The organism is Lentzea sp. JNUCC 0626, assembly GCF_043632865.1.
Taxonomy (GTDB): Bacteria; Actinomycetota; Actinomycetes; order Mycobacteriales; family Pseudonocardiaceae; genus Lentzea.
On record NZ_CP171635.1, the window covers coordinates 8,099,945 to 8,155,357 of the forward strand.

57 protein-coding genes and 1 pseudogene (2 of these 58 only partly in view) are annotated in these 55,413 nt (G+C 68.3%); 28 read left to right on the plus strand and 30 right to left on the minus strand.

Features of this window, described 5'->3' with window-relative positions:
• From JNUCC0626_RS37725 to JNUCC0626_RS37740, 4 genes are all read left to right on the plus strand, one after another.
• Nucleotides 1-321: the 3' portion of an SDR family NAD(P)-dependent oxidoreductase gene (locus tag JNUCC0626_RS37725; protein ID WP_394615452.1), read on the plus strand. It extends 522 nt beyond the left edge of the window; only the last 321 of its 843 coding nucleotides appear in the window; the start codon falls outside the window, past its left edge; it ends in the stop codon at nt 319-321.
• A 79-nt stretch (nt 322-400) separates the two neighbouring features.
• Nucleotides 401-1,624 carry an NADP-dependent isocitrate dehydrogenase gene (locus JNUCC0626_RS37730; RefSeq protein ID WP_394615453.1) on the plus strand — a complete coding sequence of 408 codons (1,224 nt, stop codon included), beginning with the start codon at nt 401-403 and terminating at the stop codon, nt 1,622-1,624.
• A 198-nt stretch (nt 1,625-1,822) separates the two neighbouring features.
• A complete protein-coding gene (locus JNUCC0626_RS37735) occupies nt 1,823-2,110 on the plus strand; it encodes a hypothetical protein (RefSeq protein ID WP_394615454.1) in 288 nt (95 codons plus the stop codon).
• A gap of 152 nt (nt 2,111-2,262) precedes the next feature.
• Nucleotides 2,263-4,857, plus strand: coding sequence for a LuxR C-terminal-related transcriptional regulator (locus tag JNUCC0626_RS37740; protein ID WP_394615455.1), 2,595 nt, complete (start codon nt 2,263-2,265; stop codon nt 4,855-4,857).
• A gap of 28 nt (nt 4,858-4,885) precedes the next feature.
• On the opposite strand, the gene JNUCC0626_RS37745 is transcribed toward JNUCC0626_RS37740, so the two are convergent.
• Complete coding sequence (locus JNUCC0626_RS37745; RefSeq protein ID WP_394615456.1) at nt 4,886-5,200, minus strand: hypothetical protein; 315 nt, start codon at nt 5,198-5,200, stop codon at nt 4,886-4,888.
• A 164-nt stretch (nt 5,201-5,364) separates the two neighbouring features.
• Here JNUCC0626_RS37745 and JNUCC0626_RS37750 point away from each other — a divergent pair, with 164 nt between their 5' ends.
• Together JNUCC0626_RS37750 and JNUCC0626_RS37755 are read left to right on the plus strand one after the other, a co-directional pair.
• Nucleotides 5,365-5,583, plus strand: a complete 219-nt coding sequence (locus tag JNUCC0626_RS37750; RefSeq protein ID WP_382443393.1) for a hypothetical protein — start codon at nt 5,365-5,367, stop codon at nt 5,581-5,583.
• Between the two features lie 11 nt (nt 5,584-5,594).
• Nucleotides 5,595-6,389 carry an exodeoxyribonuclease III gene (locus JNUCC0626_RS37755; RefSeq protein ID WP_394615457.1) on the plus strand — a complete coding sequence of 265 codons (795 nt, stop codon included), beginning with the start codon at nt 5,595-5,597 and terminating at the stop codon, nt 6,387-6,389.
• On the opposite strand, the gene JNUCC0626_RS37760 is transcribed toward JNUCC0626_RS37755, so the two are convergent.
• Nucleotides 6,377-6,871: a hypothetical protein gene (locus JNUCC0626_RS37760; protein ID WP_394615458.1), complete on the minus strand. Its 495-nt coding sequence runs from the start codon at nt 6,869-6,871 to the stop codon at nt 6,377-6,379. The genes JNUCC0626_RS37755 and JNUCC0626_RS37760 overlap by 13 nt on opposite strands.
• A gap of 211 nt (nt 6,872-7,082) precedes the next feature.
• Between JNUCC0626_RS37760 and JNUCC0626_RS37765 the strand changes: the two genes are divergently transcribed.
• From JNUCC0626_RS37765 to yhjD, 5 genes are all read left to right on the plus strand, one after another.
• Nucleotides 7,083-8,711, plus strand: coding sequence for a TIGR03767 family metallophosphoesterase (locus tag JNUCC0626_RS37765; protein WP_394615459.1), 1,629 nt, complete (start codon nt 7,083-7,085; stop codon nt 8,709-8,711).
• A gap of 63 nt (nt 8,712-8,774) precedes the next feature.
• Nucleotides 8,775-11,297 (plus strand): bifunctional FO biosynthesis protein CofGH, encoded by a 2,523-nt coding sequence (locus JNUCC0626_RS37770; RefSeq protein WP_394615460.1) that lies wholly within the window; start codon nt 8,775-8,777, stop codon nt 11,295-11,297.
• Between the two features lie 124 nt (nt 11,298-11,421).
• Nucleotides 11,422-11,613 carry a hypothetical protein gene (locus JNUCC0626_RS37775; RefSeq protein WP_394615461.1) on the plus strand — a complete coding sequence of 64 codons (192 nt, stop codon included), beginning with the start codon at nt 11,422-11,424 and terminating at the stop codon, nt 11,611-11,613.
• Nucleotides 11,614-11,640: 27 nt separating this feature from the next.
• Entirely contained in the window at nt 11,641-12,687 is a 1,047-nt protein-coding gene (gene trpS / locus JNUCC0626_RS37780; RefSeq protein WP_394615462.1) for a tryptophan--tRNA ligase, read from the plus strand.
• Nucleotides 12,688-12,724: 37 nt separating this feature from the next.
• Nucleotides 12,725-13,711, plus strand: coding sequence for an inner membrane protein YhjD (yhjD, locus tag JNUCC0626_RS37785; RefSeq protein WP_394615463.1), 987 nt, complete (start codon nt 12,725-12,727; stop codon nt 13,709-13,711).
• Nucleotides 13,712-14,186: 475 nt separating this feature from the next.
• Here yhjD and JNUCC0626_RS37790 read toward each other — a convergent pair whose 3' ends face one another.
• Nucleotides 14,187-15,455, minus strand: a complete 1,269-nt coding sequence (locus tag JNUCC0626_RS37790) for a D-alanyl-D-alanine carboxypeptidase family protein (RefSeq protein WP_394615464.1) — start codon at nt 15,453-15,455, stop codon at nt 14,187-14,189.
• 62 nt (nt 15,456-15,517) lie between these two features.
• Between JNUCC0626_RS37790 and JNUCC0626_RS37795 the strand changes: the two genes are divergently transcribed.
• Nucleotides 15,518-15,745 (plus strand): SCO4848 family membrane protein, encoded by a 228-nt coding sequence (locus JNUCC0626_RS37795; protein WP_030478462.1) that lies wholly within the window; start codon nt 15,518-15,520, stop codon nt 15,743-15,745.
• A gap of 9 nt (nt 15,746-15,754) precedes the next feature.
• On the plus strand, nt 15,755-16,105 hold the full coding sequence (locus tag JNUCC0626_RS37800; RefSeq protein WP_394615465.1) for a hypothetical protein: 351 nt from the start codon (nt 15,755-15,757) through the stop codon (nt 16,103-16,105).
• A gap of 108 nt (nt 16,106-16,213) precedes the next feature.
• Here the strand turns inward: JNUCC0626_RS37800 and JNUCC0626_RS37805 are convergent, their stop codons facing one another.
• Nucleotides 16,214-16,696 carry a hypothetical protein gene (locus JNUCC0626_RS37805; RefSeq protein ID WP_394615466.1) on the minus strand — a complete coding sequence of 161 codons (483 nt, stop codon included), beginning with the start codon at nt 16,694-16,696 and terminating at the stop codon, nt 16,214-16,216.
• Here JNUCC0626_RS37805 and JNUCC0626_RS37810 point away from each other — a divergent pair.
• Both JNUCC0626_RS37810 and JNUCC0626_RS37815 read left to right on the plus strand, forming a co-directional pair.
• The gene (locus tag JNUCC0626_RS37810; RefSeq protein WP_394615467.1) at nt 16,689-16,880 is read left to right on the plus strand and encodes an LPXTG cell wall anchor domain-containing protein; all 192 of its coding nucleotides are present in this window, start codon (nt 16,689-16,691) and stop codon (nt 16,878-16,880) included. The two genes, JNUCC0626_RS37805 and JNUCC0626_RS37810, sit on opposite strands and share 8 nt — an antisense overlap.
• 39 nt (nt 16,881-16,919) lie before the next feature.
• Nucleotides 16,920-17,834, plus strand: coding sequence for a hypothetical protein (locus tag JNUCC0626_RS37815; protein WP_394615468.1), 915 nt, complete (start codon nt 16,920-16,922; stop codon nt 17,832-17,834).
• Between the two features lie 61 nt (nt 17,835-17,895).
• On the opposite strand, the gene JNUCC0626_RS37820 is transcribed toward JNUCC0626_RS37815, so the two are convergent.
• The 4 genes from JNUCC0626_RS37820 to sdhC are packed head-to-tail and all read right to left on the minus strand — an operon-like array spanning nt 17,896 to nt 21,287.
• Nucleotides 17,896-18,678: a succinate dehydrogenase iron-sulfur subunit gene (locus JNUCC0626_RS37820; protein ID WP_394615469.1), complete on the minus strand. Its 783-nt coding sequence runs from the start codon at nt 18,676-18,678 to the stop codon at nt 17,896-17,898.
• Nucleotides 18,678-20,432 (minus strand): succinate dehydrogenase flavoprotein subunit, encoded by a 1,755-nt coding sequence (sdhA, locus tag JNUCC0626_RS37825; protein ID WP_394615470.1) that lies wholly within the window; start codon nt 20,430-20,432, stop codon nt 18,678-18,680. Before sdhA ends, JNUCC0626_RS37820 begins: the two co-directional genes overlap by 1 nt.
• Before the next feature lie 22 nt (nt 20,433-20,454).
• Nucleotides 20,455-20,862 (minus strand): succinate dehydrogenase hydrophobic membrane anchor subunit, encoded by a 408-nt coding sequence (locus JNUCC0626_RS37830; protein ID WP_285643312.1) that lies wholly within the window; start codon nt 20,860-20,862, stop codon nt 20,455-20,457.
• A gap of 2 nt (nt 20,863-20,864) precedes the next feature.
• Nucleotides 20,865-21,287, minus strand: coding sequence for a succinate dehydrogenase, cytochrome b556 subunit (gene sdhC, locus JNUCC0626_RS37835; RefSeq protein ID WP_394615471.1), 423 nt, complete (start codon nt 21,285-21,287; stop codon nt 20,865-20,867).
• 742 nt (nt 21,288-22,029) lie between these two features.
• On the opposite strand from sdhC, the gene JNUCC0626_RS37840 reads away from it, so the two are divergent.
• The 6 genes from JNUCC0626_RS37840 (at nt 22,030) to JNUCC0626_RS37865 (ending at nt 28,799) form a co-directional block, all read left to right on the plus strand.
• A complete protein-coding gene (locus JNUCC0626_RS37840; RefSeq protein ID WP_394622189.1) occupies nt 22,030-23,163 on the plus strand; it encodes a BMP family lipoprotein in 1,134 nt (377 codons plus the stop codon).
• A gap of 79 nt (nt 23,164-23,242) precedes the next feature.
• A complete protein-coding gene (locus JNUCC0626_RS37845; RefSeq protein WP_394615472.1) occupies nt 23,243-24,823 on the plus strand; it encodes an ABC transporter ATP-binding protein in 1,581 nt (526 codons plus the stop codon).
• Nucleotides 24,823-25,896 (plus strand): ABC transporter permease, encoded by a 1,074-nt coding sequence (locus JNUCC0626_RS37850; protein ID WP_285643315.1) that lies wholly within the window; start codon nt 24,823-24,825, stop codon nt 25,894-25,896. Before JNUCC0626_RS37845 ends, JNUCC0626_RS37850 begins: the two co-directional genes overlap by 1 nt.
• An 8-nt stretch (nt 25,897-25,904) precedes the next feature.
• Entirely contained in the window at nt 25,905-27,146 is a 1,242-nt protein-coding gene (locus tag JNUCC0626_RS37855) for an ABC transporter permease (protein ID WP_394622190.1), read from the plus strand.
• On the plus strand, nt 27,139-27,528 hold the full coding sequence (locus JNUCC0626_RS37860; protein WP_090067213.1) for a cytidine deaminase: 390 nt from the start codon (nt 27,139-27,141) through the stop codon (nt 27,526-27,528). Before JNUCC0626_RS37855 ends, JNUCC0626_RS37860 begins: the two co-directional genes overlap by 8 nt.
• Nucleotides 27,525-28,799 (plus strand): thymidine phosphorylase, encoded by a 1,275-nt coding sequence (locus tag JNUCC0626_RS37865; RefSeq protein WP_394615473.1) that lies wholly within the window; start codon nt 27,525-27,527, stop codon nt 28,797-28,799. Before JNUCC0626_RS37860 ends, JNUCC0626_RS37865 begins: the two co-directional genes overlap by 4 nt.
• 66 nt (nt 28,800-28,865) lie before the next feature.
• Here JNUCC0626_RS37865 and JNUCC0626_RS37870 read toward each other — a convergent pair whose 3' ends face one another.
• The 4 genes and pseudogenes from JNUCC0626_RS37870 to JNUCC0626_RS37885 form a co-directional block, all read right to left on the minus strand.
• Complete coding sequence (locus JNUCC0626_RS37870; protein ID WP_394615474.1) at nt 28,866-29,936, minus strand: hypothetical protein; 1,071 nt, start codon at nt 29,934-29,936, stop codon at nt 28,866-28,868.
• Nucleotides 29,937-29,947: 11 nt separating this feature from the next.
• A complete protein-coding gene (locus tag JNUCC0626_RS37875; protein WP_394615475.1) occupies nt 29,948-30,502 on the minus strand; it encodes an RNA polymerase sigma factor in 555 nt (184 codons plus the stop codon).
• A 142-nt stretch (nt 30,503-30,644) separates the two neighbouring features.
• Nucleotides 30,645-32,126 carry a serine/threonine-protein kinase gene (locus JNUCC0626_RS37880; RefSeq protein WP_394615476.1) on the minus strand — a complete coding sequence of 494 codons (1,482 nt, stop codon included), beginning with the start codon at nt 32,124-32,126 and terminating at the stop codon, nt 30,645-30,647.
• A gap of 1,259 nt (nt 32,127-33,385) precedes the next feature.
• Nucleotides 33,386-33,890: pseudogene (locus JNUCC0626_RS37885) on the minus strand (hypothetical protein); the annotation flags it as partial.
• Between the two features lie 405 nt (nt 33,891-34,295).
• On the opposite strand from JNUCC0626_RS37885, the gene JNUCC0626_RS37890 reads away from it, so the two are divergent.
• On the plus strand, nt 34,296-35,387 hold the full coding sequence (locus tag JNUCC0626_RS37890) for an adenosine deaminase (protein ID WP_394615477.1): 1,092 nt from the start codon (nt 34,296-34,298) through the stop codon (nt 35,385-35,387).
• Here the strand turns inward: JNUCC0626_RS37890 and JNUCC0626_RS37895 are convergent.
• Nucleotides 35,374-36,150, minus strand: a complete 777-nt coding sequence (locus JNUCC0626_RS37895) for a GDP-mannose 4,6-dehydratase (protein WP_394615478.1) — start codon at nt 36,148-36,150, stop codon at nt 35,374-35,376. The genes JNUCC0626_RS37890 and JNUCC0626_RS37895 overlap by 14 nt on opposite strands.
• 324 nt (nt 36,151-36,474) lie before the next feature.
• Here JNUCC0626_RS37895 and JNUCC0626_RS37900 point away from each other — a divergent pair, with 324 nt between their 5' ends.
• The gene (locus JNUCC0626_RS37900) at nt 36,475-36,768 is read left to right on the plus strand and encodes a hypothetical protein (RefSeq protein ID WP_394615479.1); all 294 of its coding nucleotides are present in this window, start codon (nt 36,475-36,477) and stop codon (nt 36,766-36,768) included.
• Nucleotides 36,769-37,139: 371 nt separating this feature from the next.
• Here the strand turns inward: JNUCC0626_RS37900 and JNUCC0626_RS37905 are convergent, their stop codons facing one another.
• The 5 genes from JNUCC0626_RS37905 to JNUCC0626_RS37925 are packed head-to-tail and all read right to left on the minus strand — an operon-like array spanning nt 37,140 to nt 40,747.
• Nucleotides 37,140-38,360 carry a primosomal protein gene (locus JNUCC0626_RS37905; protein ID WP_394615480.1) on the minus strand — a complete coding sequence of 407 codons (1,221 nt, stop codon included), beginning with the start codon at nt 38,358-38,360 and terminating at the stop codon, nt 37,140-37,142.
• A 54-nt stretch (nt 38,361-38,414) separates the two neighbouring features.
• Entirely contained in the window at nt 38,415-38,861 is a 447-nt protein-coding gene (locus JNUCC0626_RS37910) for a YbaB/EbfC family nucleoid-associated protein (RefSeq protein WP_394615481.1), read from the minus strand.
• A complete protein-coding gene (locus JNUCC0626_RS37915; protein WP_394615482.1) occupies nt 38,849-39,199 on the minus strand; it encodes a hypothetical protein in 351 nt (116 codons plus the stop codon). The genes JNUCC0626_RS37910 and JNUCC0626_RS37915 overlap by 13 nt, the downstream gene beginning before the upstream one ends.
• A 40-nt stretch (nt 39,200-39,239) precedes the next feature.
• Entirely contained in the window at nt 39,240-40,424 is a 1,185-nt protein-coding gene (locus JNUCC0626_RS37920) for a C40 family peptidase (protein ID WP_394615483.1), read from the minus strand.
• The gene (locus tag JNUCC0626_RS37925; protein WP_394615484.1) at nt 40,421-40,747 is read right to left on the minus strand and encodes a hypothetical protein; all 327 of its coding nucleotides are present in this window, start codon (nt 40,745-40,747) and stop codon (nt 40,421-40,423) included. The genes JNUCC0626_RS37920 and JNUCC0626_RS37925 overlap by 4 nt, the downstream gene beginning before the upstream one ends.
• 92 nt (nt 40,748-40,839) lie before the next feature.
• Here JNUCC0626_RS37925 and JNUCC0626_RS37930 point away from each other — a divergent pair, with 92 nt between their 5' ends.
• Nucleotides 40,840-41,376 (plus strand): SMI1/KNR4 family protein, encoded by a 537-nt coding sequence (locus JNUCC0626_RS37930; protein ID WP_394615485.1) that lies wholly within the window; start codon nt 40,840-40,842, stop codon nt 41,374-41,376.
• Between the two features lie 7 nt (nt 41,377-41,383).
• On the opposite strand, the gene JNUCC0626_RS37935 is transcribed toward JNUCC0626_RS37930, so the two are convergent.
• The 4 genes from JNUCC0626_RS37935 to JNUCC0626_RS37950 all read right to left on the minus strand — a co-directional run bounded on the left by JNUCC0626_RS37935 (nt 41,384) and on the right by JNUCC0626_RS37950 (nt 45,483).
• A complete protein-coding gene (locus tag JNUCC0626_RS37935) occupies nt 41,384-41,974 on the minus strand; it encodes a MarC family protein (RefSeq protein WP_394615486.1) in 591 nt (196 codons plus the stop codon).
• A gap of 37 nt (nt 41,975-42,011) precedes the next feature.
• On the minus strand, nt 42,012-42,539 hold the full coding sequence (locus JNUCC0626_RS37940; protein WP_394615487.1) for a VanZ family protein: 528 nt from the start codon (nt 42,537-42,539) through the stop codon (nt 42,012-42,014).
• Nucleotides 42,540-42,616: 77 nt separating this feature from the next.
• A complete protein-coding gene (locus tag JNUCC0626_RS37945) occupies nt 42,617-44,806 on the minus strand; it encodes an FtsX-like permease family protein (protein WP_394615488.1) in 2,190 nt (729 codons plus the stop codon).
• The gene (locus tag JNUCC0626_RS37950) at nt 44,803-45,483 is read right to left on the minus strand and encodes an ABC transporter ATP-binding protein (protein ID WP_394615489.1); all 681 of its coding nucleotides are present in this window, start codon (nt 45,481-45,483) and stop codon (nt 44,803-44,805) included. Before JNUCC0626_RS37950 ends, JNUCC0626_RS37945 begins: the two co-directional genes overlap by 4 nt.
• A gap of 109 nt (nt 45,484-45,592) precedes the next feature.
• On the opposite strand from JNUCC0626_RS37950, the gene JNUCC0626_RS37955 reads away from it, so the two are divergent.
• Nucleotides 45,593-46,723: a sensor histidine kinase gene (locus JNUCC0626_RS37955; RefSeq protein WP_394615490.1), complete on the plus strand. Its 1,131-nt coding sequence runs from the start codon at nt 45,593-45,595 to the stop codon at nt 46,721-46,723.
• A 48-nt stretch (nt 46,724-46,771) separates the two neighbouring features.
• Here the strand turns inward: JNUCC0626_RS37955 and JNUCC0626_RS37960 are convergent, their stop codons facing one another.
• Nucleotides 46,772-47,980: an RNA-guided endonuclease InsQ/TnpB family protein gene (locus tag JNUCC0626_RS37960; RefSeq protein WP_394622191.1), complete on the minus strand. Its 1,209-nt coding sequence runs from the start codon at nt 47,978-47,980 to the stop codon at nt 46,772-46,774.
• Nucleotides 47,981-48,054: 74 nt separating this feature from the next.
• Here JNUCC0626_RS37960 and JNUCC0626_RS37965 point away from each other — a divergent pair, with 74 nt between their 5' ends.
• A complete protein-coding gene (locus JNUCC0626_RS37965) occupies nt 48,055-48,681 on the plus strand; it encodes a response regulator transcription factor (protein WP_285643340.1) in 627 nt (208 codons plus the stop codon).
• Nucleotides 48,678-48,875 (plus strand): helix-hairpin-helix domain-containing protein, encoded by a 198-nt coding sequence (locus tag JNUCC0626_RS37970; RefSeq protein WP_394615491.1) that lies wholly within the window; start codon nt 48,678-48,680, stop codon nt 48,873-48,875. Before JNUCC0626_RS37965 ends, JNUCC0626_RS37970 begins: the two co-directional genes overlap by 4 nt.
• Here the strand turns inward: JNUCC0626_RS37970 and JNUCC0626_RS37975 are convergent, their stop codons facing one another.
• From JNUCC0626_RS37975 to JNUCC0626_RS38000, 6 genes are read right to left on the minus strand one after another with little or no spacing between them, the layout of a single operon-like run.
• Entirely contained in the window at nt 48,876-49,739 is an 864-nt protein-coding gene (locus tag JNUCC0626_RS37975) for an aldehyde dehydrogenase family protein (RefSeq protein WP_394615492.1), read from the minus strand.
• Nucleotides 49,732-51,159 (minus strand): aldehyde dehydrogenase family protein, encoded by a 1,428-nt coding sequence (locus tag JNUCC0626_RS37980; protein WP_394615493.1) that lies wholly within the window; start codon nt 51,157-51,159, stop codon nt 49,732-49,734. The genes JNUCC0626_RS37975 and JNUCC0626_RS37980 overlap by 8 nt, the downstream gene beginning before the upstream one ends.
• 4 nt (nt 51,160-51,163) lie before the next feature.
• Nucleotides 51,164-52,120 carry a deoxyribose-phosphate aldolase gene (deoC, locus tag JNUCC0626_RS37985; RefSeq protein ID WP_394615494.1) on the minus strand — a complete coding sequence of 319 codons (957 nt, stop codon included), beginning with the start codon at nt 52,118-52,120 and terminating at the stop codon, nt 51,164-51,166.
• Nucleotides 52,121-52,176: 56 nt separating this feature from the next.
• Nucleotides 52,177-52,515, minus strand: a complete 339-nt coding sequence (locus JNUCC0626_RS37990; RefSeq protein ID WP_394615495.1) for a hypothetical protein — start codon at nt 52,513-52,515, stop codon at nt 52,177-52,179.
• Nucleotides 52,515-53,159, minus strand: a complete 645-nt coding sequence (locus tag JNUCC0626_RS37995; RefSeq protein ID WP_394615496.1) for a DUF1707 SHOCT-like domain-containing protein — start codon at nt 53,157-53,159, stop codon at nt 52,515-52,517. Before JNUCC0626_RS37995 ends, JNUCC0626_RS37990 begins: the two co-directional genes overlap by 1 nt.
• A gap of 19 nt (nt 53,160-53,178) precedes the next feature.
• Complete coding sequence (locus JNUCC0626_RS38000) at nt 53,179-53,376, minus strand: hypothetical protein (RefSeq protein ID WP_394615497.1); 198 nt, start codon at nt 53,374-53,376, stop codon at nt 53,179-53,181.
• Between the two features lie 820 nt (nt 53,377-54,196).
• On the opposite strand from JNUCC0626_RS38000, the gene JNUCC0626_RS38005 reads away from it, so the two are divergent.
• On the plus strand, nt 54,197-54,763 hold the full coding sequence (locus JNUCC0626_RS38005; protein ID WP_394615498.1) for a helix-turn-helix domain-containing protein: 567 nt from the start codon (nt 54,197-54,199) through the stop codon (nt 54,761-54,763).
• 1 nt (nt 54,764) lies between these two features.
• Here JNUCC0626_RS38005 and JNUCC0626_RS38010 read toward each other — a convergent pair whose 3' ends face one another.
• Nucleotides 54,765-55,413, minus strand: the 3' portion of a protein-coding gene (locus JNUCC0626_RS38010) for a Gfo/Idh/MocA family protein (RefSeq protein ID WP_394615499.1). The gene runs 347 nt beyond the window's last position; 649 of the gene's 996 nt are visible here — the last part of the coding sequence; its start codon lies off the right edge, out of view; it ends in the stop codon at nt 54,765-54,767.

Consider the following 55,413-nt stretch of genomic DNA (forward strand, 5'->3'; position numbering starts at 1 on the left):
ACGCTGATCGAGCTCGGCGGCATGCAGACGGACTGGACCGGGAGCTCTCTGGTGGTGACCGGGCACGGACCGGACTACGTTCCGACTGTCGGGGTACTGCTGGGCATGGTCCGCGGCGCGGACGGCAACATGCCCGGCGATCCAGCCAAGGCGGCGAAGGTCATGCTCGACGTGGTAGCCATGGACGAGCCGCCCCTGTGTCTTCTGCTCGGCAGCGACGCGGTGGATATGGTGCGCCTGGCAGACCAGGCACGGAATGCGGAAATCGACAAGTGGGAGCACGTGAGCCGGTCGACCGACCGCAACCCTGAATCGGTGTAACCAGGGTCGCAGGCGCGGGTGGGCGGTTTACCAGTACGCTTGTCTTGCTTGCATCGTCGCGAGAGGAGCGCCCAGGGTTATGGGCAAGATCAAGGTTCAGGGCACCGTCGTCGAACTCGACGGCGACGAGATGACCCGGATCATCTGGCAGTTCATCAAGGACAAGCTGATCCACCCGTACCTGGACGTCACTCTGGAGTACTACGACCTGGGCATCGAGCACCGGGACGCCACCGACGACCAGGTCACGATCGACGCCGCGAACGCCATCAAGAAGCACGGCGTCGGCGTCAAGTGCGCCACGATCACGCCTGATGAGGCGCGCGTCGAGGAGTTCGGCCTCAAGAAGATGTGGGTCTCGCCGAACGGCACGATCCGCAACATCCTCGGCGGTGTCGTCTTCCGCGAGCCGATCATCATCTCCAATGTCCCGCGGCTGGTCCCGGGCTGGACGAAGCCGATCATCATCGGCCGTCACGCCCACGGTGACCAGTACAAGGCCACCAACTTCAAGGTGCCCGGCGCCGGCAAGCTCACGATCACGTTCCAGCCGGAGGACGGCTCGGACCCGATCGAGCACGTCGTCACCGAGTTCCCGGCGGAGGGCGGTGTGGCGATGGGCATGTACAACTACAACAAGTCCATCGAGGACTTCGCCCGCGCCTCGTTCTCCTACGGCCTGCAGCGGGGCTACCCCGTCTACATGTCGACGAAGAACACGATCCTCAAGGCCTACGACGGTGCCTTCAAGGACATCTTCCAGGCCGTGTTCGACGCCGAGTTCAAGGCGGACTTCGACGCCGCCGGCCTGACCTACGAGCACCGCCTCATCGACGACATGGTCGCAGCGGCCATGAAGTGGGAGGGCGGCTACGTCTGGGCGTGCAAGAACTACGACGGTGACGTCCAGTCCGACACGGTCGCGCAGGGCTTCGGCTCGCTCGGCCTCATGACGTCGGTCCTGATGACGCCGGACGGCAAGACGGTCGAGGCCGAGGCCGCGCACGGCACCGTGACGCGTCACTTCCGCCAGCACCAGGCCGGCAAGCCGACCTCCACGAACCCCATCGCGTCGATCTACGCGTGGACCCGTGGCCTCATGCACCGCGGCAAGCTGGACAACACCCCCGAGGTGATCCGCTTCGCCGAGGCGCTCGAAGAGGTCGTCATCGAGACGGTCGAGGCCGGTCAGATGACCAAGGACCTGGCCCTGCTGATCAGCAAGGACCAGGCGTGGCTGACCACCGAGGACTTCCTCGGCGCGCTCGACGAGAACCTCAAGAAGAAGATGGCGTCTTTCTGATCGCCTGATTCGAGTACGCGAGAAGGCCACCCCGGTCACGCCGGGGTGGCCTTTTTCGTGCGTCCGTCACCCGGTCGGTTCCTCTTGCGGGTGGTTGCCGCGCCGCGCCGTCCACGCGGGTCCCGCAGCCGCTATATCTGCTGTTCCAGGGCTTGTGCGTGCGGAGGCGTCGCGATGTTGGGTGTTCCGGTTCGGGGAATGATCGTCATTGGTGTGCTCGGGGTCGCCGGCGTGATGTACGCCGTGAACGGCGGCAAACCGATGGGCAGCGACACGTCGTCGGGGATCTGCAAGATCACCGTGACCGCGGACATCCTCAACGTCCGCTCGGGCCCCGGTGACATGCAGCCGATCGTGTCGACGATGCCGCGCGACGCCGTGGCCGACGCCCAGGGGCGCGTCGAGAACGGCTACCGCATGCTGAGCGACCGGCGCTGGGTCAGCCAGTCGTTCACGGCGCTGACCAGCGACTCCACCTGCAAGTAGCGAAAATTCCAGGGGTTTCCCGGTCCGGAAAGGCCTTTCCTGTCCGGGGCGGCCCTCTTTAGGATTGATCCGGCTGGCCTAGCGCGGGCAGCCGGAACACGCCGCCACGTGTTCGCAGTGCGTGCGGCGAAGGGACGTATCCGGTGGCGGTGGTGTCTGACCGCAAGCGGGAGCTCGCGATGGTGCGCGAGGTGCTGGAGAACGCCCCGGCGGTGGTGTGCGTCGAGGGCCGGGTGGGCCTCGGCAAGACGGCGGTGCTGGCCGAGACCGTGCGGATGGCCCGTGAGCTGGGCTTCTCGGTGTTCCGCGCGCAGTGCTCCGGCTCCGAGTCGGGGTTCCGGTTCGGCGTGCTCGCGCAGCTCTTCGAGAGCGAGGCCGACGAGATCCTCGCCGGGGGTGCCGACCAGGCCGCGTTGCACCGGGTGCACCGGCTGGTCCGCGAGCTTGCGCTCGACTCCCCGGTGTTGCTGGCGGTGGACGACGTCGAGTACGCCGACGAGTCGTCGTTGAAGTTCCTCTCCTACCTACGGCGTCGGCTCGGCGAGCTGCCGGTCGTGGTGGTGGTGACGCGCGGTCTCGTTGATGAGCCGCCATTGCTCCGTGAGGTGGTCGGGGACGCCGTGCGCGTTCGGTTGCGCGGTCTCGACCAGCTCGCGTGCGGCCGGTTCCTGCGCACGTTGTTCTCGGCCCAGGTGCCGGACGACGTCGTCGCGGACTGGCGGGTGGCGACCGGCGGCAACCCCTTCCTGCTCGGGCTGAGACCTCGTGACCTGGGCGAACGGTCCGGGGAACTGGTCGCGCGGCTGGGTGCGGGCGGGGCTGACGTGGTGGCGCTGGCCCGGTCGTTCGCGGTGCTCGGCGGGGCCGACCTGGCGCTGGCGGGGGCGGCCGCGGGGTTGGTGCCCGAGGAGGCCGCCGAAGCGTCACGGGCGTTGGGTGGCATGGGGTTCGCGGGCGTGCCGATGGTGATGGCGACCCTTGCGCAGAGCACGACTGCGTTGGACCGTGCGGCGATCCACGCGCGCGCGGCACGGTTTCAGCACGATGACCAGGCGTCTGCCGATGAGGTCGCCACGCACCTGCTGGAGGCTTCGCCTCTGGGTGAGGAGTGGGTGCGGGACGTGCTGCTGTCGGTGGCTCGCCGGTCTACTTCGGACAGAGCGATCGCCTGTCTGCGCAGGCTGTTGCGCGAGCCGTTGCCGGACGACCTGCGCGGCGAGGTGCTGGTCGAGCTGTCGGAGGCGCAGTCGCTGGTCGATCCCGGGGCCGCCCGCGCGTCGCTGACGAAGGCCGCCGGTGCGTCGATGGACGTGCCGGCCGAGGGGCGGATGGCGTTGCTGCTGGCCTACGACCTGGCCGGGCGGGGGCTGTACCGGGACGCGGTCGCGAAGGTCGAGTCGGTGATCGCGCGAGTGTCCGGTGTGGACTCGGACCTGGCTCAACGGCTGGACTTGTACGCGTTGTCGCTGGGGATGGAGGAGTCGTTCTTCTCCGGCGAGGTGGAGACGCGGATCGCGCGGCTGGTGGGGTCGCGGATGACCTCGGCGAGCAACACGCGGTTCCTCAACACGGTGCTGGCTTATCGCGGCGCGACGATCGGGGCGAATCCCGGGGAGACGCGCCGCCGGGTGCACGCGGCGTTGCCGGTGCGGATCGGGCGCGACCTGATCGACCAGTTCTCGTTCGCGCACATGATCGTGGCGTTGGTCGGGATCGACGAGTACGAGCTCGCGGACCGGCAGTGCGACGAGGCGTTGCGGGTGACGTCCGAACGTGATCTGGGGCTTTGTGCTGCTCTGGTGCAGGGACTGCGGTGTCACGTGGCACGCCGGCTGGGGTTGCTCGCGGTCGCGGAACAGCTCGGGCTCGCGTCGTTGGCGCGGCTGGATTCCCTTGGGGCGCACCAGGACGACAACGTGGTGGCCGGTGTCGCGGGACTCGTCGGCGCGTGGGTCGACACGGGCGACACGGTGTCGGCGTCGGCGCTGCTGCGTGAACGGTCCCTGGACGGCGACCTGCCCGAGTACTCGCACTACACCGTGCTGCTGCACCAACGCGGTCGCCTGCATATGGCGTTGGGCGACCCGGTTTCCGCTCTGCGCGACCACCTCGTGTGCGGCCAACGGATGGAACGGCGCGGCGCGCGCAACCCGTCGTTGCAGCCGTGGCGTTCGCACGCGGCGTTGGCGCACATGGCGTTGGGGGAGCACGACCAGGCGTCGTTCCTGGCGTTCCAGGAGCTCGAAGTGGCCCGCGACTGGGGCCTTTCCGTGCCCGTCGGCGTTGCGGCACGGGTCGCCGGTGTGGTGTCTGGCGACTTGGAGTTGCTGGAGGAGGCCGTCGTCGTGCTGCGCAACACCCCGGCGCGGCTGGAGCTGGCGCGGGCGTTGGTCGACTGGGGCGTGGGCCTGCGGGTCGCCGGGCGCCGACCGGAAGCGCTGGCGGCGTTGCGGCAGGGCCACGACGTGGCGAAGCGGTGCGGCGCGATCTCGTTGATGGGCCTTGCTTCGCGGGAACTGCGCGCGGCGGGCGGACGTCCGGCGCGCGTGCCGTCGGGTTCGGTGCTCACCGCGCAGGAAGACCACATCGTGCGCCGCGCCGTGCACGGCCTGACGAACCGGCAAATCGCGGCCGAACTTTTCGTGACGCCACGAGCCGTCGAACTGCATTTGACCCGCGCCTATCGAAAACTGGGTATTTCCGGCCGCCGAGATCTGGCCGCCGCATTGGAGAAGGCCGGCGCGTGAGGGCGGCGCCGGCCTTTTCCCGCCCCACTTACTTCAGGACGATGATGCCCAGTGCGACGACCTTGCCGCCCAGCTTGATCCCCTTGACGTCGACGTCCGCGCCGACCTTCAGCTCGCCGGAGATGATGGTCTTGACGAGGTTGTAGTCCACGTCCACCGTCGTGGAGGCGTTGACCTTCACCTTGATGGACTTGCCGTGGACGACCGCGATGACCTTGCCGGTCACGTTCGCGGAGGCCTCGGCCGAGGCCTCGGTGACCGGAGCCGCGAACGCCTGCGCGGCACCACCGAACAGCACGGCGGTGGCGGCGAGACCGGCGAGAACACCCTTGATCGCGTTCATGTCTTCTCCTTGGTGCTTTGTGCTTCGGGGATTTTCTGGGCCCGCCAGAAACATGCCCGTTGAATACCCGCACGATCAATGGATCGCCTTCAACGTTTCGTTCTCGCCGAAGTCCGCCTTTGCATCGGTGAACGACTTCGGTGGCGTGTGGCAAACTTGCGGGCATGCTGAGGAACGTGTTTCGGTGGGGCAGAGGCAAGGGCGTCGCGCAGTGCTCGTGCGACCCGGAGTGGCAGGGCCTCTACACGGAGATCGACGGCCAGCGCCAACTAGCGCTGCCGCGCGACGAGATGGCCACCATCGTCGGCTACCTCGACCTCACCGCGCACTGCGCCGGCTGCAACGCCGAGTACCCGAAGCCCTGGGGCCTGGCCTCCAAGTAGGCTCCTCCGTCGTGCTCACGGTCTCCACGGTCAACGTCAACGGCCTGCGCGCCGCCGCGAAGAAGGGCTACCTCGAGTGGCTCGCGACGTCCTCCGCAGACGTCGTGTGCCTCCAAGAGGTCCGCGCGGAACCCATCGAACTCGCGCCCGAGGTCCACTCACCCTCCGGCTGGCACGGCGTGTACGCCCCGTCGTCCCTGAAGGGCCGCGCGGGCGTGGGCATCCTCTCGCGCGCAGAACCGACATCGGTCCGTGTGGGCTTCGGCACCGCCGAGTTCGAGTCGAGCGGCCGCTACGTGGAGATCGAACTCCCCGGCGTCGTCGTGGCGTCCCTGTACCTGCCGTCCGGCGACGTGGGCACCGAGAAGCAGGACGAGAAGGACCGCTTCATGGCGGCCTTCCTCCCGTACCTCGTCTCGCTGCGAGAGAAGGCGGCCGTATCGGGCCGTGAGGTGCTCGTGTGTGGTGACTGGAACATCGCGCACCAGCAGGCAGACCTGAAGAACTGGAAGACGAACCAGAAGGAGTCCGGCTTCCTGCCTTACGAGCGGGAGTGGATGACCTCCGTCTTCGCGTCGGGCTACAACGACGTGATGCGCGCGCTGCACCCCGACGTCACCGGTCCGTACTCGTGGTGGTCGTACCGCGGTAAGGCCTTCGACAACGATTCTGGGTGGAGGATCGACTACCAGGTGGCGACGGACGGGCTCTTGGCTCGTGCGCAGACCGCCGTGGTGGAGCGGGCCGCGACCTACGCCGAACGCTGGTCGGACCACGCGCCCGTGACGGTCACCTACTCCGACTGACGACGACTGCTGCGCGTCGCCCACAGGTGCTGGATCCCCAGTCCGGCACCGGCGAGCCCCACCGCCCCGAAGATGAACGGCAGCGCGTACGGGTACCCGTTCTGCCCCTGGTCCGTGAACACCTCACCGGGGGTGCCGATGTCGAACGCGCGGATCGTGTCGCCCTTCTTCAGGCCACGCGGCATGCCGCTGCGCACGTGCACGCCCGTGAGTGCCACCTTGCCGTCGTCGCTGGTGAACGATCCGGTGCGGGTGTAGCAGCGGACCGAGCACTCCGGCACGTCGCCGACCACGTAGGTGCCCGCCGTGCCGACGGCGTTGGCGATCCTGAAGGCCTTCGGGACGCTGGGGACGCTCAGGATCAGGAAGAGCACGCCGACCACGATCGCGATGATCGCCACCAGGTCGTTGCTGTCCGACTCCTCCTCGGGGCTCCTGTGCTCGCGCTCGTCGTTCGGCTTGGGCAGAAAGTCATCGTCCAAGACACACCCCCTGTGTTGGGCAACCACGCTTCAACGTCAACCGCGAGGTGCCTGTTGCACCTACTCCGGGTGACCCAGCCCGACCAGCCTTTATCGCTCCTGTCGCCCACCTGACGGCTCGATTCAACCCGCCGGTTCCCCGAATATGAAGACGATTCAGTACTCGAATCAAGGGGGCGGCATGGCAGGGCTCAGGCGACGGTCTTTCCTCATGGCGATGGGTGTGGGCGCGGCGGGCGTGCCGTTGCTCCCCGGCCAAGCGTTTGCGGACACGGCGGGCACCACGCTCGAAACGACGGCCACACCCATCGGCACCAGCGGTTATCGCAGGCTTCAGGCGGGACCGGGCTGGCCGACGGTCGTCCGGAACGACCTGGTCGCGGCCAAGGTCAATCGCGAGGCTCGGCGCAGTGCGCTCACCAGCTTCGTGCAGTTCAGCGACATGCACATCTGCGACGCTCAGAGCCCGCTCCGGTTCGAGTACCTGCACCCGATCATGGGCAGCAGCGCGCACCGGCCGCAGGAGGCGCTCGCGACGCAGGGGTCGACGAGCCTGGTCAAAAGGGTCAACGCGGTCCGCAACGGTCCGCTCACCGGCAGGCCGTTCGACTTCCTCATGACGACCGGGGACAACACCGACAACCACGAGAACGTCGAGCTCGACTGGTTCCTCACGGTCCTCAACGGCGGCAGCATCACGCCCAACACCGGCGACAGCCGCTACGAAGGCGTGCAGAACGCCGGCATCAGCACGTTCTGGCAGCCGGACCTGAGCGGCGGCGACGACTACAAGGCCAAGGGCTTTCCGCAGCTCAACGGCCTGCTGGACGCGGCTGTCCGCAGCTTCACGAGCCCCGGCCTGACCATCCCCTGGTACTCGACGATCGGCAACCACGACGACAGCGTCGTCGGCGCGCTGCCGGACGGGCTGCTCGACAGCTGGTACACCGGCCGCAAGAAGATCGTCGGCTTCGGCGACCCCGTGCAGAACGCCAAGGTCGCGCAGGCGTTCAACGACCCCAAGGCGATCCCCGAGGCGATGGCGATCCTCGCCAGTGGCGGCGTCGTCCGCACCGTGACGCCGGACAGCAGACGACGGCTGTTCAACACCGGTGAGTTCGTGAGCAAGCATCTGCCGACGGGCGGTCACGGTTACACGGACGCCAACGCCGATGGCGTGGACGTCTTCTACACGTTCCGGATGGCGCCCGGTGTCACGGGCATCAGCATGGACACCACGAACCTGGCCGGCTTCTCCACGGGCTCCATCGGGCTGCACCAGCTCAACTGGATCGAGAAGACCCTCAAGCGCAACAGTTCGCTCTACTACGACTGGCTCGGGCTGCCGCAGCGGCAGAACGTCACGGACGAGCTGTTCGTGCTCTTCAGCCACCACACGAGCAGCACGATGGGCAACATCCTGCCGGACCGCCGACGGCCGTTGGACCCGCGCATGACCGGCGACGCGCTCGTGAACCTGCTGCACCGCTTCCCGAACGTCCTCGCGTGGGTCAACGGCCACACACACCGCAACGTCATCACGCCGCACCGGCACAAAACGCCGTCCCGCAGCTTCTGGGAGATCAACACCGCCGCGCACGTCGACTACCCGCAGCACGCCCGCGTCATCGAGATCGCGGACAACGCCGACGGCACGTTGTCGCTGTTCACGACGTTGCTTGAAGCCGATGCGCCGTACCAGGTCGACTACGACGACAGGTCCGACACGGCCCTCGCCAGCCTGTGCCGCGAGTTCACCTACAACGACATCCACTCGCGCACGAACCCCCTGGGCACACCACTGGACCGGAACACGGAACTGCTGGTGTCCGTGCGCTGACAGTGGGATGTCCCACACCCAACCCGCAGTGATCAGGAATTTCAGCGGCCTAAGGTCGTTGACGTGGCAGTGGACATCTCGCTAACCCCACCGCAGCCCCGTCCGAGCGCGGCGGCCATGAGGCGTGCGCTGCGCCGGGCCTCCGACGGCGCGGTGCTCGACGCGACGGAAGCCGCCGTGTTGTTGCACGCGCGCGAGGACGACCTGGACGCGCTGCTGACAGCCGCGGGCAAGGTGCGGGACGCGCACCTGCTCGCGGAGGGGCGGCCGGGGGTGGTCACGTACAGCCGGTCGGTGTTCATCCCGCTGACCAGGCTGTGCCGCGACCGGTGCCACTACTGCACGTTCGCGACCGTGCCGCACAAGGTGCCCGCCGCGTTCCTGGAACGCGACGAGGTGCTGGCGATCGCGCGGGCCGGCGCCGCGCAGGGGTGCAAGGAAGCGCTGTTCACCCTCGGCGACCGGCCGGAGGACCGCTGGCCCGCCGCCAAGGAGTGGCTGGAGGCGCGCGGCTACGAGTCCACTTTGGACTACGTGCGGGCGAGCGCCATCGCCGTCCTGGAGGAGACCGGCCTGCTGCCGCACCTCAACCCCGGCGTGCTGAGCTGGGAGGAGTTGACGCGGCTGCGGCCCGTCGCGTCCAGCATGGGCATGATGCTCGAGACCACGGCCGAGCGGCTGTGGAGCGAGAAGGGCGGCCCGCACTACGGCAGCCCCGACAAGGACCCCGCGGTCAGGCTGCGCGTGCTCACCGACGCCGGGCGCGTGAACGTCCCGTTCACCACCGGAATCCTCATCGGCATCGGGGAAACCATCGCCGAACGCGCCGAGTCGCTGCTCGCGATGCGTCAAGTCGCGAAGCAGTACGGGCACATCCAGGAAGTCATCATCCAGAACTTCCGCGCCAAGCCGGACACGGCGATGCGCGGCATGCCCGACGCCGACCTGACCGAACTCGCGGCGACGATTGCCGTTGCGCGCCTTGTCATGCCGTCGACCGTGAGCGTGCAGGCGCCGCCGAACCTCGTGGGCGGCGAGTTCGACCTCATGCTCCGCGCGGGCGCCGACGACTGGGGCGGCGTCTCGCCGATCACCCCCGACCACGTGAACCCCGAGAAGCCGTGGCCGCAGGTCGACCAGCTCGTCGACATCACCGCGCAGGCCGGTTTCTCCTTGCAGGAACGGCTGAACGTCTACCCGCGCTACGTCCGCGCGGCGGCCGGGCAGTGGATCGACACGAGGCTCACGGCCCACGTTTCCGCGCTGGCACTGGAAACCGGCCTCGCGAACCCGGAAGCCGAAGTCGTCGGCCGCGAGTGGCAGGAGCCGGACGGCGGCCTCGACACGTTCGGTCGCGCGGACCTCAACACCGCGATCGACACCGAGGGCCGCACGAGTGACCGCCGCGGCGACTTCGACGAGGTCTACGGCGACTGGGACGAGCTGAAGATCCCCGTTGCGCCCCAACGACTTTCCGAAGACGTCCAACGTGGACTGAAGATCGCGGCGAACGACCCTGGGGCGTTGCTGGACGACACCGACGCCGCGATGGCGTTGCTGACGGCCGACGGCGACGCGCTCGAAACCATGGTCAAGCTCGCCGACGACCTTCGCCGCGACGTGGTCGGCGACGACGTCACGTACGTCGTCAACCGCAACATCAACTTCTCCAACGTCTGCTACGTCGGCTGCCGGTTCTGCGCGTTCGCACAACGTGAACGGGACGCGGACGCCTTCAGGTTGTCGACCGAGGACGTCGCCGACCGCGCGCAGGAGGCGTGGGACGACGGCGCCACCGAGGTCTGCATGCAGGGCGGCATCGACCCCAAGCTGCCGGTGACCTACTACGCCGACGTCGTGCGCGCGATCAAGAAGCGCGTGCCCGGCATGCACGTCCACGCGTTCAGCCCGATGGAGATCGTCTCCGCCGCGGCGAAGGCGGGCGTGAGCGTGCGTGAGTGGCTCACGGAGCTGAAGGAAGCCGGTCTCGACACGATTCCCGGCACGGCGGCCGAGATCCTCGACGACGACGTGCGGTGGGTGCTCACCAAGGGCAAGCTGCCGACCGCGACCTGGCTCGACGTCGTCGGCACCGCCCACGAGCTGGGCATTCGTTCGTCGTCGACGATGATGTACGGCCACGTCGACCACCCCGGCCACTGGCTCACGCACTTCCGCGTCCTGGCGAAACTGCAGGACCGGACCGGCGGGCTCACCGAGTTCGTCGCGCTGCCGTTCGTGCACCGCAACGCCCCGATCTACCTGGCGGGCGTTGCCCGTCCGGGCCCCAGTCGCCGGGACAACCGGGCAGTGCACGCGTTCGCGCGCCTCGCGTTGCACGGTCGCGTCGGCAACATCCAGTGCTCGTGGGTGAAACTCGGCGACGAAGGCACCGCGGAGATCCTCAACGGCGGTGCGAACGACATCGGCGGCACGTTGATGGAGGAGACCATCAGTCGCATGGCCGGGTCCGAACACGGGTCGGCGCGCACGGTGAGTGAGCTTGAGACCCTGGCATCACTAGCAGGGCGTAACGCGCGTCAGCGGACTACGACATATGGGCGAGTGCGAACCGATCATCAGTGACCGATAGTCTGAATCGGCGCGCAAGACGCTACCGGTGATCGGTAGCTTGGCGGCCATTCAGTCAGCGAGGTTCACCCGTTCCGGGGTGGATCTGTGCCATGGGGAGGCTCGGCAAGTGCACGGCATGAGTCTTGTAGTGAGCGCTGCGGTCGAGAGCAGCATGACCGGCACGGCCGCTGGTCCCGTCGGTCTGGTCGCGGTCGCGGCGGGTGTCGGCGGCCTGGTGTACGGCCTGGTCAAGAAGCGCAAGCCGGCCCCGGTGATCGCTGCCAACCAGCGCATCGACCTGGCGCAGCCGGACACCACGCAGAGCTGATCCGGCTGGTCTGAGAAGATTTCGTCCGTGTCCACGGAGAACGCCCCCGCAGAAAGCACGACCGCAAGCACGACCGCGCCCGTCAAGCGCCCTCGCGTCCTGTCCGGCATCCAGCCGACGGCCGGGTCGTTCCACCTCGGCAACTACCTGGGTGCGGTGCGGCAGTGGGTGGCCCTGCAGGAAGCGCACGACGCGTTCTACTGCGTCGTCGACCTGCACGCGATCACCGTGGAGCAGGACCCGAAGACCCTGAGGCAGAACACCCGCGTCTCGGCCGCGCAGCTGCTCGCGCTGGGCATCGACCCGGATCGGGCGACCCTGTTCGTGCAGTCGCACGTCCCCGAACACGCCCAGCTCGGCTGGGTCATGCAGTGCATGACCGGCTTCGGCGAGGCGGCGCGGATGACGCAGTTCAAGGACAAGTCCGCACGCCAGGAGCAGTCCGTCGGCGTCGGCCTGTTCACGTACCCGATCCTGCAGGCCGCGGACATCCTGCTGTACCAGGCGCACTACGTGCCGGTCGGCGAGGACCAGCGCCAGCACCTGGAGCTGACCCGCGACCTCGCGACGCGCTTCAACTCCCGCTACGGCAAGACGTTCCGCCTGCCCGAGGCGTACATCGTCAAGGACACGGCCAAGATCTTCGACCTGCAGGACCCGACGTCGAAGATGAGCAAGTCCGTCCCCGGCGGCGTCGTCGAACTGCTGGAAGACCCGAAGCGCTCGGCCAAGAAGATCCGCTCGGCCGTCACCGACACGGGCCGCGAGGTGCTGTTCGACGTCGAGAACAAGCCCGGCGTCTCGAACCTGTTGACGATCTACTCGGCGTTGACGGGCCGTTCGGTCGAGTCGCTGGTCGTGGACTACGACGGCAAGGGCTACGGCGACCTGAAGAAGGACCTCGGCGAGGTCTTCACCGACTGGGTCACGCCGGTGCAGGAACGCGTCCGCACGTACCTCGACGACGTGGCGTCGCTCGACAAGATCCTGGCCCAAGGTGCCGAGCGCGCACGTGAGGCCGCGTCGGGCACGTTGCGCCGCACCTACGAGAAGATCGGCTTCGTTCTTCCGTAATCTGCCTGGGTACTGCAAGTGCACTAGCGTCTTGCTCGTGGACAAGTGGCGGCAGAAGTACGCATGGCTCGACCACATCATGCGTGCGTACGAGCGGTTCGATCAGAGGTACGGCACTCAGCACGCCGCTGCGGTCACGTACTTCAGCGTGCTCTCCCTCGTGCCGATCCTGATGATCGGCTTCGCGGTCGCCGGTTTCGTGCTCCAGTCACAACCTGATCTGCTGATGTCGTTGCGGGGCAGCATCGCCGAGGCCGTGCCCGACCAGCAGTTGCGCACCCAGATCAACGAGGCCGTGGACACCGCGCTGGAGTCCAAGGGCACCGTCGGCATCATCGGTCTGCTCGGCGCCGCCTACTCCGGCCTCGGCTGGATGAGCAACCTCCGCGACGCCCTGACGGCCCAGTGGGGCCAGGCGAAGGGCGAGCTGCCGTTCCTCGGAACGCTCTGGCGCGACCTGCTGGCGTTGGTGGGGCTGGGGCTCGCGATCGTGCTGTCGTTCGGCATCACGGCTCTGGGGTCCGGGTTCGCCGAGCAGGTGCTGGAGTGGGTGGGGCTGGGCGAGGCCGGGTGGGCGCACGTGCTGTTGCGGATCGGCACGATCATCCTGTCGTTGCTGGCCAACTGGATGGTGTTCCTGTGGGTGCTGGCCCGGTTGCCTCGGAAGCCCGTGGGGTGGCGGTCGGCGTTGCGCGGGGCGTTGGCTGCGGCCATCGGGTTTGAGGTGTTGAAGCAGGCTGCCACTGTTTTCTTGTCGTTCACGACCAAGTCGCCTACCTCGGCCGCGTTCGGGTCGGTGATCGGTGTGCTGGTGTTCGCGAATCTGGTGGCGCAGTTCGTTTTGTTCATCACGGCTTGGACGGCTACTGCTCGGGAGAATCTTGAGCCTGCGGTGGTTGAGGCTCCGCCGCCTGCGGTTATTGCTCCTGTGGTGTCGGTTCGGTCTGGGCCTTCGCCTTCGTTGATGGTGGGGGTGGGGGCCCTGGTTGGTGCTGTGGTCGGGATGCGGTGGCGGCGTCGGTAGGGCGCGTTTGCCGGGTGCCGTTGCGTTCCAGCGGGGTTGGTTGCGTCCCACAGTTCGTGTCGCCTTGCGAGGGTGGTCCATCAGGCAGTGACGAAGTGAGCGGGGTTGCGATTGGGGCTTGACCTTGAGCCTCTAGCTGGATGCATTCGCGGCCTCAAGAGCCGGGGGATAGAAGCTCCCCGGCCGGACCGGACAGGTTGGCATCCAGCCCCTCAAGGTCAAGCCCCAATCGCCATGAGCGGCGGAATCGCTTCCCAGAGCTGATCAGCCCGTTCGGGCTCGCTGCGCTTCGCCACGCCAGGTTTCGTAGGTGGTTGGCTTGCGTTGGTGGCCGCCGGTTGCGTGCGCGCGCCGGGCCAAGACGGTGGTCACCTTGCGTTCGCGACTGCGGTTGGTTTGCCCAGACGCGAAACGGCCCCGGTAGTGGTGTTTCCACTGCCGGGGCCGTTCGTTCTGGGTTGTGCCTGGATGGGCCTCAGAAGCCTTGTGCCGCTTGTGCGGCCTGTCGGCGGGCTCGGGCTGCCTTGGCTCGCTTGTTGCGCAGGACGAGGACCAGGGCCGCCACTAGGGCCAGTCCGGCCGCTGCGGTGATCGGTAGGCCCACCGTGCCGAACGCGGTCGGGGTCGGGCGTCCCGTTTCGGGGTCGGTGCCTGCCGCCACGTCCGTGCTGTCGTTGGTGCTTTGGGTCGGGACGACGTTCTGCTTCGGCTGCGGGGCGCCGTCCACCAGCTTGCCCACGCCGCCCGGGCCCATCGCGAAGCCGTAGTCGAGGAGCTTGCCCGCCTGGTTGTCGATGCGGGTGGGGGTTTGCTGGCCGCGCAGCAGGACGACGACGAGGCGGCGGCCGTTGCGTTCGGCTGCTCCTACGAACGTGTGCTGGGAGTCGTCGGTGAAGCCGGTCTTGCCGCCCAGGGCTCCCTCGTAGTTCTGGAGCATCTTGTTGTCGTTCAGCAGCGGGATGGTGCCCCCGTTGCGGCCCGGGAAGGTCGACTGCGGGAGCTTGATGGCCTGCGCGAACTCGTCGTACTTCATCGCGCCGCGGAAGATCAGGCCCACGTCGTAGGCCGAGGTGCTGGTGCCGGGGCCGTCGAGGCCCGACGGGGTGACGGCGCGGGTGTCGAGCGCGCCGAGTTCCTTGGCCATCGCGTTCATCTTGCGCAGGGCGTTCGGGACGCCGCCCAACTGGCGGGCGAGGGTGTGCGCCACGTCGTTGCCCGAGGTGAGGAGCAGGCCGTGGAGCAGTTGGCGGACCGTGTACTGGCCGCCGTCCTTCAGGCCCACGCAGGTGCACTCCTGCTGGGTGTCTTCCGCGCTGGCGGTGACGACGAGGTCGCCCCGCAGTTCCTTGGCGACGACCATCGCGAGGAGCACCTTCATGATGCTCGCGGGGCGCTGACGGCCGTGCGGGTCGTACGCGGCGATGACTGCGCCGCTGTCGATGTCCGCGAGCATCCACGAGGCGGCGGTGATGCCGCTGGGGGGCTGTGCGGAGTTCGGCGGCAGGATGAGGCCGCATTCGCCCAGCCTGTCACCGCCGATGGGCTTCTCCGGCACTTCCAGCGCCACCGGGGCCTTCTGGCCCGGCGCCGGCTGCTCGGACGTGTCCACCGGGGGCGGAGGGGTCTCGCGGTTCGCACACTGCGCCGAGCCGGCGGCCTGCTGTGCGGTGCTCGTCGGTGCGGCGAACGCGGCGGTGGCCGTTGCTAGGACCAGGGCGACGATGAGCCGTTTGGGGAAGGGCACGCCCCCCAGGCTATCCACCCCCGTTTAGCGGCTTGCACGCAGCACGTCAGATACTGGGTGTCGTGAAGCTCTCGCGCCCGATGTCACTCTTCCTGGTGGCTTTCGGAGTGTGGTCGTGGGTGATCTGGCCCACGTTCCTGAAGAACATCTGGAAGGACCCACGTTCGTTTAGCGACGGACCTACCGCCTTCTTCACCGTGCACCTGGTGCTGGTGATCGCCTCGCTCGTGTTCGGCACCGTCATCGGGGTGCTGGGCGTGCGGGGTTTCCTGGCCACTCGACGTCGATAGGGAAACGCTGTGGAGTTCGTACGCCTGTTGCTGGTGTTCCTGCACCTGCTCGGCATGGGCATGCTCGTCGCGATGATCATGTTGCAGGCCAAGGCCGGCAAGGACGCGCCGGTCAACAAGGGCTGGCTGCACGGCGCGGCGCTGCAGCTGCTGACCGGTGTCGCGCTGGTCGCCATCGACCCCCTGGTCGACTCGGTCGAGTACGACCACATCAAGATCGGCGTGAAGCTGCTGGTGGTCGTGGCCATCGCGGCGGTCGTGGCGATCAACGTCAACAAGCCCAAGGCGCCGGCGTGGCTGATGCCGACCGCCGCGTCGCTGGTCGTGCTGAACGTGGGCATCGCGGTCTTCTGGACCTGATCGAACCCTGATCGGGGGATGTCGTGACCACTCGTGGGTGACGTGGGCCTGCTTTTGCCCCGACGTGCTGTACCCGCGCGCCACCATCCGTGGCATGTCACGTATCGCCTATATCGGTGTGCTCACCGCCGGGGCAGTGTTGACGCTCGTCTCACTGCACGGTGCCGCCCCGGAAGCTTCGGCCACCGGGGATGGCCAGGTGTGCTCCGCTGCGTGGTGCCCGAAAGAACGTCCCGGATGGCGTGCGCCGTCGCCGAGAGGTGAAGAGCCTCCGACGTCGTCCACGACCACCGTGACCACGACCACCACCCCGTGCACGACCACGACGACGCCGGTGACCACCACGACGACGTACACGACCACCACGACGGACTCCACGACGACGACCACGCCGTCGACGACCACCACCACGGATTCCACGACCACGACGACCGACTCGACGACGACCACCACGCCGTCGACGACCACGACGACGGACTCCACGACCACCACGACCGACTCGACGACGACCACTCCGCCGTCGTCGACCACGACCACCACGCCGGCGACCTCGACCACGACGTCCGGCACCACCACGCCCCCGGTGACCACGACCACCACCAAGCCGTGGCTCACGACGCCGCCGACCACCACCAAGCCCCCGGTCCACCAGGACAACCGCCTGGCCAACACCGGCACCTCGCCGGTGTGGACGCTGCTGCTCGGCGTGCTGATGCTCGTCGGCGGCTCGATCCTGATGCTCCTCGACCGCGCCAGGCGCCAGCCGCGGCGCTGACCGCCGAAAACTGTCGGTGCTCCTCGTCACACTGGTGACGTGCGAATCGAACACCTGCGCGAACGCAGCGATCTCGGCGTCATCAGTGCCGGCACCCTGAAGTCCCTGGGTGTCTCCAACCCGTGGCGAAGGTGCGTCCCGGGCGGACCGTGGCAGCGCATGTACCCAGGCGTGGTGCTGCTGCACAACGGTCCGCCCACCTCGGACCAACACCTGACCGCCGCCCTCCTCAGAGCAGGCCCAGGCGCTGCGGTGACGGGCGCTGAAGCCTGCCGCCGCCACGGCCTCCCGGCCAAGGGCCCCGAGATCCACCTGCTGATCCCAGGCACGGCCAAGGGCAGCGGCCAGCTGATCCTCGAACGCGCCGACCCGGTCCCGCCGGCCACCGACGTCGGCGGTTTCCCGGTCGTCGCGGCGGCGAGGGCCGTCGTCGACGCCTGCCGCTTCCTCCGCACCCAGGACGAAGCCACCGCCCTCGTAGCCGCGGCCGTCCAACGCAACCACTGCACAGTCGCCGACCTGGCAGCAGAAGCCCGCACCAACCGCTACGGCACCAACCTCGTCCGAAGCGTGCTGAAGGACCTGGGCAGAGCCGAGTCGGTGGCCGAACGCGACGCACGCCGTCTGAGCCGCAAGATCCGCCTGACCACCCAACACTGGAACGCCACCATCGCGGGCCCGGACGGCCTGGTCATCGGCAGACCGGACGCCTGGTACGACGACGTGGGCCTGGCCTGGGAGATCGACTCCCGCGCCTTCCACCTGGGTCCGCGCGACTACGAACGCACCCTGGCTCGCAACGCCCGCTACGCGGCAGCAGGAATCCTCGTCCTGCAAACCCTGCCCACGCGCCTACGTGACCACCCGCAAGCCGTGGCGCGCGAACTGAAGGCCGCCCACGCGGCCGCAGCGGCCCGCCCGCGGCCACCGGTGCACGTCGTGGAGGTGAGCTGACCCCGAGAACGCAGAAGCGCCGTGCCCCAACGGGAGCACGGCGCTTCGAAGAGCGGAACGATCAGACGCGCTTGAAGAGCAGGGCGCGCTTCACTTCCTGGATCGCCTTCGTCACCTGGATGCCGCGCGGGCACGCGTCGGTGCAGTTGAAGGTGGTGCGGCAGCGCCACACGCCGTCGATGTCGTTGAGGATGTCGAGCCGCTCCTCAGCGCCCTCGTCGCGCGAGTCGAAGATGAACCGGTGCGCGTTCACGATCGCCGCCGGGCCGAAGTACGAGCCCTCGGTCCAGTAGACCGGGCAGGACGTGGTGCAGCAGGCGCACAGGATGCACTTCGTCGTGTCGTCGAACCGCTCGCGGTCGGCGACGGACTGGATGCGCTCGCGCGTCGGCTCGTTGCCGTACGTCACGAGGTACGGCTTGACGGCGCGGAACGCCTCGAAGAACGGCTCCATGTCGACGAGCAGGTCCTTGTGCACCGGCAGGCCCTTGATGGGCTCGATGGTGATCGTGGTCTGCTTGTCGCCCTTCTGCAGCAGGTCCTTCAGCAGGACCTTGCAGGCGAGGCGGTTGACGCCGTTGATGCGCATGGCGTCCGAGCCGCAGATGCCGTGCGCGCACGAGCGGCGGAACGTCAGCGTGCCGTCCACGTACCACTTGATGTGGTGCAGGAGGTTCAGCACGCGGTCCGACGGCAGGGCCGGGATGTCGAACGAGTCCCAGCGGGGCTCGTCGTCGAACTCCGGGTTGAAGCGCCGGATCTTGACGGTGACCTTGACAGCGCCGTCCGGAACCGGCGGCTGGGAGCCGCGCGAGCCAGCAGTGGTTTCAGCGGTGGCGGTCATCAGTACTTGCGCTCCATCGGCTTGTACCGGGTAAAGGTCACGGGCTTGAAGTCCATGCGGATGTCCGCCGTCAGACTGTCGCCCTGCTTGTAGAACATGCTGTGGCGCATGAAGTTCGTGTCGTCGCGGTTCGGGTAGTCCTCGCGGGCGTGACCGCCGCGGGACTCCTTGCGCGCCAACGCACCGTGGACGAGCACCTCGGCGAGCTCCAGCAGGAAGCCGAGCTCGACGGCCTCCAGGAGGTCGGTGTTGAAGCGCTTGCCCTTGTCCTGCACCTGAATGTGCGCGTAGCGCTCCTTCAGGGCCTGGACGTCGTGCAGTGCCGTCTTCAGCGTGTCCTCGGTGCGGTACACGGACGCGTTGGCGTCCATGGTGGCCTGCAGCTCGGTGCGGATGTCCGCGACGCGCTCCTGGCCGTGCTCCGACAACGCCAGGGCGACCTGCGCCTCGACGACGGCGGCCGGGTTCTCCGGCAGGTCCACGTGGGACTCGCGGGAGTTGGCGTACTCCGCGGCGGCGATGCCGGCGCGGCGGCCGAAGACGTTGATGTCCAGCAACGAGTTCGTGCCGAGGCGGTTCGCGCCGTGCACGGACACGCAGGCGCACTCGCCGGCGGCGTAGAGGCCGGGAACGATGTTGTCGTTGTCCCGCAGCACTTCGCCGTGGATGTTCGTCGGGATGCCGCCCATCGCGTAGTGCGCGGTGGGGTACACCGGGACGGGCTCGACGACCGGGTCGACCGCGAGGTACGTGCGGGCGAACTCGGTGATGTCGGGGAGCTTCGTCTCCAGGACCTCGGCACCGAGGTGCGTGCAGTCCAGCAGCACGTAGTCCTTGTTCGGACCGGCGCCACGGCCTTCCAGCACCTCGAGGGCCATCGAGCGGGCCACGATGTCGCGCGGCGCCAGGTCCTTGATGGTCGGGGCGTAGCGCTCCATGAACCGCTCACCCGAGGCGTTGCGCAGGATCGCACCCTCACCTCGTGCGCCCTCGGTCAGCAGGATGCCGAGACCGGCGAGACCGGTCGGGTGGAACTGGTAGAACTCCATGTCCTCCAGGGGCAGGCCCTTGCGGAAGACGATGCCCATGCCGTCGCCGGTCAGCGTGTGGGCGTTCGACGTGGTCTTGAAGACCTTGCCGAAACCACCGGTCGCGAACACGACGGACTTGGCCTGGAAGACGTGGATCTCACCGGTCGCGAGCTCGTAGGCGACGGCGCCGGTGCAGACCGGGCCGTTCTCCGTCTCGGTCAGGCAGATGTCGAGCACGTAGAACTCGTTGAAGAACTCGATGCCGTGCTTGACGCAGTTCTGGTACAGCGTCTGGAGAATCATGTGACCGGTGCGGTCCGCGGCGTAGCAGGCGCGGCGCACGGCGGCTTCACCATGGTTGCGCGTGTGGCCGCCGAACCGGCGCTGGTCGATCTTGCCCTCGGGCGTCCGGTTGAACGGAAGGCCCATCTTCTCCAGGTCGAGAACGGCGTCGATGGCCTCCTTCGCCATGATCTCGGCGGCGTCCTGGTCGACCAGGTAGTCGCCACCCTTGATCGTGTCGAAGGTGTGCCACTCCCAGTTGTCCTCCTCGACGTTGGCGAGGGCGGCGCACATGCCGCCCTGGGCCGCGCCGGTGTGCGAACGCGTGGGGTAGAGCTTGGTGAGCACCGCGGTGCGGGCGCGCTGGCCGGACTCGATCGCCGCGCGCATTCCGGCACCACCAGCGCCGATGATGATCACGTCGTACTTGTGGAACTGCATTGTGGTGGGCTCCCCGCGCGGGTCAGTTCGAGATGTTCGGGTCGAAGGTGAAGATCACGAACGTGCCGAGCGAGATGATCAGGACCATCGACACGTAGAGCAGCATCTTCAACCAGAACCGGGTGGAGTCCTTGCGGGCGTAGTCGTTGATGACCGTCCGCACGCCGTTGCCGCCGTGGATCTGCGCGAGCCAGAGCATCGCGAGGTCCCAGAACTGCCAGAACGGCGAGGCCCAGCGGCCTGCGACGAAACCGAAGTTGATCTTGTGTACGCCGCCGTCGAGGATGTTCATGATGAACAGGTGACCGAGCACCAGAACCACGAGCAGCAGGCCGGAAAGGCGCATGAACAGCCAGCTGTAGAGCTCGCCGTTGCCGCGACGGGCGGCGGGGCGGCGCGGCTGGCGGGGCTTGTCGAGTGCGAGTGACATGGTCAGTGGCCCCCAACCAGCTCGGAGATCGTGCGCTGCATCATGAAGTAGAAGCCGGGGATCATCACGAGAACCCACACGACCAGCACGGACCACAGCATGACCCGCTGGTACTTGGCGCCCTTCTCCCAGAAGTCGACCAACATGACCCGGATGCCGTTCAGCGCGTGGTAGAGCACCGCGCCGACGAGGCCGACCTCGAAGAGGTTCACGACCGGGTTCTTGTAGAGCTCGATGACCGAGTCGTACGAGTTGGGCGACACTCGCACTAGGGCGGTGTCCAGCACGTGGCTGAAGAGGAAGAAGAACGTGAGGACACCGGTGATCCGGTGGGCGACCCAGGACCACATGCCCAGATCACCGCGGTAGAGCGTCCCACCCCCTCGGGTGGTGCCCGACCGCTCGGGTGCGCCTGCGCTGGTCATGCGCCGCGGCCTCCAACGTCAGTGGTGGTGGTCGGCGAACTGTTTCTGCCCGACCATGACCGGGAAATGCTAGTCCCGCACGTTGGACGCGTCCCAGCAGGCGCACCCGCTCTGTGACCGATGAGACACGCTGTCGATCGGCCAAGCGGTCTTGATCGATTCGGAGATGCGGTCCACGCCACATTTCGGGCATTTGTACCGGGACAAAAGGTGACGGCGGCCTGGACCTCCGCCTTGGTCCGGGCCGCCGTCGTCGGCAAGGGCACTTGCCACCACCCACACGCGTGAGGGTCCGCGAACGGTTCAACGGGGTCCGCAAGAAATTTCGTCCACCGTCGAACCGCAGGTCAGGTGATCGTCCGACTGGCATGGCCGAGTCAGTCGCACGGCAGAGCGTCGGCGCATCCTGGGTGTCATGGGGAGGGAGAACCGCCCGCGGCTGCCCGCGGGCGGACCGGTGTCGGGCATGTCGGGGGCGTTGGAGCGGTGGGCTTGGCGAGCGGAACTGCTCCAATCGGACGAAGATCGAGGCGAAGAAGGGCCTCAAGAGGACGAATCGCCACGCGGCGAACACGAGTGATCACCACTCGTACGGCCAAAGCGTCGAATGCGTAACCGATAGGGGTCTTTGTAGGTGCTGGCGGCAACGGGGTTGGTTACTAAGAGGTACGGTGCCGCGTCTAGGACCCAACAACGTCGTTGGGGATGAACCTCAGGGAGGAGACGAGCCGTGCGTCGTCGTATGCGTGGTGTCGCGGTTGCCGCGATCGCGTTGACCAGCGTGATGACTATGGCCGCCTGCGCGAAGGACTCGGGTGGCGGCAGCAACAACACGGGAACCGGTACCGGTGCCGCCTGCGAGTTCGCTGAGGCCCCGACCGCGCCCGCCACCTCGAACACCAGCGCCGCGAACGGCGACAAGGTGGACGCGAGCGCGCTGAAGATCGGCCTGGCCTACGACATCGGTGGCCGTGGCGACGCGTCGTTCAACGACTCCGCCGCCGCCGGTCTGGACAAGGCCATCGCGGACATGGGCGTGAAGAAGGAGAACACCCGCGAGCTCTCCGCCGCCCCGAACGAGGACGAGTCCGCCAAGCAGACCCGTCTGCGCCAGCTCGCGTCCGAGGGCTTCAGCCCGATCATCGGTGTCGGCTTCGCCTACGCCGAGTCGATGAAGCTCGTCGCCGGTGAGTTCCCGAACGTCAAGTTCGGCCTGGTCGACTCGGCCGTCGAGGGTGCCGCGAACGTCACCCCGCTGCTGTTCGCCGAGCAGGAGGGCTCCTTCCTGGCCGGCGTCATCGCCGCGTACCAGAGCAAGAAGTGCCACGTCGGCTTCGTCGGCGGCGTCGAGATCCCGCTGATCCAGAAGTTCGAGGCGGGCTACTTCCAGGGTGCCAAGGCCGCCGCGCCGAAGATCCAGATCGAGAAGAAGTACATCACCCCGGCCGGCGACTTCACCGGTTTCCAGGACGCCCCGAAGGGTCAGGAAGCCGCGAAGGGCCAGATCGACAAGGGTGCTGACGTCATCTACCAGGCCGCGGGTGCGTCCGGTAAGGGCATCTTCTCGGCCGCGAAGCAGGCCAACGTGCTGGCCATCGGCGTCGACTCCGACCAGTACAACCAGGCGACCGTCGCCGACACCAAGGACGTCATCGTCTCGTCGATGCTCAAGCGCGTCGACGTCGCGGTCTACGACTACGTCAAGGCCGTCGCGAAGAACGACCTCGCCGGTCTGCCGAAGGTCTTCGACCTGAAGGTGGACGGTGTCGGTTACGCCACGTCGGGTGGCAAGATCGACGCGAAGCTCCAGGGCATCCTTGAGGGCTACAAGGCGCAGATCATCGAAGGCAAGATCAAGGTCGCGGACAAGCCGTAGTACCGCGTAACCGCAGCATCCGGGCCCTGTGAGGAATGACCTCGCAGGGCCTGGTGCGTGGTAGGAGGAGCACTCGACGATGAGCAGTTCCACGTCCGCAGGGACGGACGTACACCCCGCGGTGGTGCTCACAGGCATCACCAAGCGATTCCCCGGTGTGGTCGCCAACAGCGACGTCCACCTGACCGTGCGCCGCGGCGAGGTCCACGCCCTGTGCGGCGAGAACGGCGCGGGCAAGTCGACCCTGATGAAGATCCTCTACGGCATGCAGCCGCCGGACGAGGGCACCATCGAGGTCAACGGTGAGCAGGTGCGGTTCCGCACGCCGTCCGACGCCATCAAGGCCGGGATCGGCATGGTGCACCAGCACTTCATGCTCGCCGACAACCTCACCGTCCAGGAGAACGTCGTCCTGGGCGCCGAGGCGATGCACGGCATCGGCAAGAAGGCCCGCGCGCGCATCATCGAGCTCTCCGGCAAGACCGGGTTGAACGTCGACCCCGGCGTCCTGGTCGAGCAGCTCGGCGTGGCCGACCGCCAGCGCGTCGAGATCCTCAAGGTGCTCTACCGCGGTGCCAAGGTGATCATCCTCGACGAGCCCACCGCCGTGCTCGTGCCGCAGGAGGTCAACGAGCTGTTCGACACCGTCCGCGGCATGCAGGAGCAGGGCTACACGTTCCTGTTCATCTCGCACAAGCTCGACGAGGTCCGCGCGATCGCCGACTCCGTCACGGTGATCCGCCGCGGCACGACCGTGGGCAGCGCCGACCCGAAGACCGTCAGCTCCCGGCAGCTCGCCGAGATGATGGTCGGCAGTGAACTGCCCAGCCCGGAGACGCGCGAGTCCACCGTCACCGACACGGTCGTGCTGGACGTCAAGAGCCTGAAGCTCATGACCCCGGACGGCTCGCGGCCGATCCTCGACGACGTCGACATGGTCGTGCGGTCCGGCGAGGTCGTCGGCATCGCGGGCGTCGAGGGCAACGGCCAGACCGAGCTGGTCGAGACGATCATGGGTATGCGCAAGGCCGGCAGCGGCACGATCACGTTGCAGGACAAGGACATCACCAAGCTGGGCACGCTCTCCCGGCGCGAGGCGGGCATCGGGTACATCCCCGAGGACCGCCACCGCCACGGCCTGCTGCTCACGCAACCTCTTTGGTACAACCGGATTCTCGGCTACCAGACGCGCAAGCCGACGTCGAAGGGCATCTGGCTCGACACCGACGGCGCGAAGAAGGACACCGAGCGGATCGTCGCGGACTTCGACGTCCGCACGCCCGGCATCGACGTCCCGGCGGCGGCGCTCTCCGGTGGCAACCAGCAGAAGCTGGTCGTCGGCCGCGAGTTGTCCGGCGACCCGGTGCTGCTGATCGCGTCGCACCCGACCCGCGGTGTGGACGTCGGCGCGCAGGCGTTGATCTGGGACGAGATCAAGCGCGCTCGTGCCGCCGGCCTCGCCGTGCTGCTGATCTCCGCCGACCTGGACGAGCTGATCGGCCTGTCGGACACGATCAAGGTCATGCTGCGCGGCCGTCTGGTGGCCGACGCCGACCCGAACACCGTCACGCCCGAGGACCTCGGCAGCGCGATGACCGGTGCGGGCAGCACGAGCGCAGCGGTCCAGGAGACCGCTGTCGTCGAGGAAGGCGAGAACTGATGGGACACCTGCGCGGCAAACTCCTGCCGCCCGCGTTGGCGATCGTCTTCTCGATGCTGTTGTGCGGTGTCGCGCTCGTCATCTCGGGCGCGAACCCGTTCAGCGCGTTCGGTGCGATGGTGACGCAGGTCGGCAAGGGCACGACGTTCGTCGACATCATCAACTCGACCGGCATCTACTACATCGCGGCGCTCGCGGTGGCCATCGGGTTCCAGATGAACCTGTTCAACATCGGTGTCGAGGGCCAGTACCGGGTCGCCGCCGTCGTGGCGGCCGTGGTCGGCGGTTCGATCGCGCTGCCCACCGGCATCCACACGCTGGTGATCATCATCGTGGCCGCGATCGCCGGTGCCGCCTGGGCCGCGATCCCCGCGATCCTCAAGGTGACCCGGGGCGTCAACGAGGTCATCTCGACGATCATGATGAACGGCCTGGCGATCGGCCTGTCCGCCTACCTGATCCGCCGGGACGTCTTCGGTGAGTTGCGGGGCAACAACATCCGCACCGCCGAGATCCCGGAGAGCGGCTGGATGCCCGGCATCTCGTTCGGTGGCGGCGGCACGATGTTCGGCTTCATCTTCGTGGCCATCGCCCTGGGCGTCGGCTACTGGATCATGATGAACAAGACCCGCTTCGGCTTCGAGCTGCGCGCGTCCGGCGAGTCCTCGACCGCCGCGTCCGCCGGTGGCGTCAACGCCAAGAAGATGGTCCTGGTCTCGATGCTGATCTCGGGCGCCATCGCGGGCCTGATCTCGCTGCCGGAACTGCTCGGCCGCGACCACACGTTCAGCCTGAACTTCACCGCGGGCATCGGCTTCTCGGGCATCGCGATCGCGCTGCTCGGCCGCAACCACCCCGGTGGCATCGCGTTCGGCGCGCTGCTCTGGGCGTTCCTCGACAAGGCGGGCCTCGCGCTCGACAACGTCGGGGTGCCCAGGGAGATCGTCACCATCATGCAGGGCTCGATCGTCCTGTCGGTCGTCGTCGCCTACGAGGTGGTGCGTCGCTTCGAGCTGGCCTCGGAACAGCGTCGCGTCGGCCGTGAGCTCGGAACTGTCGGAGGTGCCGCGTGATCTCGACGATGGAGGAGAAGCCGCACATCCCGGCGGCGCCTCGCAAGCGCAAGGTCCCCGGCTGGGCCGTCGCCATGCTCGGTGTCGCGGGCGCGATCGCGTTGCTGTCGATCACGTCGATGCAGACCGGGTTCCCACAGCTCACGTCGTCCGGCACGACGCAGACGGCGGTGCGGCTCGCGCTGCCGATCCTGCTCGCCGGTCTCGGTGGTCTGTGGGCGGAACGCGCCGGCGTGGTCAACATCGGCCTCGAAGGCATGATGATCATGGGCACCTGGGGCGCGGCGTGGGCCGGGTACCAGTGGGGTCCGTGGGCCGCCGTCGTCGCCGCCGTGGTGTTCGGATCGCTCGGCGGTCTGCTGCACGCGATCGCGACGGTCACGTTCGGCGTCAACCACATCGTCTCCGGTGTGGCGATCAACCTGCTCGGCGCCGGTCTGACGAAGTACCTGTCGACGCTGGTGTTCTTCCCGATCTCGAACAACCCGCGCCAGTCCCCGCCGGTGCAGTCGTTCGACACGTTCTCGGTGGCTGGTCTCGGTGACTGGCTCGGCGAACTCGAAGCGGGCCAGCGCCTGTTCATCTCGGACGTCGCGGGCATCCTGCGCGGCCTCGTCACCGGCGTCTCGCCGTTGACGATGCTGGCGATCCTGCTGCTGCCGCTGTCGTACTGGCTGCTCTGGCGCACCCGGTTCGGCCTGCGCCTGCGCTCGGTCGGCGAGAACCCGCACGCGGCGGACTCGCTGGGCGTGAAGGTGTACTTCCACAAGTACGTCGCGGTGATCGTCTCCGGTGGTCTCGCCGGTCTGGGTGGCGCCTCGCTGGTGCTCAACCCCGGTCAGCTGTCCTATTTGGAGGGTCAGACCGGCGGTCGTGGCTACATCGGCCTCGCCGCGATGATCTTCGGCAACTGGCGGCCCGGTGGTCTGCTCGGTGGTGCGGCGCTGTTCGGGTACGCCGACGGCCTGCAGCTGCGGTCCGGTGGCGAAACGGTGCTGGCGCTGGTCTACGGCGTTGTGCTGCTGCTCGCCGTGATCGTGGTGTGGCAGCTGATCCGGCAGAAGTGGTTCTCCGCGGCGGCGGCGATCGTCGTGGCCGTGCTGATGTACCTGCTGTACATCAGCCTCGACGAGATCCCGAGCGAGTTCGTGTCCTACGCGCCGCACATGGTGACGTTGGCCGTGCTCGCCGTCGCGTCGCAACGATTGCGAATGCCGGCGGCCGACGGTCTGGTCTACCGCCGTGGCTGAGGTCGACTGGGACCTGTTGCGGGCACGGGCAGTGGAAGCGGCGTCGTTCGCCCACTGCCCGTACTCGGGGTTGCAGGTCGGTTCCGCGGCCCTGTGCGACGACGGCCGCATCGTGACCGGGTGCAACGTCGAGAACGCCTCGTACGGCGTCGGTCTGTGCGCCGAGTGCGCGATGGCCGGGCAGTTGCAGCTCACGGGCGGCGGCCGGTTCGTCGCGGTCGCGTGTCGCAGCGGCGCCGGTGAGCTGCTGATGCCGTGCGGTCGCTGCCGTCAGGTGTTGTACGAGCTGGGCGGCCGCGACTGCCTGGTGGACACGCCGTCCGGGATCCTGCCGATGTCCTCGGTGCTGCCGGACGCGTTCGGACCGGAGGACCTGCCATGAGCTTCTCGGCGGTGGACGTCATTCGCGCCAAGCGCGACGGTGCTGTGCTTTCCGGTGAACAGATCGACTGGGTCATCGACGCCTACACCCGTGGCGCCGTGGCGGACGAGCAGATGTCCGCTCTGGCGATGGCGATCTTCTTCAACGGCATGACCGCCGCCGAGACCGCGCGCTGGACGCAGGCGATGATCTCGTCCGGCGAGCGGTTGGCGTTGCACGTCGATCGCCCGACTGTGGACAAGCACTCGACGGGCGGGGTCGGCGACAAGATCACGTTGCCGCTGGCGCCTCTCGTCGCCGCCTGTGGCGCTGCCGTTCCTCAGTTGTCCGGTCGCGGTCTCGGCCACACCGGCGGGACGTTGGACAAGCTGGAGTCGATTCCCGGGTGGCGGGCCGCACTGTCCACTTCGGAGATCATGGCGCAGCTGTGCTCGGTCGGTGCCGTCGTTTGCGCTGCCACCGAAGGACTTGCTCCGGCTGACCGCAAGCTCTACGCGTTGCGGGACGTCACCGGAACCGTCGAGGCGATTCCGCTGATCGCGTCCTCGATCATGTCGAAGAAGATCGCCGAGGGCGCCGAGTCGCTGGTGCTGGACGTGAAGGTCGGCTCCGGCGCGTTCATGAAGGACCTCGGCTCTGCTCGCGCTCTGGCCGAAGCGTTGGTGGCCATCGGTGTCGAGCACGGCGTGCGCATCTCGGCGTTGCTGACCGACATGTCCGTGCCTCTGGGCCGTGCCGTCGGCAACGCGGTCGAGGTGGCCGAGTCCGTCGACGTGCTGCGCGGCGGCGGCCCTGCCGACGTGGTGGAGCTGACGGTGGCCCTGGCCCGCGAGATGTTGTCGCTGGCGGGGATTTCCGTCGACCCGGCCGCGGTGCTGGCTTCCGGTGAGGCCTACGAGGTGTGGGCGCGGATGATCAGCGCCCAGGGCGGCGATCCCGATGCTGCGCTGCCGGTCGCGTCGCACAAGCACGTGGTGGAGGCGCCCGCGTCGGGTGTGCTGTCCACTTTGGACGCTTACGGCGTAGGTGTGGCGGCGTGGCGTCTCGGTGCCGGTCGGGCCCGCAAGGAGGACCCGGTGCAGTTCGGTGCCGGCGTCCTCTGCCTGGCCAAGCCGGGCGACGCGGTGGAGGCCGGGCAACCGTTGCTGGAACTGCACACCGACACCCCGGACGCGATCGCCGGAGCCCTGCAGGCGTTGGAAGGTGCCTACGAGGTAACGGATTCCGCGCCGGAGCGGTCCCCTCTGGTGATCGACACCATCCGAGGTTAGAAGCTTAACCGCCTTCGGGAGAGCAGGCACGAGGCCTGCTCTCCCGGAGACGGTTCAGCGGAGTGCTCAGATCACGCCCGCCGCCACGTTGGCGAGGGTCACCCGGGACGACTGGTAGGTCACCATCGCCTGCTTCGACGGGGTAGCCGAGTTCGGGTTGGGGAAGACCTCGTCGCGGATGGGCAGGCCGTTCTCGGCGTTGATGCTCAGCACCGCCGACGCGTCCCCGCCCAGGATTTCGGGAGTCGCACTGATGGTCAGCGCGCGCTGACCGTCGATGACGGCCTCGCCGACGGTCACCTGCTTGATGGTGGCGAGCAGCTTCAGCACACCCGCGCGGACGTCGGGGTTGGCGGCACCCACGAACAGCGCGTACGTGCTGCTGCTCCACAGGTGGTTGGACAGGAGGGTCTCCAGCTCCTCGCCCGTCGGACGCGGCCTGGGGCCGGGGAGCTTCTTCCCCATGTCGCCCAGTTCCTTCTGGAGCTTCGCCTCGGCTTCCGCCCACGCCTTGTCCGCGTCGGCGGGGCTCAGGCCGAGGCCCAGCGAGTTGCCGGCGGCGGTGAGCATCGCGATCCTGGCCTTCTCCACGTCGCCGGTCGCGGCCTGGCGAGCCGCCGCCATCACGTTCTTGTCGTACTGCGTGGCGCCGTCGTCCTTCTTCGCCACCGAGTTCCGCAAGGTCTGCGGTGAGTCTCCCTTGAAGACCTCGCCCTTGTCGGAGTAGACGGTGTAGTGGAGGTACGGCGAGCCGTCCGGTGCGGTCTTCGTGCCGATGACCATCGACGCGTCACCCGGCAGCGGGGCGGACGCCTTGACCTGGGAGGCCACCTGGGAGGCCAGCTTCACCAGCGGCGACTCGACCACCGGTGCGGCTGCCTGGACGTCCGGTGCGACGGTCGGGGTGGTGCCGCCCGTCGTGCCCATCACCACGGCCGTGGCGACCGCCGCCGCGCCGACGGCCGTGACACCCGCCTTGGACCAGAAGGACCAGCGCCTCGGCCGCACGACCACCGCGTTCTCGGGGGTCTCGGTCTCCGTCATCGCCGTCTGCAACGCCGCGCGCGCCCGGTCGTAGGCCTCAGGGCTCGGGGACGGCACATCACTCAGCTTCTTCATCAGATCCATTTCGTCCATGAGTCGCCTTCTCACGTCGTCGGAACTTGCAGCAACGCGACCACTTCCGGGGCCGTTCGCAACGCCTTGCGCGCCTGGTGCAGCAGCCGGCGTGCCGTGCCGGCGGGAATGTCGAGCACGCGCCCGGCCTCCGCGACGGTCAGGTCCTCCCAGGCCACCAGGCCCAGGACTTCCCGCTCCTGCGGTTTGAGCCGGGCCAGCGCCGTGCGCAGCAACGCCTGCGTGTCCACGCGCGCTTCCACCGCCGGCCACGGATCCCAGTCGCTCGCCACCCCGGTCAGGTCCGGTGCCGGAGCGTCCGCGGGTGCGGACCGCCAGTACCGCCGCAGCCTGTTCAGCGCGACCCCGTACAGCCATGGTCTGGCCTCCGGGTACGAGCGGTCGTAGGTCGAGCGGGACTCGTAGGCCGCCACCCACACGTCGCCGAGCACGTCCTCGGCGGCCTGCCGTCCCACCCTGCGGGCGAGATAGGTGCCGATCGCCGCCTCGTGCCGGCTGATCACCTCGACGAAGGCGTCCGCGTCTCCCCGCAGCGATCTGCCGATCAGTTCCGCGTCTGACGACATGAAGCTCCTCGGGTTTGCTTCCCTTGCACCCCGTCTTTGCCAACGCGCCGCGAAAGCGTTCAGGTTGCCCGAAACAGCTGCTCAGACGCAGAACGGCCCCGGTCACCGAGGTGGGTTCCGGGGCCGCGTTCTCAGGGGTGCGTCAGCCGACGAGCGAGCCCGCCAGGGGCGACCTGTCCTGCTTCCACAGCACGCACAGGACCTCCTGGCGGCCCGGCGCCGCGGCGTCGTTGTAGGCCTCCCACTCCTTCTGGGTGGGCACGAGCCCGGTGAAGCCGAGCGGCTCCTTGATCTTCGGCTCGATGACCTTGAACTGCTCGGTGCAGTAGTCCTTGGCGAAGTCGGCCAGCCACTTCTCGCCGGGGTAGGCGATGTCCTTCGGCTTGTCCCACATGGGCGTCGCGGCCGAGAACAGCTGAATCCCGTGCGGCCCGCTGCACGGCACGTCCTGCCGCACCGGAGACCCCTGCGTCAGGAAGTCCTTGCCGCACTGCGTACCCGACAGGTTCCACTCGGGCACGTCCCCGCCCCGCCCGAACGTGGCGATGCGCCGCGACGGCAACGCCGCCCCCACCGGCAGCTCCTGCGGATCAGTCCACTCGCCGGAGTTCTCACCGGTTTGCGGCTGCTCGGTGTACTGGCCGGCGTTGTTGGTGTTCGTCTCTTTGGGCTTGAAGGCCTGGTAACCGGCGAACGCCGCACCCGCCAGCACCACCACGCCCAGCACGATCGCGCCAACGGTGACGAGCCGCTTCTTCTTGCTGCCACCCGGTTCGAGCTGCCTGGTGCCCTGCAGCTGGGGAACCGCCGTTCCCTGCACGATCGCCGTGAGCATCTGCCTCGCCTGCGGCGCCGTGAGCCGCCGCGCCGGATCCACCGTCAGCAACCCGCGAATGACCTCAGCCAGCGCGGGCGAGGCGTTCCTCAACACCGGCGGCTCGTTCATGATGGCGTGCAACGTGGACGCCGTGGACGTTCGCTCGAACGGACTGATCCCCTCGACCGCGTTGGCGATCGTGACGCCCAACGCCCACAGGTCGGACGCGGGCGAGGCCTCCCAGCCGCTCAGCCGGTCCGGCGACATGTACGCGGGCGACCCGATGATGCCGCCGTTGTGCGTCAGCCGAGGATCGTCCATGGCCTGCGCGATGCCGAAGTCCGTGAGCTTCACGGCCCCGTCCGGCCGCACCATGATGTTGCTGGGCTTCACATCGCGGTGCACGATGCCGGCCTGATGGGCGGTCTCCAACGCCCCCAGCACCTGCAACGCCACCCCGGCCATCCAGGTCGAGTCGCGTGGCCCGTGGTTCTTCACGATGGTCGCCAGATCCAGCGCGTCGACCAGTTCCATCGCGAGGTAGGTGCGCCCGTTCTCCCTGACGACGTCGTAAACCGTGACGACCGCCGGGTGGTTGAGGCGTCCTGCCGTCCGTGCCTCCCGGAGCATCCGCTCCTCCAGCACCGCGAACTCCTCGGCTGCGATGCCCTGCGGCGGGTGCAGTTCCTTGAGCGCGACCGAGCGGCCGAGCAGCTGGTCCTGGGCGCGCCACACGACACCCATCGCACCTCTGCCGAGTTCGGCCAGGAGTGCGTAGCGGTCGGCGATGAGTCGCTGTTGCTGCACGGACTATCCCTTCTGGACGCCCCCAGATGGCCGCGAGCATAACGACCCGACGTGTGAGCGCTCTCCCGTGGTCACGTGCCGGGAGCCGAGCCGGTTCAACGCACGGCGGGCCTCACCGGAAGTCCCAGCTCGGGCACGAGGTCGCGGACCAGGTCGTTCACCCCAGCATGTTTCCTCGCCCACACGCCGAGCCTACGGCCGCAGACGACGAACGGCCCCCGGAGCGACGTTGCTCCAGGGGCCGTTCCGCGAGGAAACGTCAGGCGATCAGGCGCCTTCGGCGGCCAGGTCGTCGTCGTCCATGTCCTTGCCGCCGTTCGCCGGCTTCGGGCCGCCGTTCTTGCGCGTGCGGCGCTGCGGGCGCGGCAGGGCGGTGGGCGGCGGGGGAGGCGTGGGCGAGCCGCCGCCGAGGATGAGTTCGGCGAAGGTGGCCATGGCCTCGTCGAGCTGACCGCCGATGCGCAGTTCGGATTCCTGGTTGGACTTGCGGACCAGGGACTGCAGCGAGTCGGTGTCCGGGCGGGCGCCCACGGTCTCGGCGACCTTGGTGAGGCTCGCGTCGACGGTGCCGCCGAGCTCGGTGATGCGGGCGGCGAAGCCGTCCTCCACCTTGTCGAGGCGGTTGGTCATGTTGTCGAGCTGCGACGTGACGAGTTCGAGGCGGCGGGCCAGGGACTCGAGGCGGTCGGCCGCGTCGACCTGGTCGCGCGACTGCTCGATCGCGGCGTACAGGGCGGTGCGGGCCTCGTCGAGCTTGCCGTTGACGACGTTCTGCGTGTCGGCGAGCGAGCCGGCCAGGGAGTCGCGGGTCTCGGCCAGCGAGGTGGCGAGCGACTCGCGCGTCTCGTTGAGCGAACCGGCGAGCGAGTCGCGGGTTTCCGCCACGACGCCGGACAGCTCGGTTCGGGTCTCGGCGAGCGAGCCGGCCAGGGAGTCGCGGGTCTCCGCCACGACGCCGGACAGCTCGGTGCGGGTCTGGTCGAGCGAACCGGCGAGGGAGTCGCGGGTCTCGGTCAGCGACGCGGCCAGCTGGTTGTGGCGGTCGGTGAGCGCGCCCGTCAGCTTCTCGCGGCTGTCGGTGATGGCGCCCGCCAGCTCGCCGCGGCTTTCGGCGATCGTGGTGACCAGCTCGGCGCGGGCAGCGGCGAGGGCGTCACGCTGCTCGTCGGCGCGGCCGTGGACGGACGAGAACGACTCGGCGAGGATCTTCTGCAGCGCCTCGCGGGTGCCGTCGAGGTGCTCGTGCACGCCCTCGTCGACCTCGTCGAGACGGCCGCGCAGCGCGGCTTCGAGGGCCTCGATGCGCTCGCGCAGCGGGTTGGTGACGGCGCCCGGGATCGCGTCGACCTTGCCGTCCTGCTTGTCCATGTGGCCGTCGAGGTCGTCGATGCGCTTGTGGATGGAGGCGAGCTTGTCCTCCAGGCCGTCCATGCGACCGGCCACGCCCTCGAAGCGGCCGGCGACGCCGTCGAGGCGTCCGTCCAGCTGCGCGAACGGCTTGGCGAGCTTGTCCACCAGGGCGTCGACCGCGCGACCGATGTCGGCGACGGCGTTGTCCTGGGCCTCCAGCTTGGCGAGGGCTTCGTCCAGGCGCTCAGCGAGAACGCTGACCTCGGTGCGATCCGGCAGCTCCGACAGGCGCTTGCGGACCGAACCCAGCGACTCCAGAGGCGACATCCGGGCGTGGATCTCGTCCAGCGCGTCGAAGATCTGCTGCTGCTCGCTCTCACGGATCTCCGCGGCGCGCGTGAGCATGTTGCGCATCCGATCGAAGGACATCGTGGAGTTGTTGTTCTCTGTCACGGCTGAGTGCCTTCGTCCAGGGGAGGGGGAGACCACGGGAGCCTATCCGCGTCGCGGGACGTCGCTGTACCACCCCCGTCACAGAACGGCCGGGTGCGGACGGGCAACTGACCCGATCAGGCTACCCGACTACTCTGAACGCTTGGTGACGGGTCGGCAGCGGGCGGTAGCGGCCGTTGATGTTCCTACCTTGGGGTGACTCAAGCCTCGCGTTGGTTGCAGAAAGTTGCTGATCACGGATCTGCAACGACGGGCAACCGACAAATGATCATATCGGCTACAAGATCATCTGGACCTGATTGACGGCGGCGTGTCGGCCTGGTTCACCAGGTCGGGAGGGTGTGGCGCCTGGAGTAACGTGTAGCAATGTCCACGCCGCTTACCTTGGAGTCCATCCGCAGCGCGCCGAAGGTGCTGCTGCACGACCACCTCGACGGTGGCCTCCGCCCGCAGACGGTGATCGAACTCGCCGATGCCACCGGCTACCAGGGCCTGCCCACCACAGACGCGGGCGTCCTCGGCGGCTGGTTCCGCGACAACGCCAACTCCGGCTCGCTCGTGCGCTACCTCGAAGGTTTTGCCCACACGTGCGGTGTCATGCAGGACGAGGCGTCGCTGGTCCGCGTGGCCGCCGAGGCCGTCGAGGACCTCGCCGCGGACGGTGTCGTCTACGCCGAGATCCGTTACGCCCCAGAGCTGAACACCGAGAAGGGCCTCTCCCTGGAGCAGGTCGTCGAGGCCGTTCAGGAGGGCTTCCGCATCGGTGCCGCCCGCGTCGCCGAGACCGGCCGCAAGATCCGCGTCGGCACCCTGCTGTGCGCCATGCGCCAGAACGAGGGCTGGCTGCGCATCGCCGAACTGGCCGTCCGGTACCGCGACCTCGGGGTCGTCGGGTTCGACATCGCCGGGCCCGAGGCCGGGTTCCCTCCCACCAGGGGCCTCGACACGTTCGAGTACCTGCGCCAGCAGAACGCGCACTTCACCATCCACGCCGGTGAGGCGTTCGGCCTTCCGTCCATCTGGGAGGCGATCCAGCACTGCGGCGCCGAACGACTCGGCCACGGCGTGCGGATCGTCGACGACATCAAGGTGTCCGGCGACGGCACCGTCCAGCTGGGACGGTTGGCGGGCTACGTCCGCGACCGGCGCATCCCGCTGGAGATGTGCCCGACGTCGAACCTCCAGACCGGCGCCGCGCCGACGCTCGCCGACCACCCGATCGGCCTGCTCGCCAAGCTGCGGTTCCGCGTCACGGTCAACACCGACAACCGCCTGATGAGCGACTGCAGCCTGTCGAGCGAGTTCGCCGCGCTGGCCGAGACGTTCGGCTACGGCTGGGCGGACCTGCAGTGGTTCACGATCAACGCCATGAAGTCGGCGTTCATCGGGTTCGACGAGCGGCTCGCGATCATCAACGAGCTGATCAAGCCGGGCTACGCGGCGCTCAACGCGCAGTAGTCGCCCAGGCGGTCTCGTCGATCGTGCTGCGCTGGAGCAGCGGCTCCCACCAGGCACGATTGGCGGCGTACCAGCGGATGGTGTCCCGGACTCCGGCCTCGAAGCCGATCTCCGGGCGCCACCCGAGCTCACGCCCGATCCGGGCCGAGTCCAGCAGGTAGCGGCGGTCGTGGCCGGGACGGTCGGCCACGACGGACTTCCGCGACGACGGCAGGCCCAGTTCGTCCAGCACGAGGTCGGCGATCTGGTCGACGTTCGCCTCGACGCCGGTGCCCACGTGGTAGGTCTCGCCGACGACGCCGTCCCGCAGCACCGCGTCGATGGCCCGGCAGTGGTCGAGCCTCGCGGAGCCCTCACAGTCGGGTGAATCGTCCCGTAGTTGTCCACAGATCGCCGAGCAGCGGTTTGTGCTGGTCAGCGGCACGATACGCTGGAACAGGGACGCCCCCGGGAGGGTGGGGGTCTGCCTTCCGCCAGTCGATCTTCTTCTAGCGCGACCGCACGGCGTGGTCCGCGCCGGCCTCCGACACGTCATATGGGTGCGCGGCCGATAGGGCGACTCCTCGTGGAACGCGGTCTCGTCCAGCGCGAGTTCCCCGTACACCTTGCACGTCGACACATGGTGAAACCGCCGGACGCCCGCACGACGGCAGGACTCCAGCGACGCCTGCGTGCAGGGAACGTTGGTGCGGAAGAAGCGTTCGGGATCCAGCACGGCGAGGCTGTTGCGGGACTCCGCCGCGAAGTTGACCACCACGTCCACGCCGGACACGTCGGTGGGAAGCGATGTCCGCGTGCACGAACGGCACGTCCGGCGGCAGGTTTGCGCGGACACCTCACTATGTCTGGGCATCGAGCGCGATCACCTCGTCCGTCGGGTGTTCGCGCAGCCAGTAGTGGGTGAAATGCGCCGATGAACCAGCCGCACCCGGTGATGAGCCCGCGCATGGGCAGTCCCCTGTGGAATTTCGGCGACGTCAGGAGTTTCACGCCGGGCCGGTCGCGGAACTCGACCTCCAACTGGGACCGGTGGCCTTGGTAGGGATGCTCGGACAGGGCGACCCGGTGCTCAAAGGTGTCGAAGGCGATGCGGTGCAGCAGCACAGAGTCGCGGCGGGAGACCTCGAACAACCCACCGAGCTCACCCGCCGCGACGGCCGCGATCGTTTGCCGCACGAAGGCGGTCTGGGTTCCGTTGCAGCACAACGTCTCCCACGTGCCGAGCGACTCGGTGTCGGCGCTGCCAACGGGCTCGGCCAACGCCAGCCGCCTACTCGGTCACGACGTCCAACGGCGCCTCTTCGGTGCGGCACAAGGAACGCACGCGCAGCATCTCGCCTGGACCAAGAGTGAGGTGACGGTCGAAGGTGCCCCGAAGTAGCCGCACTTGAGCACCGTGCGCACGCCATGCCTGCCTCGGCGCCGGAAGACCGGGCGTGCCGGAACGTCCCGAGCGCGAGCGGCTGCGAACAACTCCACGTACCAGCCGACGCCCTTTCTGCGACGCCGGCAGCCTTTCGTTGCGCAGTTGCTCCAACGCGCGGCGCACGCACCTGACTTGGTAGCAGCGGCCCGGTTCGCCCTCGCTCTCGATCGCCTCTGCTGAGCCGTAGTCGCCGCACGTGATGCTTTCCCGCAGCTCAGAGGCAAGGAACTGTGGCCGAGAACCTGTGTCATGCAGACGTAGGCAAGCCGTCGAAAGCGAAAAGGGCCGCTCGCGCAGCGCGAGCGGCCCTCAACGAAACAAAGCACTCAGTTGGAGTTCAGGCGGTCCTCGAAGTTCGCCTGCAGCGTGCGGAACGCCGCCACCTCCGCGTCGTACGGCGCGGACGGCGCGAGACGCGTCGGGTCCGGCGACACGACGAACGACACCAGCCAGCCCAGCGACTCGGACGAGGCGAGCGCGTTCTTCACGGACTCGTCCTCGGCCCACTCGCCCGCGTCCTCGAACAGTTCGACGGCGAGGTCGAGCTGCTGCGGGTCGAGGGAGTCGGGGCCCTCCTCCATGTCCTCGGCGATGCCCGTCAGCACGTAGACGTTGTCGTCGTCCACGTCCACGTCGAGCTCACCGGCGGTGGCCTTGACCTTGACGTCGTTCCACGTCTCGACCTCGGCCAGGTCGTGCTCGTCGTTCTCCGCGACGAACCGGCTGAGCGCGCGCTGCGAGGTGAAGACCTCGATCTTGCCGCGGCGGCCCAGGAACACCGGGTCGTCGCCGAGGTAGCAGCGCAGCGTGTAGAACTCGCCGGCCGACGTGATGATCTTGATCGGGTCGATGCCGACCTCGGCCCAGAAGCCGGTCGGCGCCGCCTTCTCCTCGTCGTCGGAGTCCTCGTCCGCCGGGTCCTCGACGGCGGCGGCCGCGGTGGCGGCCTCCAGCGCGGCGAGCTCTTCCTGGGCGACCGACAGTTCCTTCTCCGGGACCTCGGGCGTGTTCACGACGCCGTCGATCGCGTCGAGGACCTCGTCCCACTTCTCGGAGACGACCTCGGACAGCTCGCCCCACAGCTTCGCGCCGTCGCGGCCGCTGAACGGCAGCGTGCCCTGCGGCAGCAGGGAGAAGCCCTCGGCGCTGTCCAGCACCTCGTGGACCTTCTCCAGGTCGCAGACGTCCGCGAGGGCGCGCACGATCGCGACGACGTCGGCGAGCTCACCGATCGTCCAGGTGTCCGGGTCCTCCGCGACGAGCTCGGGGACGCCGACCAGGTCGAACTGGTGGTTGTCGTCCGGCGAGAGGTCGGCGACGCCCAGCGACGGCACGACCGGCCACGCCGGGTGGTCGGTCAGGTCGTGTTCCTCGGCGGTGCGCACGAACGCGGCGAGGTGCGCGGCGTCGGGGAAGACGAACAGGTCCTCCTCGTCACCGAGGAACGCCTCCCACTCCTCGCCCTTCTCGCGCCAGCGAGGTGCCCACAGCGTGACGACGTCACCCTGCGTCAGCCCCAGCTCGATGGGGACGATGTCCTGCGCCATCCTGACCTCCCGGTCACGCCTGCCCGATGCCGTCGTCGAGCCTAACGGTGCTGATCACCGAAGCCACGAGGGGTTGTCGAAGAAAGCGTCGTCGTCGGAATTCTCGTCCTGCGCGGTCCTCGTCCGCCGTTCCGGTACCGCCTCTTCAGCTGGGGCTTTGGGCGGCACGACCGGGTTCCACGTCGAGCGGAAAGGCGAGTCGCCGACGATGGACTCGACGTCGATCGCCATGCCGTCGCCGAGCGCCAGAGCCATCTTGTTGAAGCTCGTCTGGACGGCCGCGCTGGTCGCCAGTTGCACGGTCTCGGTCACCACTTGCCCGACGGCCTGCGCACCCTGGGTGAGCAGCGCGGGGTGCAGGTGCAGTGCCTTGATCTCGCCCTTCGGCGTCGCGGTGACCATGCAGACGCCGGTCGGGTGCTCGGCCGTGGCGGTCAGCACGGCGAGCTCGCGCTGCAGGCGTTCGGTGGCCTGCATGCGTTCCTCGTTCACCGCTGCCACCCGAAGTCGTCCTCGTCCGGTCCGCGTTCGATGCCCATGGCCGTCAGCTCACGCGGGTCGACCACGCGTTCCAGCGTCTGGTGCAGGCGGGTGTTCGCGTCGCGCCGGGCCTTCTCGGCGATGCGCACGATCTCGGCGGCGAGCCCCTGCGGGCCCATCCGCAACGCCGCCTGGCTCACCGAGATCTGCTGCGGCGGGCCGCCGGGCGTGGCGATCACGGTCACGGCGCCGTCCGGCGAGGACGCCCGTCCGGTGACCGGACCACTGCGCGTGACGTGCTCGGACACGGCCTGCTCGACCTCGCGCACCTTCCGCGCGGCGCGTTCGACGTCATCCACCTGGATCACCCCCTGGCCGACCAGTGTGCCGCAAACCCGATCAGCCGGTCGGCCGGTAGAAGCCGTAGAACGACATCCCGCTGTTCGTCGTCCTGATCGGCTGCACCTGCACCGGGTCACCGGCCTCGACCATCTGCCCGTTGCCGATCACCATCGCGACGTGGCCGTCCCACACCACGAGGTCGCCCGGCAGCAGCTGGTCGGCGGGCACCGAGGCGCCCATCGCCTGCGACGACGCCGGGCGCGGGATGTCGAAGCCCGCGCCTCCGTACGCCCACTGCGTGAGGCCGGAGCAGTCGGTGCCCTGCGGCGGGTTCGCGCCACCCCAGACGTACGGGGTGCCGAGCGCCGACAACGCGTTGCGCACGGCCTTGGCCGCCGTCTCGTTCGGGGCCTCGGCGCTGCTGCCGTCGGGCAGGTTCACGCCGACGCCCTCGCCGGGCTGCGGCGGGATCGCGACGGGCAGGCGCGGGCCGGAACCGCCGCCACCGCCACCTCCGCCGGAACCGCCACCCGATCCGCCGCCTCCGCCACCGCCTGATCCGCCACCGCCACCGGAGTTGCCGCCACCGGATTGCGATCCGGGACCGGACTCCTGCTTCGCGGTGTCGGTGGCGCCGGCCGCCGAGGTGGTGCCGCCCTCGTCACCGCCGAGCGGCTCGCCGAGCTTCGCGAGCGCGCCCGCGTCGGGCTTCTGCAGGCCGTTCAGCTGGCCGACGAGCTGGGTGAGCTGGTCGCGCACCTTCTGCAGTTCGGCCGAGGTCTTGCCCTGGTAGCCGGACGCCATGCCGGCGAGGTCTGCCAGCGCCGCGAGCACCACGCCGGGGCCCGCCAGCAACGACGCGGCCAGCGCGGCGGCGAGCTTCGGGGTCGCCTTGGAGGTGAACTCGTCGATGAGGCCCTGGATCGCGGTGCGCCCGCCGGTCACCGCGCTGACGCCGGTCGAGGCCGCGGTCTTGAGCGCGTTCGCGTTGTTCGCCAGCAGGGTCGTGGCTGAGGCGAACGTCGAGACGCGGCCGGTGAAGGCGTTGGCCTTCTCGCCGGTCCACGTGTTCAGCACGGCCGTCGAGGCCGAGGAGTGCCGCGTGCCGAGGTCGGTCATCGCGGTCTGGGCGCGCCCGAACGCGTCACCCGCGCGCGTGGCGCCACCGGTGTCGCCGTCGAGCTTCGCCAGGTCTTCCTTCATGGGCGCGATGAACTGGCTCAGCAGCCCCTCGACGCTCATACCTGGGCCGCCTTGTTGATCTGCGCCTTGTGCGCGTCCTCCTGAGCGATGTAGGAGTCGCGCGCCTTCCCGACGGCGGTGCCCAGACCCGCGAGACCGGTCGAGGCGGCCTTCAGCGCGTCGAGCTGCGCCTGCGCGGCGGCCTGGAACGCGGCGTTCAGCCCCACCTCGTTGCCCAGCTTGCCGAAGCAGTCGCCCGGCAACGCCGTGGTGCCGTTCAACGTGCCGGTGCCGACGCTCCCGACCTCGCTCGCCAGACCGCTCACCGCGGACGCGTATCCGGTCAAGGCGTCGAAGTCGACCTTGAGGCCTTGTTCCGCCATCTGAAAGCACTTCCCCCAGTCGTGACGTGTTCGCCTTGATCCTGCCCCGATGGGCGGTACCTCGCCCGACGTTCCGCCAAGATCATGGAACGGTGGGTGTGATCGAGCACTGGAACCGGATCCTGGCATGGCTGGCGGAGAACGCTCCCGCCACCCGCGCCGTCGTGCGTCCGAGGTATGACGCGCTGCCGGATCTTCGGGTTCCGACCGATCTCCAGCTGTGGTGGAGCGTCTACGGCGGCACCGAGGAGGGCCTGTTCGCCGAGATCCTGCCGCCCTTCTACACGCCGCTCGGCGCCGACCGCGCGTTCGTGCTCAGGGACACCCACGCGAGCAAGCCGGTGGACTCCTCCGAGGCGGGCGCGCCGACCAGCGGGTTCCACCCCGGCTGGTTGCCGATCGCGTTCGACGGCACCGGCGACGTGCTGGCGGTCGACCTGCGGCCCGGCGTGCTGCGCGGCTGCGTGGTCGAGTGGGACCAGGAGCGCAACGAGATGGTCAAGCCGGAGTGGACGTCGATCGTGGAGATGTTCGACCAGGTGGCGACGGCCCTGGAGACGCGCAGCGCGATCGGCCACTGCCACCCGGAGGTCAACACCGCCGGCGAACTCGGCTGGCGCACCAGCTAGACCAGAGCTAGACCCGTTCGAGGATGCCGAGCGTGATCAGGCCCTCGATGATCTGGTCCACGCCGAGCGCCGCGAGCAGCACGCCGAGGACGCGCACGAGCACCCAGGCGTAGGTCATCTTCACCCAGCGCATCGCGATGCCCAGCACCGCGATCGCCGCCAGGTCGAGCGCGATCACCGCCGCGAACCCGCCCGCCAGCACGAACGTCGTCTCGACCGACTTCGTGTCCGACAGGAGGAACAGGTAGGCCAGCGCGACCGGGTTCGCGTAGTAGGCGGTGGCGAGTTCGTGGGTGCCGCGGGTCTCGTCGTGCAACGGGTCCTGCTTGCGTCCCAGCACGAGGTCCAACGCGTGCACGAACAGGATCACGCCGCTCGCGAGGTACAGCGCGCCCTCGCTGATGTGGAACAGCGAGAGCAGCACCCGGCCGGCGACGATGACGAAGAGGCCGACGACCAGTGCGATCGCGGTCGAGCTCAACGCCACTCGCCAGCGCTTGCGGGCGTCGGCGCCCTCGGTGTCCATCAGGAACGCCAGGATGATCTTTGGCGGTCCGACCACGGCGACGAGGATGGAGAAGGCCTCCACGAACTTCATGGAGGCCATGATCAAGCCGTTGGAACGACCCTGCGCGTTACCTCACGCTGGCGAGTGAACGCTGCGTCTGCGGCACCGAGGCGGCCTTCACGCGGGCGTAGACCTTCACGGCGGCCAGTGCGCCCAGCCAGCCGAGCGCGGTGCCGGTGGTGTTGGTGATCAGGTCGTCGACGTCGAAGATCCGGTTGGCCCACAGCAGCTGCGAGCCCTCGATCGTCAGCGAGACGCCGTAGCCGATCAGCGCGGCCTGGCCGATGGTGCGCTTGCCCCACCACATCAGCATCACGCCGAGCGGCACGAACAGCAGCACGTTCAACGTCATCTGGTCGAACGCGATCCGGCCGTCGCGGAACGTGTCGGCGACCCACTGGAACGGGACCAGCTGCACGGTCTGGCGCGGCGGCACGGTCTGCATCGGCAGGAACGTCGCCGCGAACAGCATGCTCGCGTAGCCGGTGATGGCGGCGGAGCGGAAGGTGAGCTGACGGAAGAACAGCTGCGGGAGCATGAAGACGACCGACAGGAAAACGCCCCACTGGATGCTCGCGAGCTGTGCATTCGTCATGAATCAAAGGTATGAAAAAGGCCCTCCGCGCACATCGCGCTGAGGGCCAGTTCCATCCTCGTACTTCCGGCCGAGGGTTACTCCGCCGCGTAATCCCGAGGGCTGATGCCGCGTAGTACCGGACCGCACGCCAGGGCTGCTACCAGCGCGACCACCAGCCCGACGGCGATGGGTGCCACCACCCACGGGGTGAGCGGCAAATCCTGTCCACCCATCAGACCGCGGGCCAGGGCGAGCAATCCGAGGCCCATCACAATTCCCGCCGCGCACGCCGCGATTGTGGCGGCGAGCACAGGGAGCACCACTTCGCGGCGCAATGCGTGAGCCAGGACACGAATTGGTGTTCCGGCCGCGATCAACGCACCGAAAGTGCGCCTGCGGTCGATCACCGACCCCGCCGCGGCCACCGCCGCGCCGATGCCGCCGAGCACGCCCGCGATGGACAGCCCGATGATCGTGGCCCGTTCCAGGTCCTCGGTCAGGGTGTCCCCGCGCACGCCGCGCGCGAGTTCGGTCAGCGGAGCGCCCGGCAGCGCGCGCATGAACGCGGTGTGCACGGCCTCCCGGTTGTCCGGTGTCGTCGGCACGCCGACCAGCGACACCCTGCCCTGCAACGCGGGCAGCAGTTCCGGGTCGATCACCGCCTCGTAGCGGTAGCCGGCCGGGGTGAACGGGCGCGTCTCGTACTGCGCGGGCAGTTCGGCCTTGACCTCACCGTCGCGCGAACTGCCGCGGAAGTGGCTCCACTGCAGCTTCGCCGGCGCGTACACGGCCGGACCCTCGCCGCACTTCAGCCCGTTCATCAGCAGCGCGACCTCCTTGCACTTGCCGACGAGGACGGTGGCGCCGTAGTGGTCGGGCGAGCCGTCACCGACGTTGCCGGACGTCATCGTGACGATCGGCGCCGAGGTCGCGAGCCGCAGCGGCGTCACGTCGACGCCCACCTCCTCGGCGACGATCGCGTTGTCCTGCCACGTCTTGTCGCTGTTCGGGATCGTCGTCTCCAGGCCGGGCAGCATGGTCAGCGCCATCGACCCGGTGAACACCGCGATCACCACGCCGGCCGAACCGCGGAACGCCGCCACCGGATCGCCGGAGAGCCTGCGCCCGGCCAGCAACGTCGACGGCTTCTGCCACCGGCCGACGAAGAACCTGCCGACCCACGCGGTGACGACGGGGCCTGCCAGCACCAGCGCGAGCGCCACCGCCCCGAGCCCGAGCAGCACGACGGTGAACCGGGAACTGCCCGAACCGGTCTGCGCCACGGTGATGCCGAAGAAGAACACCGCGATGGCCCCCGCGATCGCGAGCAACCGCCACGACCGCACCTTGCGCTTTTGTTCCGCCGCAAGGGGTTCCTTCACGACCCGGCGCAGTCCCATGATCGCCGCGAGGACGACGAGCACCGGCGCGAGCACGGCCACCACCCCGGTCGTCACCGGATCGGACACGAAGTCGCCGGGGTACCAGGTGCCGCCCTCCCACGAGATCTTCGCGGTGAGGTGGCTGAACGGCTGGGCCAGCAGCACCCCGAGCGCGCTGCCGGCGACGGCGCCGACCGCGGTCTCCAGCGCGGTCATCCCGACCACCTGCCGGGGTGACGCGCCCGCGAGCCGCAACGCCGCCAGCCGTCGTTCCCGCTTCGCCGCCGTGAGCCTGGCCGCCGACGCGACCAGCACGAGGCACGGCACCACCAGCACGACGAGTCCGACTCGGGTGAGCAGGAACAACAGCCCGTGGTAGTCGTCGGTGTAGGAGGCCCCGTCCTGCGCGAGCCCTGTCGTCTTCTCGCCGTTCGACACGGCGTCGTGGCCGACGATCGCGACCAGTTCGCCCTCGTACTTCAGGGCCTCCGGGCCGAGTTCGGCGATCACCTGGCCGGGGAAGCGGTTGCCGAGGTTCTCCGCGGGGGCCTCGCGCACCAGGTTCGCGAGCGCGGGCGAGAGCAGCACCTCGCCGGACTCGGGGTACCGCGCGATGCCCTTGGCCACCGGGACGTCACCCGGCTCGTTGCGGGCGACGTCGAACCGTTCGATGAGCTGGCCGCGGTAGACGTCCCTGGTGGTGGCGACGGAGATCGTGGACTTGCCGCCCTCGTTCGTCCAGAAGTCCCGCCACGCCGTGCGGTCGGCGCGCGCCTGCAGGCCGTTCGGTGCGGCGAGCAGCCACAGGACCAGCGACACCGCGATCATCACGCCGAGTGCGACCAGCACCGTCGCGACCTGGCTGCGGCGGTCCCTGCGCAGCACCGCGAGGGCGATCCTCACGCGGACACCCCCGTCTTCTGGGCGATCCGGCCGTCCTGGATCTCCACGACGCGCAACGCCCGGTCGGCGATCGCCTTGTCGTGCGTGACGATCACGACGGCGGCGCCGGTCTCCTCGGCCGCCTGCAGCAGGGCGGTCATCATCTCCTGGCCGGTGCGGGTGTCCAGGGCGCCGGTCGGCTCGTCCGCGAAGATCACCCGCGGCTGGTGCGCGAGGGCCCGCGCGATCGCGACGCGTTGCGCCTGGCCGCCCGACAGCTGGCTGGGCAACCGCTTCTCCATGCCCTGCAACCCGAGCCGCGCGAGCCACAGCCTGGCCGCCCCCAGCGACTTCTCCCGCGACCCGCCCGCCAGCAGCATCGGCAGCGCCGCGTTCTCCTCGGCCGTGAGCTCGGCGACGAGCATGCCCGACTGGAACACGAACCCGAACGCCGTGCGCCGCAGCTCGCTGCGCCCCGTCTCGTTCAGCTCGCCGATCGCGCGCCCGTCGAGGAACACCTCGCCGCCGTCGGCGCGCAGGATGCCGGACAGCACGTGCAGGAGCGTCGTCTTGCCGGATCCGGACGGACCGACGACCGCCAGCACGTCCCCGGCCTTGATGTCGATGTCCACCCCGGCGAGCGCGTGCACGTCGCCGTAGGTCTTGACGAGGCCACGAGCGGCCAGAACCGAATTCATGTTTATCAAGGTGCCGGGTGCCGCGTGTCAAAACCTCAGCCTTGACGACACACCGGGTCAGCCGGATGACCGAGGCCAGAGCGGTGTGGGGGTCCTACCGTTGTCTTCCGTGGACAGTCATCGGGGCCAATGGCCGATCGCCGCCTTCCTCGCCTTGCTGATGGTGGGGGAGCTCCTCGTCATGGGTCAGCCCGGTCAGGCGGGGGCGCTGGTGTGGCTGCTGACGGTGCCGGTGTGCATCGTGGCCGTCACGTCGTTCAAGTCGCGGGCGTTCACCGTCCCGGTCGCCGTCGCCTCGGCCGTCCTCGTGTCGTTCGTGATCATGACGTTCAACGTGAACGTGCCGACGATCCTCAGCCCGCTGACGATCGCGGAGACCGGGGCGTTCCTGGTCATCACGGCCGTCGTCGTGCGCGAGGAACCGCGCCGGTCCGCCACCTGGTCGGTCGGCGCGCTGATGGCCGTGAGCTTCTTCGCCGCCATCGTCCGCGGCAACTGGTTCTCGTCGGGCAACTACAACGAGCTGCTCGGCTCGCTCGTGCTCGGCTTCGGCGCGGTCGGCGTCGGCCTGTACTTCCGCGCCCGCGACACCGAGAGCGGCCGCCTGATCGCCGCCGCCGTCACCGACGCGCAGAAGGAAGAACGCATCGCCCTGGCCCGAGAACTCCACGACGTCGTCGCCCACCACGTCACGGGCATGCTCGTGCAGGCCCAGGCCGCCCTGGAGGTCTCCGAGGACGACCCGCAGGCCGCGCACCGCCTGCTGCCGGGCATGGTCCGCTCGGGCACCGAGGCGTTGCAGGCGATGAGGCGCCTGGTCGGCACCCTGCGCCAGGGCGAGACCGAGGCGGCCACCACCGACCTCGCCGCCGACGTCATCGCGGCCGTCGAACGCACCCGCGAACTGGGCATCGAGACGCGCCTGCGCATCGACCTGCCCGCCGAGGTGGCCCCGGAACTGGGCCGCTCGGTGTTGCGCCTGGTCCAGGAGTCGCTCACCAACGTGCACAAACACGCGCAGTCCCCGACCATGATCGACGTGGACATCTCCCGCACCGACGGCGGCGCGTTGCGCGTGATCGTCGCGGACGACGGACGGCCCGGCGAGTTGAACCAGGGCGGCTACGGTCTCGTTGGCATGCGTGAGAGGGTCGACCTGCTGGGCGGCCTGTTCTCCGCGGGTCCGCGAGAGAACGGCTGGCAGGTGCTGGCCGAGCTACCCCTGGAAGGGTCGAATTGACTTTCCCGTCGGGTACGACGGGTCCCGTCCGCCTTGTGGTGGACAGCGCTAAACGCTCTGCCTCACGGCACGGGTTTCCTGTTTCACAGCCGACAGCGGAAGGGCATGCCCTTGCCGTCTCACATCAGCTCCGCAGGCGTCACCCGAGGCTTCTCGGGCTGCGACTCGACCAGCCGCAAGGATGTTCTTCGCCGCGTTGTGGTCCCGGTCGTGCCGGATGCGGCAGTTCGGACACGTCCAGCGCCGAACAGAAAGCGGAAGCTTCGCGAGCACGTGCCCGCAGGCAGAACACATCTTGCTGGACGGGTACCAGCGGTCGATCACGACCAGCGCGCGATCGGCCTGTTCGCACTTGTACTCGAGTTGACGCCTGAACTCGCCCCAACTCGCGTTGGAGATGGCGCGGGCGAGGTTTCGGTTGCGGACCATACCGGCGACGTGGAGGTCCTCGATGACTATCAGGTCAGCCGAGCGAACCAGTCTTGTCGTGGTGCGGTGCAGAAAGTCCTGCCGAGCATTGCGGACCTTGCGATGAGCAGCGGCGACCTTCGTCTTCGCTCTGCGGCGATTGCGGCTGCCTCGCTGACAGCGTGCCATCCGCCGTTGGTGACGGGCGAGGTTCCTGGCCTTCCGCAAGAGGTTCTGCGGAATGGTGGTCCTGTCCCCGTCGCTGGTCACGAGCAGGCTCGTCAGGCCGAGGTCGACGCCGACGACATGGCCTGTCGGTTCCGCAGGGTCCGGTGGAGCGATGTCGACGGCGAACGTGACGTACCAGCGGCCGTCCTGCTCACGAGAGACCACGACCATCGTCGGGTCCAGAGCGGTCACGTCCAGCTCATCGAACGACCAGATGAACCGCAACGGGGAACTGGTCTTGGCCAAGGTGAGCACTCCGTCGCGCATCCGGAACGCCGAGCGGGTGTAGTGCGCGCTTTGGCGCCCTGTACGGGACTTGAACCTGGGACGGCGGGAGCGCCGGGCGAAGAAGTTCTGGAACGCGGTGTGCTGGTGGCGCAGTGTCTGCTGCAACGGCACGCAGGACACCTCAGACGGGAACGCCAGTTCCGCGGTGCGTTTCCAGCCGGTCAGGGCAGCATCAGTCTCCCGGTACGAAGTGGTTGCGCCACCAGAGCGGTATCGCTCATTCCGCTCGTGCAGCGTCTTGTTCCACACCAGACGCACACACCCGAACGTGCGGCCCAACATCGCTGCCTGTTCTGGAGTCGGGTGAGCCCGGCATTTGTACGCTGTCCGCACAAAACGCAACTTACCGCGAACGACGTGACCAAAAAGGGGCCGGACCGGTCGCCTGTGCGTGGAGGAATGAACAAATGATCTCGGTTCTCATCGCCGACGACCAGGAGATGGTCCGCGTCGGGTTTCGGATGATCCTGGAGAAGCAGCCGGACATCACCGTCGTCGCCGACGTGGCGGACGGCATCGCGGCCGTCACGGCGGCCCGCGAACTCAACCCCGACGTGGCGTTGCTCGACATCCGCATGCCTGGCCTCGACGGCCTGGAGGTGACGAAGAAGCTGTCGCCGACCACCAAGGTCGTGGTGGTGACCACCTTCGACCTCGACGAGTACGTGCACACCGCGCTGGAGAACGGCGCGTCCGGGTTCCTGACGAAGGACGCCGGTCCGGCGTTGCTGGTCGAGGCGGTGCGGGCGGCGGCCGCCGGCAACGCGTTGATCTCGCCTCAGGTGACCGTGCGGATGCTGGAGCACTTCGCGCGCCCGGCCGAGCGGCCCGACCTGTCGTTGCTGACCGCACGCGAGCAGGACGTGGTGCGGGAGGTGGCGCGCGGGCTGTCGAACCAGGAGATCGCGTCGTCGCTGTTCCTGTCTCTGTCGACGGTGAAGACGCACCTGGCGTCGGTGCAGACGAAGCTGAACGTGAAGAACCGCGTCGGGATCGCCTCGTGGGCGTGGCGGGCCGGGCTGGTGAACTCGTGACCGACACCGAGTTCCCGCGCACGATCGGGAAGGTCGCGGCACGGGAGTTGGCCGCGCACGGCTACACGACGTTCGAGTCGCTGACGAAGGTGTCGGCGAAGGAGTTGCTGAAGATCCACGGGGTCGGCCCGAAGGCCATCCGGCTGCTGGGGGAGGAGCTGGCGGCGCAGGGCAAGGCCTACGCCGCCGACTAGCTACACACCCATCGGGTGCCAGACCGTCTTCGTCTCCAGGTACGCGCGCAACCGCGACATGTCCGGCGTCGCCGTGAAGTCCTCGTTCTGCTTGTTGCGCAGCACGCGCTTCACGGTGCCCGCGGCCGACCGTTCGAGGTCGGCGCGCTGGGACTCCGGCGCACCGGTCAGGTCGAGCGCGTTCACGTCACCGTGCGAGGCGAGCCACGGCGCGATCTCCGCGGTGCGGCCGGTGATGATGTTGACGACGCCACCCGGCACGTCACTCGTCGCCAGCACCTCGGACAACGTGATCGCGGGCAGCGGCCGGTCCTGCGAGGTGATGACCACGCAGGTGTTGCCGGACGCGATCACCGGCGCGATCACCGAGATCAGGCCCAGCAACGACGACTGCTGCGGCGCCAGCACCGCGACCACACCCGTCGGTTCCGGGGTGGAGAACGAGAAGTACGGGCCCGCCACCGGGTTCGAGGAGCCCAGCACGGCCGCGATCTTGTCCGTCCAGCCCGCGTACCAGACCCAGCGGTCGATGGCGGCGTCCACGAGGGTCTGCGCCTTCTTCAGCGCGACGCCCTCGGAGGACGCGACCTCGGCGATGAACTGCTCGCGGCGGCCCTCCAGCACCTCGGCCACCCGGTACAGGACCTGGCCGCGGTTGTAGGCCGTGGCGCCCGACCAGCCGCCGAAAGCCTTGCGGGCGGCCGAAACCGCGTCGCGGGCGTCCTTGCGCGAGCCCTGCGCGGCGTTCGCGAGGAACGTGCCCTTCGAGTCGGAGACCGGGTAGCTGCGGCCCGACTCCGAACGCGGGAACTTGCCGCCGATGTAGAGCTTGTAGGTCTTCGCGACCGTGATGCGATCAGACATCGAGGTAGGCCTCCAGACCGGTGCGGCCGCCCTCACGGCCGAAGCCCGACTCCTGGTACCCGCCGAACGGGGCGGTCGGGTCGAAGCGGTTGAACGTGTTGGACCACACCACACCGGCGCGCATCCGTTGTGCCATCCAGAGAATGCGCGAGCCCTTCTCGGTCCACACACCCGCCGACAGGCCGTACGGCGTGTTGTTCGCCTTGGCCACGGCCTCCTCCGGCGTGCGGAACGTCAGCACGGACAGCACCGGGCCGAAGATCTCCTCACGGGCGATGCGCATCGCCTGCGACACCCCGGAGAACACCGTCGGGGCGAAGTAGAAACCCTTGTCCGGCAACGGACACGACGACGTCCAGCGGGTGGCGCCCTCGGCCTCGCCCGCCGCGGTCAGCTCCTGGATCTTGGTGAGCTGCTCGCGCGAGTTGATCGCACCGATGTCGGTGTTCTTGTCCAACGGGTCGCCGACGCGCAGCGTGGAGACGCGCGCGTGCAGCTTCTCGATCAGCTCGTCGGCGATCGACTCCTGCACCAGCAGACGCGATCCGGCGCAGCAGACGTGGCCCTGGTTGAAGAAGATGCCGTTGACGATGCCCTCGACGGCCTGGTCGAGCGGGGCGTCGTCGAACACGATGTTCGCGGCCTTGCCACCGAGTTCCAGCGTCAGCTTCTTGGACGTGCCCGCCAGCTGACCCTGGATGATCTTGCCGACGTCGGTCGAGCCGGTGAAGGCGACCTTGTTGACGTCCGCGTGCCCGACCAGCGCGGCACCGACGTCACCGGCGCCCGGGATGATGTTCACGACGCCCGGCGGCAGGTCGCACTGCTGGATGATGTCCGCCAGCACCAACGCCGTCAGCGGCGTGGTCTCGGCGGGCTTGAGCACGACGGTGTTGCCGCACGCCAGCGCCGGCGCGATCTTCCACGCGGCCATCAGCAGCGGGAAGTTCCACGGGATCACCTGTCCCGCGACACCGAGGGGCTTCGGGTCCGGCCCGTAGCCCGCGTAGCCGAGCTTGTCCGCCCAACCCGCGTGGTAGAAGAAGTGCGAGGCGGCCGTCGGGATGTCGGTGTCGCGCGACTCCTTGATCGGCTTGCCGTTGTCGAGCGACTCCAGCACCGCGAGCTCACGGCCGCGTTCCTGGATCTGCCGCGCGATCCGGTAGATGTACTTGGCCCGCTCGGAGCCGGGCATCTTCGACCACACGCGGTCGTAGGCCTTGCGCGCGGCCTTGACCGCGGTGTCCACATCGGACTCGCTCGCCGTCGACACCTCCGCCAGCACCTCTTCGGTGCCGGGGTTGATGGTCTTGAGCGGCTCGCCGGTGCCCTCGACGAACTTGCCGTCGACGAACATCTTGTAGCTGGGCTTGAGGTTCGCGATGTCCCGCGACTCGGGCGCGGGGGCGTATTCCCACATGTCTTCAGTCCACCGTCACGTAGTCCGGGCCGCTGTAGTGGCCGTCCAACTGGGTCCGACGCTGCATCAGCAGGTCGTTGAGCAACGTCGACGCGCCGAACCGGAACAGGTTCGGGTCGAGCCACTCAGGACCGGCCACCTCGTGCACGGCCACCAGGTACTTGATCGCGTCCTTGGTCGTGCGGATGCCACCGGCGGGCTTGACCCCGCGCAGCTGACCCGTCTGCTGCTTCCAGTCCCGCACCGCCTGCAGCATCACGTGCGTCACCGGCAACGTCGCGGCGGGCTGCACCTTGCCGGTCGACGTCTTGATGAAGTCACCACCCGCGAGCAGCGCGAGCCACGACGCGCGACGCACGTTGTCGTACGTCACGAGCTCGCCGGTCTCGAGGATGACCTTGAGGTGCGCGTCCCCGCACGCCTCCTTGATCTTCACGATCTCCTCGAACACCTGCCCGTACCGCCCGCTCAGGAACGCACCGCGGTCGATCACCATGTCGACCTCGGACGCGCCCTGCTCGACGGCGAACCGGGTGTCGGCCAGCTTGATGTCCATCGTGCTGCGGCCACTGGGAAACGCCGTCGCGACGGACGCGACGTTGATCCCGGTGCCCTTGAGGTCGTCGGCCGCCGTCTTCACCATGTCCGGGTAGACGCAGACCGCCGCGACCTTCGGCACGTCAGGCCGTTCGGGGTCGGGACGCTTGGCCTTGGCAGCGAGGCTGCGCACCTTGCCGTGCGTGTCCGCGCCTTCGAGGGTGGTCAGGTCCACCATGCTGATCGCCAGGTCGATGGCGTGCAGCTTGGCGGCCTTCTTGATGCTGCGCGTGCCGAGGCCCGCGGCTCGTTGCTCGACGCCGACCTGGTCGACGCCGGGGAGCCCGTGCAGGAAACGCCGCAGCGACGATTCGTCGCGCACGGCGTCAGCCAGGGCCGACGGCAGTGTCGTTGGAGCAGCCATGCCTGGGAGTCTAAGCGGAATGGGACGCGCGTCCTAAGTGACGAGGTTCTCGCAGCTCAGGCACTCTGTGACGGCGCTCTGAGGGGCTGCTCACCGGTGCTGTCGACGACGATGATCGCGCCCTGCCGACCGAGCTCCTCGTAGTGCTGCGCGAACTCGTCGAGGTCCTCGATCTCGTCGTCCAGCCACGCCCACTCGCCGGGCAGCGCGGACAGCTCGTCCCGCACGATCTTGACCACCTGGTCGAACCGGTTGACGTCGCGCCGGTGCCGGAGGTCGTGCTCCGCGCAGGACACGATCACCGTCCACCGGTGGGTGGCGCGTTCGCCGTCCATCTTCAGCCACACCGACGCTCCGGCGAAGCCGGCGAGTTCGAGCAGGTCCGCGACCTTCATCAGTCGAGCAGTTCGCGCAGGATGTTCTTCTTCGGCTTCTTCGGGCCCTTGACCTCGACCCCGCCCATGATCGCGAGCCCGGTGATCCGCACCGTCGGCGCACCGGGGATGTGCCGGCGCGCAGGCACGTTCTCCTCGAACGCCCCCATGAACCCGAACCCGTCGACCTTGACGTTGATGTCGTCCGGCACCCGGATCTCGATGCCGCCCCAGAACGCGAAGCAGCTGATCGTCACCTCGGACTCGGCGAAGTTCGCGTGCGTCAGGTCGATGTCGATGCCGCCCATGATCGCCACGGCGTTGTGCATCCGCGGCACGACCCAGCCGCCCTTGCGGTTCACGCCGGACCAGAACGCGACCGACACCGCGCTGCCGGGCTGGCCGCCGATGCGGTCGTTCACGGCGGGCTGGTACTGCGGCACGGCCGGGGTCTGCGGCAGGCCGCTCAGCACCAGGTCCGCGGTGATGGGAACGAGTTCGCCGTAGGTCTTGGCCGAGTAGACGGCGGCGAGGCGCTCGTCCAACTCGTGGATGTCGAGGCGGCCCTCAGCAGTGGCCTTGTGCAGCACCTGCGCGACCTGTTCGCGGTCCGCGTCCGAGGCGCGCATCTGATTCGGGTCAGCCGGTACCAGCTCGTCGCTCACCCGATTGAGTCTAGAACCCTCACTTGCGGTTCGGCGCGTACTTGACCGTGATCGCGAAGGCCACCACGAGCATGGACGCGAGCGCCACCGCGAGGGCCGGGTTGAACGCCCACATCAGCGGCAGCACGCCGATCAGCACGGCGAGTGACCCCGAGACACCCAGGATGACCAGCGGGGACTCGCACCACTGCTGGACGGGCTTCTGTTCGATCGTCACCGTTCGCACCTCCGCGTCTCAACTGGCTATGAGACTTTTCGGAGTCGCTTTGTCGATTCTTTACTCCCGGATCGGGTTGTCGAGCTACCTGATCCGGTGGTCATCGCAACGGGTTCGTGACCGTCACGGGGCCGGTTGGCGCAGTGGCGGTGTGGCTGTCGGCCGTTCTGGAAGCCGCCTGGCATGTCAGGTGGCGAGGCGCGGGAGGGCTACCACTCCTCTCGCGCCTCGCTGAAGCAGCCGCCAGGCTCGCCAGAACCTCGGGTCGGGGTGCTGGAAACAGTGAACGCGAGAGTGCATATGCGCCACTCCATAGAAATATGGAGTCAGTGATAATTACTGCCTCCATCTATTTATGGGATTTCCCTCGTGGCGTGGAATTGCTTCATTTTTAGGTCTGGCGGAGGCGCTTTGTTGTGCGTACGATCGCTGCGTTGAATGCCTGGAGGGCTGACTACCAAGCTTGTTTCTCCGGGTATTGACTTGCGTCAGGCTCGCCAGATCGCTCGGGTGACTCTTCGGAACGTGGGAGTAAGTGGATGCAGGTGAACGGCATCGCGCTGATAGTCGTCGGTGCGATCGTGCTGGCTTTGTTCGGACTTGTCGGGTTCGCGGTCCTAGGAGCGGTGCCCGGCGTAGTTATCGCAATTCAGGTGCTTGTGCCATGACGGTCACGTCAGCGGGCGCGACGGCCGGAGAATTGTGTCGTGGCGCGTGGCGGCAGGGTAACTTCCTAGGCAGGCTCACTCTTGAACAGCGCAAGTCGTTTGCGCAGAGAGCTGTGCGCGTGCGCTACCCCAGGGGTGCTCGGCTGTCTGGCGTGGCGGGCCTGATCGAGTTCGGCTACGTCGCGCACGAGCAATACAGCGATGAACTGTCAGAACCTGCTTTCGGGGTTTCTTTCTACGGTGACGGTGACCTGATCGGCCTTGAGGAAGCGCTGTTGCCTGGTGGATCTGGCCTGCCCGTCGGAGCTGAATATCGGGTGCAGGGCGGCCCGGTGACTGTTCAGACGATGCCTCTTCAAGCGTTTCGTGCGTTCGTCGTTGAAGTTGCCCCGCTCGCGGTCATGGAGGAGCAGGCAGTCCGTGCCAAGAAGGCGAGGGTCGACAGCGCTCGGGCCGGGATGGTTGTGCGTGATCGGCTCGGGACTTTTCTCATTGATCTCGCGTTGCGGTTCGGCTACCGGTTCGGGGACGGGCAAGTGGAGCTGGGCATCCCTCTGAGCCAAGAACAGATCGCTCGGGCCATCGGTGTTTCCCGGCCTGCGGTCGAGCTGGAGGTGCGTTGGCTGCGCACCAACGGCTACTTGAGGACCGGCTATCGGACGAACGTGCTGACGAGTGCGTTCATGAAGGGTGGTCCGAACGGGACGTGGTGCAGTTGAGTCACGGGGCCGGTTGGCGCAGCGGCAGACCGGCCGCCCGGTAGATCGAGTCGATCACCGTCATGTTCCGCACGGCGTCGTCCGCGGTCGTCGGGAACGGCTTGCCGTGCAGCACGGCGTCGGTGAACGCGTCGAGCTGGTAGGCGTAGGTCGTGCGCCGGCCGAACGACTCCGACGTCCTGCGGTCGCGCAGCTTCAGCGTCAGCCGGTGGTACGCCTGCGGGCCGAGCGGGTTGAAAACACTCAGACTCCCGTTCTCGCCGATCGCCTTCATCGACAGCTTCAGCACGGTCGACGACCACAGCGACGCGGTCACCGAACCCGTGTGGCCGGACGGGAAGCGCAGCGACGCCCGCATCGCGCGGTCGATGGAAGGCCCGCGCAGCAACGCTTTCGCGGAGCGCACCTCGGGTTCCTCGCCACCGCCCAGGAGCCGTGCCATGTGCACGGCGTAGCAACCGGCGTCCATCATGGCGCCGCCCGCGAGCGGGTAGTCGTAGCGGATGTTGGAGAACACCGGCAGCGGGAACGCGACGGTGGCCTCGACGTGCCGCAGCGGGCCGAGCACGCCGGACTGGATGATCTCGGCGATCCGCACGGCCAGCGGGTGGTAGCGGTAGTGGAACGCCTCCATCACCACGAGGCCGGAC

Bases quoted from the DNA above. Each gene is read 5' to 3' on its own strand.
- JNUCC0626_RS37940 (WP_394615487.1), bottom strand. From the start codon at position 42,539: ATGACGAATGCACAGCTCGCGAGCATCCAGTGGGGCGTTTTCCTGTCG.
- deoC (WP_394615494.1), bottom strand. From the start codon at position 52,120: ATGGCTGCTCCAACGACACTGCCGTCGGCCCTGGCTGACGCCGTGCGC.
- JNUCC0626_RS37865 (WP_394615473.1), top strand. From the start codon at position 27,525: ATGAGCTTCTCGGCGGTGGACGTCATTCGCGCCAAGCGCGACGGTGCT.
- JNUCC0626_RS37975 (WP_394615492.1), bottom strand. From the start codon at position 49,739: ATGTCTGATCGCATCACGGTCGCGAAGACCTACAAGCTCTACATCGGC.
- JNUCC0626_RS37855 (WP_394622190.1), top strand. From the start codon at position 25,905: ATGGAGGAGAAGCCGCACATCCCGGCGGCGCCTCGCAAGCGCAAGGTC.
- JNUCC0626_RS37965 (WP_285643340.1), top strand. From the start codon at position 48,055: ATGATCTCGGTTCTCATCGCCGACGACCAGGAGATGGTCCGCGTCGGG.
- JNUCC0626_RS37745 (WP_394615456.1), bottom strand. From the start codon at position 5,200: ATGAACGCGATCAAGGGTGTTCTCGCCGGTCTCGCCGCCACCGCCGTG.
- JNUCC0626_RS37905 (WP_394615480.1), bottom strand. From the start codon at position 38,360: ATGGCGCAGGACATCGTCCCCATCGAGCTGGGGCTGACGCAGGGTGAC.
- JNUCC0626_RS37830 (WP_285643312.1), bottom strand. From the start codon at position 20,862: ATGTCACTCGCACTCGACAAGCCCCGCCAGCCGCGCCGCCCCGCCGCC.
- JNUCC0626_RS37765 (WP_394615459.1), top strand. From the start codon at position 7,083: ATGGCGATGGGTGTGGGCGCGGCGGGCGTGCCGTTGCTCCCCGGCCAA.
- JNUCC0626_RS37735 (WP_394615454.1), top strand. From the start codon at position 1,823: ATGATCGTCATTGGTGTGCTCGGGGTCGCCGGCGTGATGTACGCCGTG.
- JNUCC0626_RS37750 (WP_382443393.1), top strand. From the start codon at position 5,365: ATGCTGAGGAACGTGTTTCGGTGGGGCAGAGGCAAGGGCGTCGCGCAG.
- JNUCC0626_RS37950 (WP_394615489.1), bottom strand. From the start codon at position 45,483: ATGAATTCGGTTCTGGCCGCTCGTGGCCTCGTCAAGACCTACGGCGAC.
- JNUCC0626_RS37845 (WP_394615472.1), top strand. From the start codon at position 23,243: ATGAGCAGTTCCACGTCCGCAGGGACGGACGTACACCCCGCGGTGGTG.
- JNUCC0626_RS37935 (WP_394615486.1), bottom strand. From the start codon at position 41,974: ATGAAGTTCGTGGAGGCCTTCTCCATCCTCGTCGCCGTGGTCGGACCG.
- JNUCC0626_RS37820 (WP_394615469.1), bottom strand. From the start codon at position 18,678: ATGACCGCCACCGCTGAAACCACTGCTGGCTCGCGCGGCTCCCAGCCG.
- JNUCC0626_RS37875 (WP_394615475.1), bottom strand. From the start codon at position 30,502: ATGTCGTCAGACGCGGAACTGATCGGCAGATCGCTGCGGGGAGACGCG.
- JNUCC0626_RS37730 (WP_394615453.1), top strand. From the start codon at position 401: ATGGGCAAGATCAAGGTTCAGGGCACCGTCGTCGAACTCGACGGCGAC.
- sdhA (WP_394615470.1), bottom strand. From the start codon at position 20,432: ATGCAGTTCCACAAGTACGACGTGATCATCATCGGCGCTGGTGGTGCC.
- sdhC (WP_394615471.1), bottom strand. From the start codon at position 21,287: ATGACCAGCGCAGGCGCACCCGAGCGGTCGGGCACCACCCGAGGGGGT.
- JNUCC0626_RS37920 (WP_394615483.1), bottom strand. From the start codon at position 40,424: ATGAGCGTCGAGGGGCTGCTGAGCCAGTTCATCGCGCCCATGAAGGAA.
- JNUCC0626_RS37990 (WP_394615495.1), bottom strand. From the start codon at position 52,515: ATGAAGGTCGCGGACCTGCTCGAACTCGCCGGCTTCGCCGGAGCGTCG.
- JNUCC0626_RS37900 (WP_394615479.1), top strand. From the start codon at position 36,475: ATGCGGTGCAGCAGCACAGAGTCGCGGCGGGAGACCTCGAACAACCCA.
- JNUCC0626_RS37980 (WP_394615493.1), bottom strand. From the start codon at position 51,159: ATGTGGGAATACGCCCCCGCGCCCGAGTCGCGGGACATCGCGAACCTC.
- JNUCC0626_RS37890 (WP_394615477.1), top strand. From the start codon at position 34,296: ATGTCCACGCCGCTTACCTTGGAGTCCATCCGCAGCGCGCCGAAGGTG.
- JNUCC0626_RS37775 (WP_394615461.1), top strand. From the start codon at position 11,422: ATGAGTCTTGTAGTGAGCGCTGCGGTCGAGAGCAGCATGACCGGCACG.
- JNUCC0626_RS37925 (WP_394615484.1), bottom strand. From the start codon at position 40,747: ATGGCGGAACAAGGCCTCAAGGTCGACTTCGACGCCTTGACCGGATAC.
- JNUCC0626_RS37840 (WP_394622189.1), top strand. From the start codon at position 22,030: ATGCGTGGTGTCGCGGTTGCCGCGATCGCGTTGACCAGCGTGATGACT.
- JNUCC0626_RS37870 (WP_394615474.1), bottom strand. From the start codon at position 29,936: ATGGACGAAATGGATCTGATGAAGAAGCTGAGTGATGTGCCGTCCCCG.
- JNUCC0626_RS37850 (WP_285643315.1), top strand. From the start codon at position 24,823: ATGGGACACCTGCGCGGCAAACTCCTGCCGCCCGCGTTGGCGATCGTC.